The organism is Bacillus sp. ISL-47 (assembly GCF_018613175.1).
Classification (GTDB): Bacteria; Bacillota; Bacilli; order Bacillales; family Cytobacillaceae; genus Cytobacillus.
Window position 1 is genome coordinate 109,387 of record NZ_JAGGQS010000003.1, and the last position, 57,671, is coordinate 167,057.

A 57,671-nucleotide genomic window follows, 5' to 3' on the forward strand; every position below is an offset into this window, starting at 1 on the left:
CAGGACATTGAATAAGCTTCCACGAATAAACACCGCACGAAGAAAATGCGCCAGCATTTTCGAGGATCTCGTGCCTTCCGCTCCAATCAACAGGGTGCTAGAAACTACAATTAGCTTTAACATAGCCAAAAATTTTAAAAATACAGCTTGACAAACAGGGGTATCTTCTTGCATAATCACAATTAAAATTTGATTTTACAGATAAAAGCTGCACTCAACTGCAGCAGAAAAAATAGCTATGATTAAGATTAGTAAATAGGAAACGGCGAAAGAGAGTGAAGCTCAGCGGCTGAAAGGCTTCACCGTCCACTTGACTATTGAACCTGCCTTATGAGCTGTTAGGAAAAACCTAAACGCATTCCCGGCGTTATTGGGATCGAGATGCCTTTTAAAAAAGTGCAAATGGCTGTGTAATAAAAGCAGTTAAATGCTGCTGCAGAAAAGGCAATGAAGGTGGTACCACGGAAGCAAAGTCTTTTCGTCCTTTACTGGATGAAAAGACTTTTTTTATTTTTGGCTCTGTCTAAACTTGCCTTTTGATATCCGCTCAGTCACTCATCGAGCAAACACCGCACGATGCAATTTCGAGGATCTCGTGCCTTCCGCTCCATTCAACAGGGTGTAAATATCAACAATAAGCTTTAAGATAGCATAGTTTTACGGTAGTCAGGTGCACCCTTACAGCGTTAAATTCAGTTTGGTCAGCTGGCTTGCGGAATATTTATTTTAGAAGGAGGAATAACAATGAAAAAGTTAGTTGTTGTTGGCGCAGGATCCATGGCTGAAGCTTTAATATCCGGAATCGTAGAAAGCCGGCTAATCAAGGGAGACAACATATGGGTAACTAATAAAGGCAATGAGGAAAAACTGCAATTCATGCAGAAAACCTATGGCGTTCAGGCAACTTACAATCTGGAAGAGATTTTCAAAGAGGCTGAGGCGGTTATTTTAGCGATGAAGCCTAAGGATGCGGCTGATGCAATCACCCTCATTAAGCCTTATTTAAATACAGAAATGCTGATCATTTCCGTGCTGGCAGGCGTTTCTATTGAAAGCATTGAGCTTTTGGCGGAAAGAAAGCTTCCAGTGGTCAGAGCCATGCCAAACACATCTGCGGCAGTCGGCAAATCGGCCAGTGCTTTATCAGTCAATGAAAAAGTATCAACAGAACAAATGGAGCTTGTGAAGGAAATGTTTGAAACGGTCGGAATGGCTGCATTTGTTGAGGAAAAACAGCTGGATGCGGTAACAGGCTTGTCAGGGAGCGGCCCAGCGTATATTTACTATCTTGCAGAAGCAATGGAAAAAAGCGCCGAAGAAATTGGGCTCGAAAAGGAGATGGCCAAAGAATTCATCATTCAAACGCTGATTGGGGCAGCCGAGATGCTGGCAAAATCGGCTAAAGAGCCTCAGCAGCTCAGAAAAGAAGTAACAAGCCCTGGCGGCACAACAGAAGCTGGTGTAAGAGTACTTGAAGAAAATGGTGTCCAGAAAGCCTTTATAGAATGCATTAAGGAAGCGACAGCCCAATCCAAACGGCTTGGCCACAGCTTTAGCAGCACTGTAAAAATTTAATTGACAGCACTTCCTAAAATTTACGGCAAAGCTCCCCTTTGCCTTGGAACAAACTAAGAGAAAAGCATGAGGGAGTGCCTGCGATGTTCACATTATTATTAAGCCTTAGCCTGCTTGTCTGGCTGGCTGTTTTCATGGATGCCTCTTTTGGGTTTAATCGGCTCGATCGTCTTGAGGATGCCGAAAGCACAAGTGTTGGGCCCCGCTTATCCGTGATTGTAGCTGCCCGGAACGAAGAAGCACGGCTGGAACAAAGCTTAAAAAGCCAGCTTGAACAAAGCTACAAAAGGATCGAATGGATATTGGTCAATGACCGGTCAGCAGACAAAACCGGAGAGATCATGGATTGGATGCAGGAGTCTGATTCAAGAATCAGAACCATTCATATTGACTCTCTCCCGGATGGGTGGCTTGGGAAAAATCACGCCCTTTATAAAGGATACTGTGAGTCAACGGGAGAATTGATTCTGTTCACTGACGCTGATGTTTTATTTAAAAAAGAAGCCATCAGCAAGGCCATACATTATTTTAATCATCACAAACTTGACCATTTGACAGCAGCTCCCAATTTAAACGGAAAAAGCTTCTGGCTAAAAGCGTTCATCGCCTTTTTTCTTTTTGGTTTTTCCTATTATAAACGCCCATGGCTGGCGAATAACCCCAGTTCTAAAACAGGCATGGGAATCGGTGCGTTCAACCTGATCTCTAAACAGGCATATGAAGTGCTGGGTACGCATGAAGTGATAAAAATGCGCCCGGATGATGATTTAATGCTGGGCATGAAGATAAAGCAAAAAGGCTTTAGGCAAAGAATTGTAACAGCGATGAATCTGATCGAGGTTGAGTGGTATGGAAGCTTAAAAGAAGCCTTTAAGGGGCTGGAAAAGAACACTTTCGCTGGGCTCCATTACCGAATCAGCATGGTTCTGTTTGCCATTGCCGGTACGTTTATTTCACAGGTACTGCCCTTCGCCACCATTTTCTCACCAGATAAGATCATTTCAGGCTTAAGTCTTGCCAATATCCTTCTGCTGGCTATCGTTTACACGATCATTACAAAAAGAATGTCCGCTTTCTCTCCTCTTCTGTTTCTTGTATTCCCAATTACAGCGCTCCTTTTTATTTATTCCATTATACGAGCCAGTATTCTAACACTTGTGCGGGGCGGAATTGTTTGGAGAGGTACTCTATACAAGTTAAGTGAACTCCGGGGCAAGCACTAATGGCGGCTGCAAAGCAAAACGCATTCAAAAGTGCTTGTTCTTTTCCATTTGATAGCACGCCTGCTATACTTAATATTTAGGATAACGAAACAAGGAGGCTCATATATGGAAACAAAGCTTTTTTCCCCTTTTACAATTAAAGACGTAACCTTTAAAAACAGAATCGTTATGGCGCCGATGTGCATGTACTCGAGTCATAACGAAGACGGAATGGTCCAAAACTGGCACCGTACACACTACACGAGCCGGGCTGTTGGCCAGGTGGGCTTGATTATTCTTGAAGCTACCGCTGTTACTCCACAGGGCCGGATTTCTCCGCAGGATTTAGGAATATGGAGCGATGACCATATCGCCGGATTAAAAGAATTGACTGATTTAATGAAGGAACATGGTGCAGCTGCAGGAATCCAGCTTGCACATGCCGGCAGGAAAGCTACAGTTGAAGGTGAAATTCTCGCCCCTTCTGCCATCGCATTTAATGAAAAAATGAAAAAACCAAAAGAAATGACCAAAGAAGAAATCTCTGAAACTATCGATGCATTCAGGCAAGGTGCTGAACGAGCAAAAAAGGCAGGCTTTGATGTCATTGAGATCCATGCAGCACATGGCTATTTAATCAACGAGTTTTTATCACCGCTCAGCAATAAACGTACTGATGAATATGGCGGGTCAGCCGAGAACCGCTACCAGATTCTGCGTGAGGTCCTTGATTCGGTTAAAACCGTATGGGATGGCCCGCTATTTGTAAGGGTTTCAGCCAATGATTATCACGAAGAAGGCTTAACAGCAAAAGATTATGCTGAAATGGGCAAATGGATGAAAGAACAGGGTGTAGACCTTATAGACGTTAGCTCTGGTGCCGTTGTCCCGGCAAGAATACACACCTATCCCGGCTACCAGGTTAAGTATTCTGAAACAATTAAAGAAGGCGCTAATATCGAGACTGGCGCTGTCGGCTTAATTACATCCGGCTTGCAGGCAGAAGAAATACTTCAAAATGCTCGAGCGGACCTAATTTTCATCGCCCGCGAATTGCTGCGCGATCCTTACTGGCCGCGAACTGCTGCCAAAGAACTGGGCGTGTCTATTGAGCCGCCCAAGCAGTACGAACGCGGATGGCTATAAAAGCTCCTGAAAGATAGAAAAAGGGATGGTATGGTACCATCCCTTTTTCTATTGGCTCTGTTAAAGCTTATTGTTGATATTGACACCCTTGATTGGAGCGGAAGGCGCAAGTAGCCGAGGAGCGTCGGACCCGCCCGCGGTTCGCTGAGTGCCTGAAATGGAAATCACCAGTAAAAGTTTAACAGCGCCTTTCTATTAAAATAACTGCAATGAATCAAGAAAAACAATGATAATGACCAAAGGCACCACATAGCGAAGAAGGAAGTGCCACACGGAAAAAATGCCGTTCAGCGGTTTAGACCCTTGGATCAATTCATTTCTCAGCAGATCTTTTTTCATTTTGTATGAGACGAAAATGGAAATGAACAAAGCTCCGACCGGCATAAGGATGTTGCTTACGAGAAAATCCGCACTGTCAAAAATGTTTTTTCCGAATATCAATATATCTGACAGCGTACTGAAGGATAGCGCTGACGGGATTCCAACAATAAAGATAGCCAATCCTGTCAGCCAAGCTGCCCTAGTTCTGCCTCTCCCCTTCTTATTCGTTAAGGCTGCTACAACAATTTCCAGCATGGAAAAAGCGGAAGTAAGGGTTGCAAATAAAAATAATGCCAAAAATAATAGCAAAAAAACTTTTCCAAAAAGAATCTGATCAAAAACAGATGGCAGGACAATAAACAGTAAACCAGGCCCTGCAGCAGGTTCAAACCCCAGTGAGAAGACAGCCGGGAAAATTGCGAGTCCAGCAAGAATGGAAATGAACAGGTTCATGCCGACAACGGAAAATGCAGGCTGCAGCAGGCTTTCTTTTTTGGACAAGTAAGAGCTGTACGTCACCATAACTGAAACCCCGACACTTAGGGAGAAAAAGGATTGTCCCATTGCATATAGAACGGTTTCGGAATTTAAATTTGAAAAATCGGGTTTCAAAAAGAACGATACGCCATCCATTGCATTTTCAAGTGTTAATGAACGGGCAATCAAAATAATAAACAGAATAAATAAGGCCGGCATGAGAATTTTACTAACCTGCTCAATTCCTTTTTGAACCCCTTTAGCGACAACTAAAATAGTAATTAATAAAAAGATTCCTTGTGCAGCTACCACCGATGCAGAGTCTGATACTGAATGGCCAAACAGCGCTTCGTAGTCCCCTGCGGCATCCATAGAACCTGTAACGCCGTACGCTAGGTACTTAAGGATCCAGCCGCCAATTACACTATAAAAAGATAATAGAAGAAAACAAGTGAACACACCAAGATAACCGATCCAGTGCCATTTCGACCCTGGGGCAATGTCCCTGTATGCGGAAATCGCTTCTTTCCCTGTACTCCGCCCAATGACAAATTCACCAAGTAAAAGAGGGAAACCAATCAACAATGAAAATAAAAGAAATAATAACATAAATGCCCCGCCACCGCTTGTTCCTGCCACATACGGAAGCTTCCAGATTGCTCCAAGTCCGATAGCCGAACCAGCTGATGCTAAAATAAACCCAATTTTCGATGACCATTGTTCATTTTGCTGCATGCTTGTACCTCCAATATTTTTACTAAAATCAAATAGAAACCGGCCGGATTTCCAATGTTAATGATAGTTATTTTTCCGAAAAAACAAAAAAGCCACATTCTTCAAAAGGGACGCAAATTTCATTCACGCGGTACCACCCTTTTTGAAAGCATGTGACTTTCCTCTCGAAATATAACGGATTAACCGTCTTTTCCACTGAAGTGCAGAAAAGAAAAGCTCCAAGGTGAAATTCATCCTATCTTTGTGCCAGTTTCCACCATACACCGGCTCTCTATATACAGGGAGATAAGACTTAATAGGCTCTTTTCATAGCTTTTTAAATATAATGTTTTAAGTATAAGTGTGATTATAGTACGCTCACATCGAACCGTCAATGCCAAGTTTGAAAAATTCAATTTTTCCAGTCATTACTCCCCGCTCCAAATCCTTTTCCAAACAGTGCCTTCATGGGTTCCTTTGATCTCAAAAACATCCGGATTGCTCATTTTCATTAGATGGTCAAACCCCACTTTTTCATCGAAATAGCGCAGCAACAGAGTTGATAAATTCCCATGGGTGACCAGTACTATATGGTCTTCTTCGGAAGCAATCAGATCTTTCAGAATGGAAGCAGCCCGCTCCATACCGGATGACTGGGATTCTCCCCCTTCAAAAACAAGCTCAAAGTCTGAAAAGCTTTCCTTTAGCTTATCCTGCCAATCCTCATAATTAACAGAACTAAGGACTCTTTCCCCCAAACGCTTATCCTCAATAATGTCCAAATTTCTTAATTCCGCCAACGGCTTAATTGTTTCAAGCGCACGCACAAAAGAACTCGAATAAATTCGGTTTATTTCTTTATCTTTAAAAAAGGCAATAAGCATCTGTGCCTGCTCCCTGCCTCTATCTGTCAGTTTAGCGGAAAAAGGCTGTCCTTCAGCCTTTGCATGGCGGACGATATAGATAGTTTTCATTTAATCATCATCTCCCCTAACCAGCGGTATATGGATCTCTTTAAAGTCCTCAGCTATATCAGTGTTTGGAAAAATGATTTGTGATTCCTTAACGAGCATTTCCCAGTCTGAACGTTCATATCTAGAACTAATATGATTCAGGCAAAGCCTTTGGGCATTCGCTTTTTTAGCAACCTGGGCCGCCTGAATGGTAGTCGAGTGGAAATAATCATAAGCAAGCTTTTCTTCCCCTTGTGAAAAAGTGGCTTCATGTATAAGCAAGTCAGCGTCCGCAGCCAATTCAATTGCCGCATCACAAATCCTTGTATCGCCAAGAACCGTGATAATCCTCCCTTTTTGGGCGGGTCCAAGAAAATCCCGGGCATATAAGATTCGCCCATCCTCAAGCTCAATATTTTCGCCCGTTTTAATCCTTTTATAAAGCGGGCCTGGTTTTACACCTGCCTCAGTAAGCTTATCTGCCAGCAAAGTACCTGGCCGATCCTTTTCAGTAATACGGTATCCATATGAAGGGATCCCGTGCTGCAGCAAGCGTGCCTCGACTTTGAAATGAGGGTCTTCAAATATTACCCCATCTGCAATTTCTACAACTTTCAATGGATATTTAAGGTATGTACCGCTGACAGAGAGCGAGACTTCCACATACTCCTTAAGCCCTTTTGGTCCGTATAGGGTTACCTCTGTATCCCCGCCCTGGAAAGAACGGCTGGATAATAAACCGGGTAAACCGTATATGTGGTCTCCGTGAAGGTGGGTAATAAAAATCTTTTCTATTCTTCGCGGTTTGATGCTTGTATGTAAAATTTGATGCTGGGTAGCTTCCCCGCAGTCAAACAGCCAGATGCTGCCTCTTTCTTCAAGAAGTTTTAAAGCCATGGACGAGACGTTGCGGAGCTTAGCAGGAATTCCAGCTCCAGTCCCCAAGAAAAACACATCCATTATAAAAGAGCCCCTTTCCAGCAGAATAGCGAAGAGCCCCACCTATCGGTAAAGGATTGAGCAGGCGGCACTCAGAGCTAGACAACTGCCAAAATCGAAAAAATTATTATTAAAAAACTCGCAGCTGGTGCGTATATTGTACACTGGTTCAGTCTGAATACTAACACTATACCATAGAGGCGATGCAATTCTCTTTCAAATCAATTCGTTTTTGTGGTATTTCATTGGATAGTTACACTCCTTTAGACGGAAACTATCTGTAGAATGCATACATAATGTTTGCGAAAACAGTCTGAAAGAGATAAAATTTAATATTTGTACAGGTGTTTTTTAGCAGTGCAACATACAAGCATATCTAAAACTGCGGGTGGACACTTGGAAGTCCAGCCTTACATACAGAATTTTTGTCGAAGAGAGGTTCTAGAATCGTGAAACTAAACGAAAAACCGACCGCATTAATTATGATATTTGGAGCAACCGGAGATTTGGCGAAAAGAAAATTGTTTCCGTCACTTTACCGTTTGTACAAGAAAGGCAAACTATCTGAACGCTTTGCGGTAATTGGGATTGCCAGAAGACCGCTTTCAAATGATGAATTTCAGGCGAATGTAAAAAACTCTGTGGAATCAGCTATTAAAGACAGCGGAGAGCTTGAGGATTTTGTTTCCCATTTTTACTATCATTCACATGATGTGACAGATGCAAGCTCATACTTGGCTTTAAAGAGTATGGCCGAAGAACTGGATACACACTATTCTCTTGAAGGAAATCGAATTTTTTACCTGGCAATGGCACCTGAATTCTTCGGGACCATCGCAGAACACTTAAAAGCGGACGGTCTGACAGACGTTGACGGCTTTAAACGCCTTGTGATTGAAAAACCATTTGGCCATGATTTGGAATCAGCGAAACAGCTTAACAAACAAATCAGAAAAGCCTTCTCTGAAAATGAAATCTACCGGATTGACCATTATTTAGGAAAAGAAATGGTGCAGAACATTGAAGTCATCCGTTTTGCCAATGCCATTTTTGAACCTCTGTGGAATAACCGCTATATTTCAAATATACAGGTCACTTCCAGCGAGGTGCTCGGTGTAGAAGAACGCGGACGATATTATGAAAAAAGCGGCGCCCTTCGCGATATGGTCCAAAACCATATGCTGCAAATGGTCGCACTGCTGGCAATGGAACCGCCAATCCGCCTCACGACCGATGAAATCAGATCTGAAAAAGTTAAAGTTTTAAGAGCGATGCGCCCATTGGAAGGCGAACGGGTAAAGGAATATTTTGTTCGCGGACAATACGGGAAAGGATCAATGAGCGGGAAACAAGTCCCAGCTTATCGCGAAGAGCAGATGGTGGATGAGCAATCCAATACCGAGACCTATGTGGCGGGCAAGTTGATGATTGATAATTTCCGCTGGGCAGGTGTACCAATTTACATCCGTACAGGAAAAAGAATGGCCGCTAAATCAACGAAAATTGTCATCCAGTTTAAAGACATTCCAATGAACTTATACTATCAGACTGAGCAAACGCTGAATCCGAATCTGCTTGTCATCCATATTCAGCCTGAGGAAGGGATTACCCTCTATTTAAATGCACAAAAATCCGGCCAAAACATGGAAGCTACACCGGTTAAATTAAACTTTGCCAACAAGGGCATCGATGGAATGAACACGCCGGAAGCTTACGAACGTCTTTTATATGACTGCATGCGCGGCGATGCCACAAACTTTACACATTGGGATGAAGTCGCCCTTTCTTGGAGCTTCGTTGACAAAATTTCGGACGTTTGGGAAAACACCAAAGAAGAAGGTTTCCCGAACTATGAATCCGGCACAATGGGACCAAAAGAAGCAGACCAGCTGCTTGAAAAGGATGGTTTCTTCTGGTGGCCTGTTACCGACCTTGATGTGGAAGAGTGTTAAATGAAGGAACCCCTGTGTTAACTGCAGGGGTTTTTATTTTTGGCTGTTTACGCAAACTTTGTTGCCTTTTTAACAAAAAAGTGAGCAGAGGTTGATTCCGCTCCAGGATGCTTAAGCTTCCACGAGGCGGGCGGTGAGCATCTTCAGCGAGCAGCGCCTGTGGGGTCTCACCCTGTTCCACTCCTCCGGCTTTTAGAAAAGAGCATTACCATTTTCCCTTTTTCATCTGATATGGGCGTCATCAACCTTATAGCGACCATCTTCTACCCTTTTTATCCGATATGGACGATATGAACCCTTTATAGCGACCATCTTCCAGACTTTTCCTCCGATATGGGCGTCATCAACCTTTTATAGCGACCATCTTCCACCCTTTTCACCTGATATGGTCGTCATGAACCCTTTATAGCGACCATCTTCCACCATTTTCATCCGATATGGGCGTCATGAGTCCTTTATAGCGACCATCTTCCACCCTTTTCACCTGATATGGTCGTCATGAACCCTTTATAGCGACCATCTTCCACCCTTTTCATCCGATATGGGCGTCATGAGTCCTTTATAGCGACCATCTTCCACCCTTTTCATCCGATATGGGCGTCATCAACCTTTTATAGCGACCATCTTCTACCCTTTTCATCCGATATGGGTGTCATGAGTCCTTTATAACGACCATCTTCCACCCTTTTCACCTGATATGGGCGTCATGAACCCTTTATAGCGACCATCTTCCACCCTTTTCATCCGATATGGGCGTCATGAGTCCTTTATAGCGACCATCTTCCACCCTTTTCACCTGATATGGTCGTCATGAACCCTTTATAGCGACCATCTTCTCGCCTTTTCCTCTGATATCGGCGTCATGAACCCTTTATAGCGACCATCTTCTCGCCTTTTCCTCCGATATGGGCGTCATGAACCCTTTATAGCGACCATCTTCCCGGCTTTTCATCAAAAATGGGCGTCATAAATCTTTTATGGCGACCATCTTCCCGGCTTTTCATCAAAAATGGGCGTCATGAACCCCTTTTGGCGGCTATCTCCCATGCTCCATCTCTGATTTCCTCTAACACCAGGAGCTTCTCTTACGAAAAGAAAAACAGCGTCCTGGGGACGCTGCTCTACTTTAACCTCTAATTATTCCATCCAATTTGTATGGAAGACTCCTTCTTTGTCAACACGCTGATATGTGTGTGCACCGAAGTAATCACGCTGAGCCTGAAGAAGGTTGGCAGGCAATGTTTCTGTGCGGTAGCTATCATAGTAGGACAGCGCCGCAGAGAAGCACGGAACAGGGATGCCGTTCTTTACAGCAACACTGATGATTTCGCGGGTTGCATCCTGGTAGCTCTCAACAATTTCCTTGAAATACGGATCAAGAAGCAAATTCTTAAGGCCAGGTTCGCGGTCATATGCTTCCTTGATTTTTTGAAGGAATTGAGCGCGGATAATGCAGCCTCCGCGGAAAATCATGGCAATATCGCCGTATTTTAAGTCCCAGTCATATTCTTCGGATGCCGCTCTCATTTGTGCGAATCCTTGTGCATATGAGCAGATTTTACTCATGTAAAGGGCTTTACGCACGCTTTCAATAAAGGATTTTTTATCGCCTGTGAATTCAGCTGAAGCAGGGCCGCGAAGAACCTTGCTAGCATTGACGCGCTCATCCTTCATTGCAGAAATAAAGCGTGCAAAAACAGATTCTGTAATGATTGGGAGCGGAACGCCAAGGTCGAGCGCGCTTTGGCTCGTCCACTTTCCAGTGCCTTTTTGGCCAGCTGTATCAAGAATGACATCCACAAGCGGCTTGCCTGTTTCTTCATCTTTTTTCGTAAAAATATCAGCTGTGATTTCGATTAGGTAGCTGTCAAGTTCTCCTTTATTCCAATCGGCAAATACTTCATGAAGCTCATCTGCACTCAATCCAAGCACATGCTTTAATAGGAAATAGGATTCAGAAATAAGCTGCATATCACCGTATTCAATACCGTTATGGACCATTTTCACATAATGTCCGGCACCATCAGGACCAATATAAGTTGTACATGCTTCGCCATCCACTTTTGCTGCAATATCTTTAAAGATTGGAGCAACTAGCTCGTATGCTTCTTTTTGTCCACCGGGCATGATAGAAGGGCCCTTTAAGGCACCTTCTTCTCCACCGGATACACCAGTTCCGATAAAATGGATGCCAAGCTCGCTTAACTCCTTATTGCGGCGCTGTGTATCCACAAAGAACGTATTTCCGCCATCAATAAGGATATCACCTTTATCCAAAAGCGGTTTTAACTGCTCAATGGTTGCATCTGTTGGACCTCCTGCTTTGACCATAAGCATGATTTTGCGAGGCTTTTCAAGAGAGTCAACAAACTCCTCAATTGTATATGTACCTTTAAAATTTCTGCCTTCTACTTCATTAAGCATTTCATCCGTTTTTTCTCGTGAACGGTTATATACAGATACAGTGTATCCTCTGCTTTCAATATTCATGGCAAGGTTTTTGCCCATGACTGCTAAACCGATAACACCAAACTGCGATTTCGTCATATTCGATAACTTCCCTTCTAATACTGCGTAATTTGTTTGTCCAAAAAGGACAACAAAACGACCGTTATTTTTCAAGGATCCTTTAGAATACCCCCAAAAAAGAATCCACTATACTTTAGCAAGATTCCTGCCCTTATTCAACTTTCCTGTCTTAGTTTTGCATATTATCGACTGAAAAAATCATGATTTATCATCTTTTTCTTCTTCTGTTTTCTTTACTCGGTGACTATTTTGCAAAAAGTCTTTATTAAAGCTTGTGTCCGTGCCAATTTTCGGCCCCTGAATGTGCATTCCTGATAGAGTGCCTGCATGATCGATGATCTTGGAACCATATTTTTTTCGTAAAAGGTCCATTGTTTGAAAAAGCGGTTCCTTTTTGGCATCTTTTTCGTAACTGAATAAATCCAGCTGTTTGACAGCCTGCTGGGGCTCGACAAGGTCTGTCCCTGTTATGCCGAGCAGCCTGACTGCATTTCCGTTCCAATGCTTGATGAATAGTTCTTTTGCTATTTTAAAAATCTCATCGTCCTGCTGGATGGAATTTTTAAGTTTCCGGCTTCTGGTAATGGTTTTTCTGTCCTTGTATCTGATTGTTATGCCAAGCGATGTCGCCAAAACCTTCTTCCTCTTTAATCTGGAAGAAACCTGTCCGGCTAATTTTTCAAATACCTGCAGAAGGTCCCTCTGGTTTGAAACGTCCCTTGGTAAGGTAGTCGAATTTCCTACACTCTTAAATTCGGCAGCTGACTCAGGATCGACTTTTCTGCTATCGCTGCCATTCGCTTTTTGCTTTAAGCGAGGCCCATTGATTCCCAGAGCTGCTTTTAACTGTACTTCATCTGCTTTTGCTAAATCACCGATTGTGGTGATCTTGAGATTGCGGAGCTTCTCACCGGTTTTCTTACCAACCCCGTGCATCTCTTCTACTTCCAACGGCCAAAGAATTTGGGGGACATCCCTTTTGCGGAGAACGGTAATCCCCATAGGCTTTTTCATATCGGAGGCCATTTTGGCTAAAAATTTATTGGGTGCAATGCCAATGCTGCAGGGCAAATCAAGCTGCTGAAAAATTTGTTTTTGAATGGTTTCAGCGATTTCCAGAGGGCTTCCGAACTCATAGCTTTCTGTTATGTCCACATAGCCTTCATCAATGGATACCGGCTCTACAAGAGAGGTATATTCACGCAAAATATCAAACATCCCCATAGAAGCGGCACGATATCTGTCAAAGTTCGGCTTTTTTATAATCAGCTCCGGGCAAAGCTTCTTGGCTTCCCACAACGGCATCGTTGTTTTAACGCCAAGGCTTCTAGCCTCATAGCTGCATGTGACAATAATCCCCCGCCGTTCCTCCGGATTGCCCGCGATTGCCAGAGGCTTGCCCTTTAACGATGGATCATAAGCCATTTCAACCGAGGCATAAAAACTATTCATATCAACATGGAGGATAACTCTCCCATTTTTTGGATACATATGTTTCATGCCGGCACTTCCCTATCCCTTATTCTTATTCTATTTTAACAGAATAACAGCGTTCCGATCACGTACCGGCATCTGCAGAAAAAGTAAAAACAGAGAACCTGTGATTCCCTGTTTCCATTTCAGAATTATGCTGTTGTTTGCTGTGTTTTCATATAATCCTTGATCTCCCGTATGCCTTCAAGGGATTCAACCAGTTTAAGCGGGTCAATCAACGTAATTAGCCGCGAGTCCAGATTGGCAACTCCAGTGAAATAATTGGTTTTCTGATAGGCGATCAAGCCTGGCTGTTTCAGGTTATCTGCAGGTATATCGAGAATCTCCTTTGCTTCGTTAACAAGGACAGCGAATGAAAGCTCTTCGGTTTGCAGGACAATCATTCTGGACGTTTCGGTTTCCTGAAGTGCTCGGCTATAAAGAATGCTTTCATAATCAACAACAGGGATAAGCTCTCCTCTTACTTCAGCAATTCCATTCACATAATGCGGCAAATGCGGAATCGGTGTGATTCCTTCCATTTTTTCAATTGATATAACAAAAGGAATTGGAATGGCATATTCCTCTTTCCCTACCCGGAACACGACAACTTTATTAATAGCAGTCATTCCATAGCCTCCTAGCAACACTTATGTATATAACTAATATACCATGTCCATAATTTTTTAACTAGTCCAGATGAACCATTGATGAGAATATATACAAACTCGCCTGCTGATTTCCACTCCACTCAGGAGGTACTAAAGTTAATACAATATAATACTTTTAACAAAGCAGGGATTATAAAAACAAAAAAGAGAACCGCACAATGGGTTCTCTATTCCTATAAATTAGGCTGATGCTTCTTCGATAATAGCAATTACCATTTCAGCCAGTTTATTCAGTTCTTCAATTGGCATGCGCTCATTTGTAGTATGAATTTCTTCGTACCCCACAGCAAGGTTGACTGTCGGAATGCCAAAGCCTGCAATAACGTTGGCATCACTTCCGCCCCCGCTGTGAAGAAGCTCTGAACTGCGGCCAATTTTGGCAGCTGCTCTACGTGCTAATTCTACTACATGATCGCCTTCGCCAAATTTAAAGCCCGGGTACATAACCTGTACATCCACTTCTGCCCTGCCGCCCATTTCTTGGGCTGCGCTTTCGAAGGCTTCTTTCATCCTGGCTACTTGCTGTTCCATTTTTTCCGGAATTAAAGAACGGGCTTCAGCAAGAATATCAACGTGATCGCACACAATATTTGTCTGCTGTCCGCCTTCAAAGCGCCCGATATTAGCAGTTGTTTCTTCATCGATGCGTCCTAATGGCATTCTGGAAATGGCCTTGGCCGCCATTGTAATAGCAGAAATGCCTTTTTCAGGTGCAACGCCAGCATGTGCAGTTTTCCCTAGGATAGCAGCCTTCACTTTGGCCTGGGTTGGAGCTGCAACAATGATGTTGCCGACTTTTCCGTCACTGTCTAGCGCATAGCCGTATTTAGCCTTTACAAGGGATGGATCAAGGGCCTTGGCACCGACTAAACCCGATTCTTCACCAACAGTGATAATGAATTGAATGGTACCATGAGCGATGTTCTGCTCTTTTAAAACTTTAACAATCTCAAGCATAACAGCAAGGCCTGCCTTGTCGTCTGCTCCCAAAATCGTTGTTCCGTCTGTTACAACATAGCCATCCTTAATGGAAGGCTTTATGCCCTTTCCGGGAACTACCGTATCCATGTGAGACGTGAAATAAATGGTATCCACGTCTTCCTTGGTTCCCTGAAGGGTACAAATTAAGTTGCCTGCTCCATGGCCAGTTTGGGCAGTTGTATCATCTTCGTAAACCTCAACACCAATATCCCTGAATTTTTTCTTAAGAACTTTCGCAATTTGAGCTTCATGCTTCGTTTCCGAGTCAATTTGCACGAGTTCCAGAAATTCGTTCAACAAACGTTCCTCATTAATCATTTATGTACAAACCTCCAAATTAAATGCTTACTAGGCAAGTATAACTCCAATATTTAAGCACAGCAAATCCGAAATTTCTTACAGCGGAATATTTCCATGCTTTTTATGCGGTCTGGTTTCTTTTTTATTGCGGAGCATTTCAAGTGCCTGAATGAGCTTTATTCTAGTTTCACGCGGGTCTATGACATCATCCACCATGCCTCTGCTTGCAGCAACATACGGGTTCGCAAATTTTTCCCTATACTCCTCAATTTTTTGCTCCCTAGTTGCTTCCGGATCTTCACTGTTTTGAATTTCCCTTGCAAAAATGATATTGGCTGCACCCTGAGGACCCATTACAGCAACTTCAGCGTTCGGCCACGCATACACAAGATCTGCACCAATCGATTTACTGTTCAATGCAACATATGCCCCGCCAAAGGCCTTTCTTAAAATGACAGTAAGCTTAGGTACAGTTGCTTCAGAATAGGCATATAGAATCTTTGCCCCGTGGCGGATAATGCCGCCATGCTCTTGCTTAACGCCTGGGAAAAAGCCTGTAACGTCTTCGAAGGTTATTAGTGGAATATTAAAGGAATCACAGAACCTGATAAAGCGTGATGCCTTATCAGAAGAATCAATATCAAGTCCGCCTGCCATGACCTTTGGCTGATTGCAGACAAGCCCAACCGTTTCCCCTTTGATTCTGGCTAAACCTACTACAATATTTTTAGCAAAATCCTGCTGAACCTCCATAAACGTATTCCCATCGACAACCTGTTCAATGACTTTTCTGACATCATAGGGACGCAAGGCGTCAAAAGGGATAACATCCGTCAAATCCGGACGATAATCTTCATCCTCGTCTTTTTCTGCCATTGGCGGCTTTTCCTCATTGTTCTGCGGCAAGTAGCTTAAAAGCCTGCGTACCTGCTCAATAACTTCTTCTTCGGACTCCCCTCTAAAGTGTGCGTTTCCGCTGATCGAGTTATGCACCTTGGCACCGCCGAGGTCTTCAGGTGAAATTTTCTCCCCGGTAACCGTTTCAATTACCTTTGGGCCAGTGATAAACATTTGGCTTGTTTTTTCGACCATGAACACGAAATCAGTGATAGCCGGTGAGTAGACAGCCCCCCCTGCACAAGGCCCCATAATAACAGAAATCTGGGGTATAACCCCTGAATAAATAGAATTCCGATAAAAGATATGGCCGTACCCATCAAGTGAAACAACGCCCTCCTGGATTCTCGCTCCTCCGGAATCATTCAATCCAACAAATGGAGCACCGTTCTCCGCTGCTAAATCCATAACATTCGCAATTTTCTTCGCGTGCATTTCTCCCAGTGCCCCTCCGAAAACAGTAAAATCCTGAGAGAATAAGAAGATCGGCCTTCCGTTTACTTTTCCATAGCCAGTTACAACACCATCCCCAGGACCTTTCTGATTTTCCAGTCCAAAATCGGTGCTTCGGTGTTCAATAAATGGATTCAGTTCAACAAAAGAACCCGGATCTACTAATAGGTCAATTCGTTCACGGGCAGTAAGCTTCCCTTTTTCATGCTGTTTTTGAATACGTTCATCTCCTCCGCCCAATTCAACTTCCCTGCGGCGATCGTATAATTCATTAATTTTTTCATAGATGTCTGCCATGCTTTATTCCATTCCTTTCTTTTCACAAAATTCATATAGGATGCCACCCGTTGACTTCGGATGCATAAAGGCTACTTGTGCACCTCCTGCTCCAGGCTTCGGGGCATCCTGCAGCATTCTGATCCCCTTCTCTTTCATTTCATTGATGCGCTCCTGGATGCTGTCGACTCCTAATGCCACATGATGCAGGCCTTCCCCGCGCTTTTCAATAAATTTGGCGATTGGACTTTCTGGGCTGGTTGGCTCCAATAACTCCAGTTTGGTTTCACCTGCTTTTAGGAAAGCAACCTTTACTCCCTGGCTTTCAACTTCCTCAATCCCAAGGAATGGCAGCTGAAGAGTCTCCGTATAAAATGGAAGCGCTTCATCTAAAGATCTAACAGCTATCCCTATATGGTCCACCTTTTTGATCACTTACTTCTCCTCCTAAGAATGTCGAAAGATTATATAATCTTATACCCGATTAAACGGGCACTTTTAAGGTCTATTATCTAGTTATTCGTCAAATATGTCGAAAATCCTTTTAAAAATTGAGCGGTTGTTCAATTTGAAGATTCTTAGTAAAATAATATTAAGAATTCGGGCGAGGAGGCATAGAATGTCTAACAAGAAATTGATGAAAGTCGTTGTATATTTAATGATATTTGCCATGCTTGCATCAACCCTCATTATGGGCATGGCGATGTTCTTTTAAAAGATAGGAGATCCGGAATGTGTTTTCGAGCGGGAAGTGCAAGCTTTCCGCTTCTTTACCGTTTCCAGAGGTACGTTTTAGAAAACAGCTTTTTAAAATATCCGATTTTCAGCTAATTGGTTTTCTATTTTATCTAGATAAAAAAATACCCTTACACCTGACTTAACTTTTTTTCATACACATATATTTTAACCACAAAAAAACTGCACCAATGAGGTGCAGCCCTTTATTGTCCTTTAAAATATCCTTTATTGATTGCCCTGTAATCCCTCCCAAGTTCCTCGAAGCTTTTGTCTGAAGTAACAACTAGGATCTTTGTACCAATCGGCACATATTCGTAAAGCGATTCGACTGCCTCATTCTGCATCCTGATACACCCTTGGGAAACATATTTTCCAATAGAGGATGGATTATTGGTTCCATGAATGCCGTAAATCCTTCCATCTGTATCCACTGCGTCAAAACCGATCCACCTTGTTCCCAGAGGGTTATTCGGGTCGCCGCCTTTTATATCCTTCCTTCGGTAATAAGGATTGGCAGCTTTTACTGTTACTGTAAAAAAACCTTCAGGCGTGAGGTCCTCCGTCTTTCCAGTTGCCGCTGTGATAACTGTTTGAACTTTATTGTCCTGAATAAAAGCTACTTCATTCGATTTTTTATTTACAATTAAAAAAGGATCTCCCGGCAGCGGGTTTGGCCCCAGCGGCCAGATCGGGGAAAAAGAAAAAAGCATAATCGCTGCAGCAGCAAGCTTAAGCATGCAAAATCACGCTCCCGTTCATTTCCCTTAGTTTGCTTCAGCAGGCTGGGTTTGATTCATCTCCCTGTCTTTTAACCCTTTAAATGAACTCTTAATAATCAAATATTGTTCCATCTCTTTTACAAAATGAAGAAGGGCGGCACGGGCTTCAAATTCCTCCCGCGTTTTTGGCAGCTCCATTTCTTCAAAAGAAACTCTCATTCGATACAGCTTTTCGAGGAATTGAATGGCCGTGTTCCCCGGATGGATATGTTCTGATAATTCTTCGATAAAGTCAGCAATCATCTCCCCCTGTTCTACCGTAAGTGAAATGGAAGTAACACTCGGGAGGACACGTTCGATAATTTCAAATTGTTTTTCCCGCATTTTAAAGTAGTTGTAGTATAAATCGTCATTTCTGAGGAAATGGTTTTCTACATCCCTAAATGCCAGCGTTTTCGCCTCATTAATCAATTCCATGGTCTCAGTAATTTCTTTACCGTCCCATGCGCTTTCATTGGTGCGCAAATAAATGACAATTTCATCAAAGATGATCTTAAAATTTTCTTCTATTTGCAGACGATATTCCTTTAATTTAGTTTCAAGGCTTGGCATATAAAGGTTTGCGATTAGCGCCACACCAATTCCGACAATGATAATGCCCAATTCATTCAGAAGGAGTTCCCTCGTCACTTCCCCTGCAGAATAAATATGGAGGATGATGACTGAGCTTGTGACAATGCCATCACTAACCTTCACCATTACAGCAGTGGGAATAAAAAACAGAAGCAGCAGTCCGATCACCAGGGGATGATAGGCGGCACCTTCAAAAAACAGAGAAGAGAACACCATTGCCATTAAACAGGCAAAAAAACGATCCCAGGAAGCACGCAGTGATTTTTTCTTTGTTACTTTTATACAAAGGATCGTTAGAATGCCTGCTGAAACGAAGTTATCCAACTGCAGCATTTGTGCAATCATAATGCTTATGGAGGTACCCAACGCAGTTTTAATCGTTCTATAGCCTATTTTGTACTTCATATTTGTCAAGCTCCTATATTAATCTGTCTATTTAAAATTGGGAATACAAGGCAAATATTCAAACTAAGTTTTTACCATTTAAATAGCAAGAGAAGATGATCCTACTTGACCATCTTCTCCCATAAGCATATATCGTTTATAGCATCTTTTGCAAGAAATCTCTTGCACGGTCACTGGACGGATTAGAAAAGAACTCTTTTGGCGAAGCATCCTCTACAAGGACACCGCCGTCCAGGAAGAGTACCCGGTCGGCTACTTCACGTGCAAAGCCCATTTCATGGGTAACAATAGCCATCGTCATTCCAGTATGGGCTAATGCTTTCATGACCTCCAGCACTTCTTTCACCATTTCAGGATCAAGCGCTGATGTCGGTTCGTCAAAAAGCATCACATCCGGCTGCATAGCTAGAGCTCTAGCAATAGCAACCCTTTGCTTTTGGCCGCCTGATAATCGGCTCGGATACTCATGTGCTTTAGCAGACAAACCAACCTTTTCCAAAAGTTGAAGTCCAATTTTCTCTGCTTCCTGCTTGGAAATTCCTTTTACTTTTACAGGAGCATAAGTAAGATTCTGCAGGACTGTTTTATGAGGAAATAGGTGAAAGTGCTGGAAAACCATGCCGACATTTTGGCGTACCTTCATAATATTTGTACTTTTATTTGTAATGTCCTGCCCATTGATCAGGATCCGGCCATCTGTTGGGGCTTCCAGCAGATTGATGCAGCGGAGAAAGGTTGACTTCCCTGATCCAGAGGGTCCGATAATGGCCACGACTTCACCGTCCTTAATGCTTGTAGATATTCCTTTAAGCACTTCCAGTTTACCGAAACTCTTATGCAAATTATCCACTTTAATCACTGCGTCTCATTCTCCTTTCAATCCCTTTGCCAAGCAGAGTCAGGATCATGACCATAATATAATAGATCAGACCGGCAATCAGAATCGGTTCAAAGTAAGAAAATTTCTCTCCGCCAACAATATAAGCACGGCGCATGACATCAGTAACCCCGATAACCGTAACGATTGCCGATTCCTTTGTTAGGGTAATAAACTCGTTCATCAAAGCAGGCAGAATGTTTTTCATCGCCTGCGGAAGGATGATATCCATCATTGCCGGCCTATAAGGAACACCAAGAGCCATCGCCGCTTCGGTTTGCCCTTTATCAACGGCCAGGATACCGGCACGGATAATCTCCGAAATATAGGCAGCCGAGTTTAGTCCAAAAGAAAGAACAGCCGCTGTCGATGGATCAATTTTATAGCCAATCAACTGTGGAGACCCATAGTAAATCAGCATCAGCTGGAGTACAAGGGGTGTTCCTCTGAAAACGGAGGTATATGCATCTGCAATCCACCCGAGAAATTTAAATCTGCTTATCTTAAAAAATGATAATATGATACCCAATACAAATCCCAATATAGCTGCAAGGGAAACAATTTGGAGTGTTACCCCAATTCCCTTAAGTATATAAGGAAGGGAGGGAATGAACTGCTGAAAATCCAGATTCACTTTCTTTTCATCCTCTCTATTAGTAAATTAATACTTTTAGCTTCAAGTAAGAATAAAGCGTCCAAAGGAAGAATGCCCCGGACGCCAATTCCCACAAGTTATTTATTATCAAACCATTTAACGATAAGCTCTTCCAATTCACCATTTTCTTTCATCTTAACAAGTTCTGCATTAAACTCCTCAGTTAAGTCGCTGCCCTTAGGGAAAGCAATGGCAGAGCCAGCTTCCTGCTCATCTTCTTCGATTGTAAAGCCTGAAAGATCTTCATTTTTTTCAAAATATCCTTTTGCAACTGTGTCTTCAATGATAGCAGCATCAAAACGTCCTGCCAGAATTTCCTGAATCAATTCTGGGATACGATTGCGGTTTTCAACACTCAAGTCAACTGTCTCACCAATTTCTTCTGCTTTATCAGCTTGAATGGAAGCAAGCTGGACTCCCACAGTTTTACCGTTCAAATCTTCAAGTGACTCGATGCCGCTTCCCTTTTCAGATACAATCATATGGCTTGCTGTATAATACACATCACTGAAATCAACGTTCTGTTTGCGCTCATCAGTTGGAGTCATGCCAGCCAGCACAAAATCTACCTGGCTGGTTTCCAATGCAGGAATCAATCCATTAAAGTCCATATCCTTCACTTGAATTTCATATCCAAGCTTTTCGGCAATAGCCTTAGCCAAGTCCACATCAAACCCTATAATTTCTTCGCCTTTTGCAGAATCTACGTATTCAAATGGCGGATAATCTGCTGATGTACCCATTGTTAAAACCTTTTTATCCGATCCTTTATCGCCTGATCCGTTAGCTGAATCCTTTTCACTTGTACCGCAAGCTGCCAATAAACCAACTAAAAGCATGCTGATGGCTATCATGATGAATTTTTTCATTTTGTTTTCCCCCTGTATAATCTGAATAATATCTATAAAACTATTAATAAATATTCACTAAAATGAATTTTAACACATTTTTATATTTATGCAATATCATTTTAAATATCAAATTAAAGTTCAACTATTCAGAAATATTACCCGAAAAAAAAAGCCCCGAATCGGGGCTTTTCCAGTATTAAAGCTCTTCGCAGAATTTCTCGTAGGCATCCTGCAGCTTTTGAACAACAGCCATTGGTTCATGGCCTTCAATATCATGGCGCTCAATCATAGTGCATAATTCACCATCTTTAAGCAGCGCAAAAGAAGGTGATGAAGGCGGATAACCAGTAAAATAAGATCTCGCTTTTTCCGTCGCATCCTTATCTTGGCCTGCAAAGACAGTTACCAGATGGTCAGGGCGCTTATCATAATGCAAGGAATGGGCAGCTGCCGGACGGGCAATTCCGCCTGCACATCCGCACACAGAGTTGACCATTACAAGTGTAGTCCCTTTTTTGTTAAGGGCCTCATCTACTTCTTCAGGTGTAGTTAATTCCGTATAGCCCGCATGCACGATTTCCTGGCGCGCCTGCTTAACGACATCATTCATAAATAAATTAAAATCCATATTCAAATTTAATCTCTCCTCTGCTGAGTAAGTAATGTTAGTGACTATATACATAATACCAATACAGGAACAAAATTTACAATCACGACAATTTTTCACAAAAAAAAAGTTTAGGTTCCTGAGAAAGGGGAATGATAAAAGTACAGCTAGATCCATACCCCTAAACTCCCTAGATTCGCCAGTGCCATAAAGGCACTGGCCATTTTTTTGCATTCTTTTTTATGTAAAGCAGCCCTATCCCAGGGCAGCTCTCTTCATTTACTTTTTAGCATACACATTAAATAATTCTTCAACTGCCGAGGTTACGGTCCGGTTTCCGGCAATTACTTCATTTTCTATTCTAGGCAGGAGAGGTTTGACATCAGGATGATAAAAAAAGCTGAACTGAAGCTCATCCATGATCATTGAGTGAATCCATTCTTTGGTCTGCAGCCTTCTTCTTTCTTCAAATACGCCTGATTTTTTTGTATTCTTTTCAAACCTGCTGATCATTTCCCATAACTCCTGGATTCCCTCGTTTAAGGTAGATGAACAGGTATAGGCTTTTGTTTGCCAGTCTTTGGTGGCTGGCTGAAGAAAGTGAAGGATGCGGTCATATTCCGCTTTCGTTTTTTCAGCCAACTTCTTATTTTGGCCATCCGCTTTATTTACAATAACTGCATCAGCCAATTCCATTATGCCTTTTTTCATGCCCTGCAATTCATCCCCAGCCCCAGTCAAGGTCAGGAGCATAAAAAAGTCCACCATATCCCTCACAATGACTTCGCTCTGCCCGACACCAACCGTTTCGACCAGGATAACATCAAAGCCAGCTGCTTCGCATAGCAGCATAGTTTCCCTTGTTTTCCGATGAACTCCGCCAAGCTTCCCAGCAGACGGTGAAGGTCTTATAAAAGCACGCGGATTTCTTGAAAGCTGCTCCATCCTCGTTTTATCGCCAAGAATGCTCCCGCCGCTCAAGCTGGAACTTGGATCGACAGCAAGGACGGCAACCTTCAAGCCTGAATTACATAAGAAAGTTCCAAAAGACTCAATGAACGTGCTTTTCCCCGCACCAGGCACACCTGTAATGCCAATCCGCAAAGATTTTCCTGAATGGGGCAGAAGGTTTTGAAGCAGCTCCTGGGCATGGCGAAAGTGATGCTCCGCGTTGCTTTCAATCAGTGTGATGGCACGGGCAAGCAAGCTGCGCTCACCCTTAAGGATGCCTTCTTCTAAAACGTTAAGATCAGGCAAAGATGGAGACTTTTTTTGAAAACGTCCTTTCTTCACAAATTGCTGTGATGAACCTCCATTCTCCACTCCTCTACGTACTATACTTGTAAAATTGTCTGCGTTTTTATCATCAAACCAATCAGGTTTCTTATCTTCAGGCATTTACTGGGTCACTTCCTCATACCCGAGGCGGCTGTATATTTCTCTGATAACTTTTTGAGCCGCAACAGGAATTACTGTACCTGGGCCAAAAATGGCAGAAGCCCCGTGCTCATATAGGTAATCGTAGTCCTGCGCCGGAATGACTCCGCCAATCACGACCATAATATCATCCCTTCCCAGCTTTTTAAGCTCCTCAATAAGCTGGGGAAGAAGAGTTTTATGGCCGGCTGCCAGCGAACTGATTCCGATGACATGAACATCATTTTCTACAGCCTGCATCGCTGTTTCTTCAGGTGTCTGAAATAGTGGGCCGATATCCACATCAAATCCCAGGTCAGCAAATGCTGTTGAAATAACCTTTGCACCTCTATCATGTCCGTCCTGCCCCATCTTTGCAATCAAAATTCTAGGTCTTCTTCCTTCATTCTCGAGGAAATCGTCGGTCATTTGTTTAACTTCTGCAATTTCTTCTTCATTTGAAAAAGCAGAGCTATATACACCGCTAATTGAACGAATAATTGCTTTATGACGATTTGCCACTTTTTCAATTGCTTCCGAGATTTCACCAAGCGTTGCCCTGACTCTTGCTGCTTTTACTGCCAGCTCAAGCAGGTTGCCTTCACCAGTCTCTGCTGCTCTCGTTATGGAGTCTAAAGCTTCTGTTACTTTTCCATTGTCACGGGAAGCTTTAAGATTCGTCAGCTTTTCAATTTGCTTTAAGCGTACAGCAGTATTATCAATGTCCAGAATTTCAATTGGATCTTCTTTTTCCAAACGGTATTGGTTAACACCAATGATGGTTTCTTTGCCTGAATCTATTTGCGCCTGCCTTCTGGCTGCTGCTTCTTCTATTCTCATTTTAGGCAAGCCTGTTTCGATTGCTTTAGCCATACCGCCCAGATTTTCAATTTCCTCAATATGCTCCCAAGCACGCTTAATTAATTGGTCTGTTAATGCCTCTACATAATATGAGCCACCCCATGGATCAATTACATTGGTTATTCCCGTTTCTTCCTGAAGATACAGCTGGGTATTTCGGGCAATACGTGCTGAAAAATCAGTCGGCAATGCTATGGCTTCATCCAAAGCATTTGTATGGAGTGATTGCGTGTGGCCCATTGCCGCTGCATGCGCTTCAATAAGGGTTCTTGTTACATTATTAAAAGGGTCCTGCTCAGTTAAACTCCAGCCGGAAGTTTGGGAATGCGTCCTGAGAGCCATGGATTTTGTATTTTCCGGTTCAAAGGTTTTCATCATTTTTGCCCATATATAGCGGGCTGCCCTCATTTTGGACACTTCCATGAAGTAATTCATCCCAATCGCCCAGAAGAACGAAAGCCGTGGTGCGAATAAATCAATATCTATGCCGGCACTTAGTCCAGTTCTTACGTATTCCAATCCATCTGCCAGAGTGTAGGCAAGTTCGATGTCAGCGGGCGCTCCCGCTTCCTGCATGTGATAGCCCGAAATACTGATGCTATTGAATTTAGGCATGTATTTGGATGTATATTCGAATATATCAGCAATGATTTTCATCGACATTTCCGGCGGGTAAATATAGGTGTTGCGCACCATATACTCTTTTAAAATATCATTTTGAATCGTCCCTGAAAGCTTTTCCTGGCTGACTCCCTGTTCTTCCGCTGTGACAATATAGAATGCCATAACTGGCAGCACCGCTCCATTCATTGTCATGGATACAGACATCTGGTCCAAAGGAATTCCATCAAAAAGTGTTTTCATATCAAGTATGGAATCAATCGCTACCCCTGCTTTCCCAACATCCCCTACTACTCTTGGATGATCAGAATCATAGCCTCTATGCGTAGCTAAGTCGAAAGCAACAGATAAGCCCTTTTGCCCCATCGCAAGATTTCGGCGGTAAAAAGCATTGCTTTCTTCAGCTGTCGAAAACCCGGCATACTGTCGGACTGTCCACGGCCTGTTCACATACATAGTTGAGTATGGTCCCCTGGTATAGGGAGGCAGTCCTGGCTTATCATTTAGATGCTGTAAACCTTTAAGATCTTCTTCTGTATATAATGGCTTAATCTTAATTTGCTCATTTGTTTCAAAAAGAAGATTATCAATAGATTGACTGATTTCTTCCTCTGCTTTCTTTTTCCAGTGCTCTTTAGTTGCTTGTTTCTTATCAGAAATATTTATGCTTTTAAAGTCAGGTTTATTGGCCACTGCTAGCCACCTCCATTTCGTTAAGCAGACTCAAGAGAGTTTTATAGCAATTGCTTTTTACATGGACAAATCCATTAACTCCCGCTGCAGTATACTCCGGCTGTTTGTTTTCTTCTGGAAGACCTGCTAAGAATAGCTTCGCATCCGGAAAGGCTTCTTTAACCTGTTTAATAATAGGCAAAGCCATGCTGTCATATTGCTCATTTGATCCGCAAATAAAATAGTGTCTGCAGTTTGATTCTCTTATAAAGGCTGCTGCTGTTTCAGAATCCTCCACTGATTTACTTTTGACAGCCCTTATTGCCCCCGGTGCCAAAAAGCCTGCAATAAAATCAGCCCGTGCTTTATGGTCCTTGAGCGCTCCAAGGCATATAAGCCCTGCTTCCGGATTAATGCCTTTACTGCTTAAATTTTCAGAAGCCCTGCGCAAGCCTTCATATGATTCGGAAAGGCGAATTTGCGGAATCGGCTGGATACTGCCGTTCTCATGTTGGACAGTTTTAATTTTTACCTGTAGCGGCTTGTCATCCAAATTGGCATAAATATTTGTACCGATTATACTTTGTTTCCTCGTTTCAATATCTTGTTTTCGCTTCTCAAGGACTTGCTTAATCTGGTCCTGAACCCACCCTGACTTCAAGGCTTCAGCCATACCATTACGCTTTTCAATCTCAAGGAAAAGAGCCCAGGCTTTTTCAGTGAGTTCGTTTGTCAGGTGCTCAACATACCAGGAACCCCCTGCCGGGTCCGAAACCTTAAGCAAATGGGCTTCCTCCCTTAATATCAGCTGCGTATTACGGGCAATCCGGTCACCTAGAGGAGAATCAGATGCTTCCGGTTCATTATACGGACTCACATGAAGATATTGGACGCCGCCTAAAACAGCTGCAAACGCTTCATTTCCTGCTCTGAGCATATTCACATAAGGGTCATAGGCTGACTTAGAAAAAAATGAAGTTTCAGCAGAAATCACTATTTTCTTGCTATCCTCTGAAGCACCATATGCTTCTGCCACTTTACTCCATAGAACCCTTGCGGAGCGCAGCTTGGCTATTTCCAAAAAAAAGTTAGAGCCGATGGAAAATTTAAATACCACTTTGGACAAAATGTCCTCGAGGTTTTGCCCTTTATCGAGAAAATACTGCAGGTGATTTACGCCGGAGGCAACTGCAAAAGCAAGCTCTTGGACTGCGTTCGCTCCGCCATTATGATAGACTGCAGAATCAGCCATGATCGTTTTTAGCTTTGGCATTTTTTCTGCTGCCAAGCTGATTGCATCAATCCATTGATCATAAGCTTCATCGATTGAGCGATCGTTCAACTTCGCTGTAGCGGCAGCAGCCAGTGGATCGCTGGCAATATAACCTGAAATTTTTTCACTGTCTTCCAATTTCGCAAGTTCCCCGATCAGCTGCTGATTATAATTAACCTCGACGCAGAAAGGATGTTTTTTATAGAGGTCTCCAACTGCCTTTCTTATCTCCTTAAGATCTTCCAATTGATCCGGCTGGAAAGCAAGAGCAGTCTGCCCTTTTTCTGTGGCTTCATGAAGCTTTTCTGATAACTCCTCGGTAGTTAAGGCACTGATTTTTTGTGCGACCTTCCATTCTTCTGACAGGTATCCTCCGGGATTTGGTCCCCTTCTGAAATCGGCTTGACCTGGATACTGGGATAAAGCATATGTCTCCATATCTTCTTTTGAATAAAGCGGTTTCAATTTAATGTTTTCATATGTAGTACTGGACAATGATTCAATGGACTTTCCTTTAAGCGTTTTTTCCGCATTTTGTTTCCATTCTTCCATATTCTGTTCCGGAAATCTTGCTTCCATCATATTTTTTAATGACATAATAGGCTGCCAGGTAACTGACAGCATTCCCTCCCCTCATTAATGAATAAGGCTGTCACGGAACTGCCGCTTATTAAAGTGCATGAACCGTACTATTTAATTATAATAAAATTCAAAATTCTTTATATAACCATTTTAGTATACATATAGGAAACAAGCAATGAACATCAAGCCTTTTAGGACTTTCTTTATCCCTAATAAATAAACCGCCGCCCTGGTTTGGGCAGCGGTTTAATTCCACATTAATAGACAGATGTATTTTCCTTTGACGTGTTCTCGAGAATTTCTTTAACACGCTGCAGGAAGCGGCCGCACACAAGGCCGTCCAATACACGGTGGTCAAGCGACATGCAAAGGTTAACCATATCACGAACGGCAATCATACCGTTGTTCATAACTACAGGACGCTTAACAATTGATTCAACCTGCAAAATTGCAGCTTGAGGGTAATTGATAATACCCATGGATTGGACAGAACCAAATGAACCTGTGTTGTTGACTGTGAAAGTGCCGCCCTGCATTTCAGCAGAAGTCAGCTTTCCAGTACGAACCTTCACTGCCAAATCATTGATCTCTCGGGCAATGCCTTTAATTGTTTTTTCATCTGCCGCGTTGATGACAGGAACGAATAATGCATCATCTGTAGCAACAGCAATGGAGATATTAATATCTTTCTTCTGAATAATCTTGTCTCCAGCCCACATGGAATTAATCTGCGGGAATTCCTTAAGAGCCTGTGCAACAGCTTTTACGAAGAAAGCAAAGAATGTCAGGTTGAAACCTTCTTTTTGCTTAAATTCTCCCTTAATGCTATTACGGTACTCCACAAGATTCGTTACGTCCACTTCCATCATTGTCCATGCATGTGGCGCTTCATGCTTGCTTCGAAGCATATTTGCAGCTATAGCCTTTCGGACTCCTGTGACAGGAATCTCAACATCACCAGGCAATACAGGAACATTTGGAGCCGGTGCTGCCGGTTTGGCTGGTGCTGCCGGCTGAGAAGGTGCAGATGCTGCTGGCTCTTCTGTCTTATCCGGTGCCGCCGGTGCAGCATTGGCCGAAGGGATGTTGCCTGACTCAATGATTTTCATAAGGTCTTTACGGGTAATACGGCCGCCGCCGCCTGTACCTGTTACCTGATTCAAGTCAATGCCATGTTCTTGTGAAAGTTTCAATACGGCCGGAGAATATCGAGCTCCCTTTGGACTGTCTGCCTTAGCAGGTGCCTTTGGAGCAGAATCCGCTTCATTTCCGCCTGATTGTGCAGGTTCAGCCTTTTCTTCCGCACTAGGCTCAGATGTTGCTGGAGCAGCTTCGCCGCCTTCAGTTTCAATCGTCAAAATCACCTGTCCAACTTCATAAGTCTCACCCTCTTCGGCAATCAATTCTTTGATCACACCTGTGAAAGAAGATGGTACCTCCGCATTTACTTTATCTGTCATTACCTCTGCAAGAGGATCATATTTATTTACTTTATCACCAACGGAAACCAGCCATTTGCTGATCGTACCTTCTGTTACACTCTCCCCAAGCTGGGGCATTTTAATTTGCTCGATAGCCAATGGGTATACCTCCTTCTAGCTCCCCGCTTATTGCGGGATATCAGACTGTGGAGCTTTTCCTAGTAAAAAACTCCACCTCTCTGTTTTCTCCATTTATAATTTGTTGAACGGCCAGTTCGATTAAAATTCCGCTAATTCACGCATTGCTTTTTCTACTTTATCCGGATTTACCATGAAGTATTTCTCCATTGTCGGTGCGTATGGCATCGCAGGAATATCCGGGCCTGCAAGGCGTTTGATTGGTGCATCTAGTTCAAACAGGCAATTTTCTGCGATGATTGCAGAAACCTCGCCCATGATGCTTCCTTCCTTGTTGTCCTCAGTTAGAAGCAGTACTTTTCCAGTTTTTGAAGCAGCTTCAATGATTGCTTCCTTATCAAGCGGATATACTGTTCTTAAGTCCAGGATGTGTGCTGAGATGCCGTCTTTGGCAAGCCTTTCGGCAGCCTGAAGGGCAAAGTGGACACATAGGCCATAAGTGATAACCGTGATATCTTCTCCTTCACGCTTAACATCTGCTTTACCAATTGGAAGAACATAATCATCTTCAGGAACTTCCCCTTTAATAAGACGGTATGCTCGTTTATGTTCAAAGAACAATACAGGGTCTTCATCGCGGATAGCAGCTTTTAAAAGCCCTTTAACATCATACGGAGTAGATGGCATGACAATTTTTAATCCAGGCTGATTCGCAAATACTGCCTCTACAGATTGGGAGTGATAAAGAGCACCATGAACACCTCCGCCATATGGTGCACGAATAACCATTGGACAGTTCCAGTCATTATTTGAACGGTATCGAATTCTTGCTGCTTCCGAAATAATTTGGTTCACAGCCGGCATGATAAAGTCGGCAAACTGCATTTCTGCAATCGGGCGCATCCCATACATTGCAGCACCGATTCCCACCCCTGCAATGGCAGATTCAGCAAGCGGTGTATCTATTACACGGTCTTCACCGAACTTGTCATACAAGCCTTGGGTGGCTTTAAATACACCGCCCTTTTTACCTACGTCTTCACCTAATACAAAAACCTTTGGATCTCTTTCCATTTCCTCGCGGATTGCCATTGTTACCGCATCGATATAAGAAATTACAGCCATATTCTCTCCCCCTTACTGTTCAGCATAAACATGTTTCAATGCATATTCCGGCTCTGCATATGGAGCATTTTCTGCATAATCAGTTGCTTCGTTCACCTGTCTCATTACACGGTCATTAATTTCTTTTTCCAAGCCATCATCCATTACTCCAGCTTCTTTTAAATAAGCACCAAAAGTAATGATAGGGTCTTTGGTTTTCGCTTCTGCGACTTCATCAGGAGCACGATAGCTGCGGTCATCATCATCAGAAGAGTGCGGAGTCAGACGGTATGAAATTGTTTCAATTAAAGTAGGTCCTTCGCCACGGCGGCCTCTATCTGCTGCTTCTTTAACTGCTTTATATACTTCAAGCGGATTATTTCCATCTACAGTAAACCCGGGCATCCCATAGCCAATAGCTCTATCTGAAACATTTTCGCAGGCAAGCTGTTTCTCAATTGGAACCGAGATTGCATACTTATTGTTTTCACACATAAAGATTACCGGAAGTTTGTGGACACCAGCAAAATTGGCGCCTTCATGGAAATCGCCCTGATTTGAAGAACCCTCGCCGAAAGTGACAAACGTTACAAGGTCTTTGCCTTCCAGCTTTCCGCCAAGTGCTACACCAACAGCATGCGGTACTTGAGTTGTAACCGGTGAAGACCCTGTTACGATATTGTTCTTCTTTTGGCCAAAGTGTCCTGGCATCTGGCGTCCGCCGGAGTTTGGATCTTCCGCTTTTGCAAAGCCTGAAAGCATTAGTTCTTTGGCCGTCATGCCGAAAGTCAGAACTACACCCATATCACGATAATACGGAAGTACATAATCCTTTTCCTTATCAAGAGCAAATGCAGCACCTACTTGGGCAGCTTCCTGTCCCTGGCATGAGATAACAAACGGAATTTTCCCAGCACGGTTTAAAAGCCACATACGCTCATCAATGCGGCGAGCCAATAGCATCGTCTCATACATTTCAAGAACCTTTTCATCACTTAAACCTAATTCTTTATGACGGTTTTCAGCCATTTATATAACCTCCTAAACTTTTATGTACTTGCCGGTATCCTGTTCAGGAGGCCGGCATTATTAGTTGCATCAAATATCTTTTAACCGTGAATCGCTTTTCCATCAACAGCAAGAGCTGCTTCTCCAATTGCTTCCGATAATGTCGGATGCGGGTGAATAGTATGAGCCACTTCCCATGGTGTAGCATCAAGAACACGCGCAAGGCCAGCTTCTGAAATCATATCTGTCACATGCGGGCCAATCATATGTACACCAAGGATATCGTCGGTATCTTTATCAGCAACTATTTTAACGAAACCATCTGACTCTCCAAACACAAGTGCCTTGCCGATTGCGCGGAATGAGAACTTGCCAGTCTTTACATTTAAGCCTTTTTCTCTTGCTTCATCCTCTGTTAATCCTACACTTGCTGCCTCTGGCGCACTGTAAATACATTTGGACACCAGGCTGTAATCAATTGGAGAAGGATTTTGCCCGGCAATGTGCTCTACAGCAACAATGCCTTCATGGGATGCAACATGGGCAAGCTGAAGGCCGCCTATAACATCACCAATCGCATAGATATGGGATTCCTTTGTCTGGAAGTATTCATTCGTTGTAATGAAGCCTTTTTCAATTTGGATCTCTGTATTTTCTATGCCAATCCCCTCTACATTTGCCTGGCGGCCGACTGAAACAAGCAGTTTTTCAGCAGAGAATTCCTTTTGTGACCCCTTCACTTCTGCAGAAATCGTTACGCCTTCGCCTTTTTGCAATGTTTCAGGAAGAACCTTGGCACCTGTAACTATTTTTACGCCTTTCTTTTTCATGAGGCGCTGCATTTCTTTTGATATTTCTTTATCTTCTGTAGGAATAATGCGATCTGCATATTCAAGAACTGTCACATCAGCACCGAAATCAGATAGCATTGAAGCCCATTCAATCCCGATTACACCGCCGCCGACAATAATGATGGAACTTGGAATTTCTTCCAAAGCCAGCGCCTCATCTGAAGTCATTACCAATTGGCCATCAATATCCAATCCTGGAAGACTGCGCGGACGCGATCCTGTAGCAACAATGACGTTCTTAGGGATCAGCATTTCGTTCTCGTCGCCATTGTTCATTTCAACAGAAATGGTCCCAGGCATTGGAGAAAAAATGGAAGGTCCCAAAATACGTCCTGTTCCTTCAAAAACATCAATCTTCCCCTGCTTCATTAGGTGCTGTACTCCCTTATGCAGCTGGTCAACGATTTTGTTCTTTCTTTCCTGAACTTTTCCAAAATTGATGGATACATCACGTGTCACAACGCCAAAATCTTCACTATGTTTTGCTGTTGCAAAAACTTCAGCACTTCTCAATAATGCCTTACTTGGAATACACCCTTTGTGTAGGCAGGTTCCTCCCAGCTTGCCTTTTTCAACTATTGCCGTTTTTAATCCCAGCTGGGATGCACGGATGGCGGCTACATAACCGCCTGTGCCTCCGCCTAAGATGACTAAATCATACTCCTGTGCCAAGTTGCTTCCCCCTTTTTATTTGATTGCTGCTTTGTTTGCTGTTTTTCCTGGATATTCTTTTTCTTTTTCTTCACCGCGCAGGACACGCAATGCCCCTTCTGCGAGTGCCTGAAGCTCATTTTCGCCTGGCTGGATAATTACGTCAGCGATCCAGTTGATGCGCTCACTGATTTCTTTTACGAAACCTTTTCCATAAGCCAGGCCTCCTGTAAGAATGATGGCATCTACCTTGCCGCCAAGTATAGCGCTGGCGGAGCCAATTTCTTTTGCAACCTGATAAGCCATTGCGGAATAAACCAGCTTAGCTTTTTCATCTCCATTTTCGATCATCTTTTCAACCTTTACAGCATCATTTGTTCCTAGATAACCGACAAGTCCGCCTTGTCCAACAAGCTTTTTCATGACTTCTTCACGATAAAAGCTTCCAGAGTAGCAAAGTGCAACTAAATCGCCAGCAGGGACTGTTCCTGCCCGTTCAGGACTGAAAGGCCCGTCGCCGTGCAAGCCGTTATTGACATCAACCACTCTGCCCTGCTTATGGGCACCAACCGTAATGCCTCCGCCCATATGAGTGACAATCAAGTTCAGCTCCTCATATCTCTTTCCAAGATCTTTTGCAACTCTTCTAGCAACAGCTTTTTGGTTCAGAGCGTGAAATATGCTTTTTCTTTCAATCATTGAAAAGCCGGAAATTCGGGCAATTGGGTCAAGCTCATCAACCACAACCGGGTCAACAATATAAGAGGGGATATTCAGCCCCGAAGCAATTTCATATGCAAGGATTCCGCCCAGGTTTGAAGCATGCTGACCTGAAAAACCAGCGCGCAAATCCTTAAGCATTGCCTCATTTACAGTATAAGTGCCCCCCTCTATGGGACGGAGCAGCCCGCCGCGGCCACATACAGCACTTAGCTTTGAAATATTGATCCCTTCATGATCCAATGTTTCAAGAATGGTCTTTTTACGGAATTCATATTGGTCGATAATATTTTCAAATGAGTTAATGACATCTGTATCATGGCGCAATGTTTTTTCCAGGACAGAAATCTCATTATCGAAAACTCCAATCTTTGTTGAAGTGGATCCCGGATTGATGACGAGAATTCGATGTTCTTGTTCTAGCACGTTTAAACCTCCATTAAAAAGCGGAAAACTCCCTTGTAAATAGCAACCTTTTACTAAGGAACTCAAGCTGCCGCTGCGTATTTTTTCAGTTCTATATTTAAGGCTCTGTTAAATTTGCCTGTCGAATTAAGCACGAGGCACTCCCGCAGGACTTTGAGCTTCCTAGAGTAAACACCTCGCCGTAAGGAAATGCGAATGCATTTTCGCTGGATTAGTGCCTTCCGCTCCAATCAACAGGGTACTAAAAACAACAATAACCTTTAACAGAGCCATATTTAAAGCCAAAGACGCTGAATTTTCATTCAGCGTTTTTGCTTTCCGGGCTTGAATGGCCATGGATTCAATGACTCCTATTCAATTCGGCCATTGCCTGCTTTATCTGCGGCTTAGGATATGGTGGCCGTTTTGCAAGAATTGGCCTCGGGAATTGCGCATTCTTTCAATTCTTTCCTCAGCCATACGGTCAGCCGCTTTGTATGTTGGTATGCCATCTCTTTTAGCAATTTCAATAACTTTTTCGATATTATTGTAAACCGTTTCAACTTTTTTCATGGCGCGTTCACGGTTATAGCCGTATAACTCATCTGCAACGTTAATAACCCCGCCAGCATTTATGACATAGTCAGGAGCGTAGACGATGCCCATTTCATGTATTTGATCGCCATGGCGTGTTTCCTTAAGCTGATTGTTGGCAGCTCCTGCGATAACTTTTGCTTTTAGCTGAGGAATTGTATCATCATTAATGGTTGCACCTAATGCACATGGAGCGTAAATATCACAATCAACTCCATAAATTTCATTTGGTTCAACAGCTTTTGCGCCAAATTCTTCAACTGCACGCTGAACTGCTTCTTTATTAATATCCGTTACAATCAGCTGACCTCCTTCTTCATGCAGGTGGCGGCAAAGGTTGTACGCAACATTTCCTACACCCTGAACAGCAATTGTTTTGCCTTCCAAAGAGTCTGTTCCAAAGGCTGCTTTTGCTGCGGCTTTCATCCCTCTGTATACGCCATAGGCAGTTACAGGTGAAGGGTTCCCAGAAGAGCCGAAAGCAGGTGATATTCCAGTTACATAATCAGTCTCCTCGTGGATCAGGTCCATATCAGCTACAGTAGTCCCTACATCTTCTGCAGTGATGTAACGGCCGTTTAAGCCTTGAATATAGCGGCCGAAAGCACGGAACATTTCTTCATTTTTGTCTTTGCGCGGATCGCCGATAATAACTGTTTTTCCGCCCCCAAGATTTAAGCCGGCAGCCGCGTTTTTATAAGTCATGCCGCGGGAAAGGCGAAGCGCATCCTCAATAGCCGCTTCTTCGGATTCATAAGTCCACATGCGTGTTCCTCCAAGGGCAGGTCCCAAGGTGGTATCGTGAATGGCAATAATAGCCTTTAACCCTGATTGCTTATCCTGGCAAAAAACCACTTGCTCATAATCGTAAGTTTCTAAGTACTTGAAGATTTCCATCTTAAAATTCCTCCCCGGATTCTTTTAAAGAAGTATGTTATTTTCACCTGGTATATCGTGCTTTTGCAGCAGACAATCAAGCCGCATAATATCCTATTTTGCAGAGCAGATAGCTAACGCTAAAGAATACACTTTGCTTTCAGCAGAATCAGCCCTGGATGTTAGAACGATAGGCGCCTTAGCGCCGGCAATAACCGCGCCCACCTTTGCTTTTGCAAAATAGACGAGAGATTTATATAAAGCATTCCCCACTTCTATTGTGGGAACTAATAAAATATCTGCCTGTCCGGCAACCTCACTCGTTATCCCCTTATGTTCGGCAGCCTCAAAAGAAATTGCATTATCTAGAGCCAGAGGGCCATCCACAACACAATCTTTAATTTGTCCCCGCTTATTCATAAGAGTTAAAGCAGACGCATCCAGCGTGGCCTGCATAGCCGGATTAACAGCCTCCACAGCAGCAATCGGTGCAACCAGCGGCTTCTCAATCCCGATGCTTCTTGCTATGTTAACTGCATTTTTCACTATTTGGGCTTTCTGATTAAGATCAGGTGCAATATTCATAGCTGCATCTGTAATAATTATAAATCGTTCAAATCCGGGAACCTCAAACACCGCAACATGCGATAAAGCATTTCCTGTCCTTAAACCGAAATCTTTATTCAAAACAGCCTTTAAGATTCCTGCAGTAGGAATATTCCCTTTCATCAAAACATTAGCTTTAAGTTCCTGTACAGCCCTCACAGCCTGTTCCGCCGCCGAAGCTGCAGTATCTGCATGAATGATTTTAAGCTTAGGGCTTTCAAATAATCCCCTATACTTCTGATTTATTAACTCGTGAATCTTTTCTTCATTCCCGAATAATAAAAAGCTTGCTAAGTTAAGCTTAATCGCTTCTGCGACAGCTTCCAGCACTTCTTCGTCCTCTGCTGCGGCTACGGCTACCGTTTTTTCATCATATTGGGTTGCTCTTGCTATAAGCGAATCCAATTCCATCTGTTCAACCCCCTTACCAGAAAAAGCGCATGGCGCTAAGCCAAGCTTCTTCACTTTGCTTTCAAATCTTGATGCTGCATCCGATATTAATACTTGCAAGAAGTGTGCCAACTTACAAACCCTATGAAAGCGCTTTAATCACTACACTATAACATGAAAAAAACTGCATGCTATGAAAATTATTGCATGCTATTATTTGCAATATTATATTTCTCCAGCTTATAGTAAAGATTTCTTACAGACAAACCAAGCGTTTTTGCTGTCAGCGTTTTATTCCCCTCCAGCTTCCGAAGCGTCTGCCTGATCATTTTTTCCTCATATTGTTCTACTAATTGAGACAGCGTTTTATCCATCGTTGCCTCGCTAATTTCCTGACTGGCTGCTGGGCTATTCGAACTGATGAGTTCCGGGATATGCCTTTCCTCTATTTCTGTTTCGTTGTAGCTCATAAAGATGATTGCTCTCCCGAGTATATTATCCAGTTCCCTTACATTCCCTGGCCAATCATAGGCCATCAGCTTTTTAATCGCTTTTTCCGTTACTCCCTCGACATTTCGCCCATATTCCTGATTAATTTTTTGGATCAGCCTGCTGCTAAGCAGCGGGATATCCTCCTTCCTTCTTCTTAAAGGAGGAATATGTATCGGCATCCTATTAAGCCTATAGTATAAGTCTTCCCTGAAAGTGCCACTTGCAATTCCTTTTTCTAAATTGACATTTGTAGCAGCAATTACCCTAACATCAATATGAATTGGCTTAGTTCCGCCAACCCGGGTAATTTCTTGCTCTTGCAAAACCCTGAGCAGCTTGGCTTGAGTATTGGCCGTCAACTCACCAATTTCATCCAGAAAGATGCTCCCTTTATCGGCTTCTTCAAAAAGTCCTCGTTTTCCGCCTCTTTTCGCTCCGGAAAACGCACCCTCCTCATAACCGAACAGCTCGCTTTCCAATAGGGATTCAGATAAAGCAGCACAGTTTACCCTTATAAACTTGTTATATTTTCTGTCACTGGCATTATGGATTGCATGAGCAAATAGTTCCTTGCCTGTACCTGATTCACCCCGGAGCAAAACCGTTGCTGGTGTTTTAGCGCCGAGTTTTGCCTGCTCAATGGCAATGGTCATTTCTTCTGATGTTCCAATGATATCCTCAAATGAATATTTTGCCTCCAAAGTTCGGATAATCTGCCTAGCCCGATTCAATTCCTGATTGAGACTTTGAATTTCAGAGACATCATGAATGACGCCTACACTTCCTTTTAATTTTCCATTAACGATAACAGGAGCGACATTAACCACAACATCCTTCCTTTTAGGTCCGACCCTCATGGCCACTCCCCTCATCGCTCTTCTTGTTTGGAGCACCTTCATATGTACACTTTCCCCTTCAGAGATATCTGTGGTCGCAGGCTGGCCGATCACTTCCTCCTCTTTAAGCCCTGTCAGACGTGAATAAGCCGGATTTATCAATATCCCTTTTCCATTTTCGTCAACTACTGAAATAGCTTCTTCACTGGACTGGATAATCGCCTGAAGCATTGTCTGTATTTCCTTGAGATCTGTTATTTCCTCTGCAAGCGAAACTACCTCAGTAATATCTTTAAAGACCGCAAAGGCACCCATCAGCTCATTATTTTCTCCAACCATCGGTATTCTCGTCGTAATAATTTTAAGGCCATTGCCTAAGATCATTTCCTGGTTGGCCTCTAACCTTCTTGTTTCCAATACTCTGGGAAGAAGGCTATCCGTTATAACATCATTTACCTTTTGGCCAATGGCATCTTTTCTTTTAATTCCCGTCATTCTCTCTGCACTTCTATTAAAAACAGTAATCTCGGCATTATTGTTAATGACTATCATGCCATCATCAGTAGAATTAAAAATCAAATCATGTTTATATGCTTCATTTCTAAATTTAGTAATCAGCTCTTCCTTTTCCTCAAGCAGCTTTGCAATTAAATAAGCAACACTTCCCGGGATTAAAACGGTGTCCTTGCTTCTTGCTTCTCTAATATCTACAAAAACCTGATCATTCCCTGTAACTTCAATAATAATATCTATATGTTGATTCATGAATTCATGCCAATTGGCGCCAACTGGAATCCCGCTTTCTTTCGCAAGCTTCAGTCCAGGAGCATCGGAATTAATATCGACCATAGCTTTAACATCCAAAACAGCTGTTTCTTTTATAATTTTTAATATGGCCGTTCCGCCTTTTCCTGCTCCTACTATCATTACTGTTTGCATCATCTAACCCGCTTTCATTGAAAATCCTTGCATACCCCTTCATATGATCCTGCAATATTCTTCACGGTTATATTTTAGCATAGTTGCTGGACTTGACAAATTTCTTTAATGATTTATTATTTCGATAGATGACTTCGATATGAAGGGAACTGTTATATGATCAGACTAATTGCATTATTGATCCTTTTGCTTCCAGGGGTATTAGCTGTTTATGGAATAAAATTAATGAGAGATATGGTCTTTGGCATCCTGCAGAGCCCATTTCCATATTTATGGCTGCAATTTACTGCAGGATTGCTGTTTTTAATCATCGGGCTTGGCTTTATCGCAGGCTTTATCCTTTACCGCGATCGAAAAAAAAACAAGGTGCAAGCACGGTTTAAGATTAAATAAATTTAATGAAGCGAGGGGAAAATCCGTGAGACCAATGCAAATCTCGCCGGAAACTGCTATTAAACTGTCAGAGAAACTTAATCTTCCTTTGGAGCAAATTATGCATATGCCGCAGCATATATTGATACAGAAATTGATCGAGCTTGAAAAGGAAGAAAAGTAAAATTCAAAAAAAGAGGGTGTCCCAAAAGTTTAGTTTTTTGGGCACCCTCTTTTTCAAGACTTTAGCTCTATAACATCGGCCTGTTGATTTCCGCTCCAGGGACTTAGCGAACGCGGGCGGTCCAGGAGCCTCCTCGGTGCATTTGCATCTGCGGGGTCTCCCGTTGACTCGCTCTCCCGCAGGACGTTGATTATGCATCTACGAGTTAACACCGCACGAAGGAAATGCGAATGCATTTTCGAGGATCTCGCCCCTTCCACTCCAATCAACAGGGTGCAAGAATCCATATAAGCATATACACATCTAAGTTAAAAAAATAATAAAGTCACAATAACTTGAAAAAGTGGGATGAAGTTAGAAAAGGCAAAGTAAAAACAGCTTAAAGTTAGAGGGGTATCCCATTTTGAGCCAAATGACACGAAAATTAAGAAAAAAGATCCCAAAATAAAAGCTGACTCAAAAGAGCCGTCATTCAACGACATTTTGAGTCAGCCTCTTTTTTATTGCACTTAAAAACGCCCCTGTAAAGGAGCGTCGAAATAACTTGATGAAATTTATAAGTACGTTATTTTAGTCCTTACCCTTTCAAGAAGCCTTATGCTCCAAACGAAGCTTGTCAGCAACCATCGCGATGAATTCGGAGTTTGTTGGCTTTGCTTTTGTCATGCTGACTGTGTATCCAAACAGAGAAGAAATGGAATCAATATTCCCGCGGCTCCAGGCAACTTCAATTGCATGGCGGATCGCACGTTCCACACGGCTCGCAGTAGTGTTAAACTTCTTTGCAATATCAGGGTACAGCACTTTTGTAATGGAACCGAGAAGTTCAATGTCATTGTATACCATAGAGATCGCTTCACGAAGATATAAATAGCCCTTAATATGGGCAGGAACACCAATTTCATGGATGATGCTTGTGATGCTTGCATCCAGGTTCTTTGGCTTTGCCTCTGCCTGTGGACGATATGCAGGAGATGGCTTCCGAAGTACAGCACTGGACTTTCCGCTGACCTGGCGGATATGGCTTGCCAAATTGTCCATATCAAATGGTTTCAGGATAAAATAGGATGCTCCCAAGTCAACTGCCTTCTTAGTAACATCTTCCTGGCCAAAAGCAGTCAGCATAATGACGTTAGGGAGAGTGTTTAAATTTAATTCTCTCATCTTTTCAAGGACTGCAAGTCCATCTAAATGAGGCATGATTATATCTAATACAAGAACGTCTGGGTGAGTCTGCTCCAAAACATCCAAACATTCCTGTCCATTATGGGCTACCCCTGCCACTTCCATATCTTCCTGAGAAGATATATATTCTTCTAAAAGGCCGACTAGCTCCCTGTTGTCATCCACAACACAAACTTTTATTTTCTTCACTTACTTTCCTCCTCGGTCCAATTATGGTCTCTTTTGAAATATGTTCAAAAAAATCGAACACGCTCTTTTCGGTATCTATTTTCTATTCTAAATGACAAATTCGACAATGCAACAAAAAATCCTTTAGTTTTTTGAAAATTTCTTAAAAAACCGGCGAAATCTTAATTTTTCTTTTGTTTTCTTCTCTTTTCGACTACTTTCGTCATTTACTTTAACTTCCAAAAGGTTTTGTCGAAAAATCTTTATGTAATCTATTTTAACATAAATATAAAAAAAGACGGGATTTTCCCGCCTTTTTCATTTATCCATTTTTATTCTTTTACGATGCTTTTTCCTCTGTCTTTTCATATATATCGATACCGGCTTCATTTAACATCCATTCTATATGGACACCATATCCGGAAGTCGGGTCATTTACAAAAACATGGGTTACAGCCCCAATAATTTTGCCATTCTGTATAATCGGGCTTCCACTCATCCCCTGAACAATACCGCCTGTTTTATCCAATAGCTTTTGGTCTGTAACTTTTATAACCATACCTTTGGTTGCAGGGAATTTTTGCGGAATGGTGCTGACTATTTCAATTTCAAAAAGCGAAACTTCATCATTATCGACCACAGTCAAGATTTGTGCCGGTCCTTCTTTTACTTGATGCGACAGTGCAATAGGCATGGGTTTGTCAAAAATCCCATTCTTCATATCACGGTTTAATTCGCCAAATATTCCGAAAGGGCTGTTTCTGACAATATTCCCGATGATTTCTTTATCAGAAGAGAATCGAGCCAATTTTTCACCTGGATTTCCGTTGCTTCCTTTTTCTATCGAAGTAACAGTGGATCTGACAATTTGACCGTCCTCCACCACAATCGGTTTCTTGGTATCCATATCAGAAATAACATGGCCCAAGGCCCCATATTTCTTTGATTCAGGGTGATAAAAAGTCATTGTTCCGATACCGGCTGCGGAGTCGCGAATATAAAGTCCAAGCTTATAGGTTTCCTCGCCTTTTTCTTTCAAAGGTGTAAGCTCGGTCTTTACTTTGCCGCTTTCACGGCTGACAACAATCTGGAGCGGATTACCCGTCTTTCCTGCTTCCTGAACAAATGGAGCTACATCTGACATTTTCTCGATTTTCTTGCCATTAATTTCAGTAATGATATCTCCTATTTTTATGCCCGCAGTTTCCCCCGGTGAAGCTTTTCCTTCAAGAGTATTTACCTGGTGATGGCCTACAACCAAGACGCCTACAGTATTAAGCTTTACCCCAATACTTTGGCCGCCAGGGATAACTTTGAAATCCTTTAAAACGTTAACATCAACCTTTTTAATCGGAAAACCAGCCAACTCTAAAAACATTTCATTTTTTCCGTTCTCTCGTGCTTGAAGAGAAACTGAATGGTTATCTTCCTTCAGTGATATACTTGAATTATCTATGGACAAGCCAGCTGATACGGCTTCTGCTTTTACAAAATCAAGCTGTTGTCCTTCAAAAAGAGTTATATTTGCAGGTATTTGCAAATAATCTTGAACAGGCTTAGAAAAACCTAATGCAATTAATGAAACAAGGAGAATTCCACCAATTATTTTACGCAGTACTTCATATGTCAAATTTTTCACTCTCCTCGCTTCTAGTCCCCCACGTTAAATGGCTACATCTTTAATTTTGCCTGCATTGAAGGCATTTATAACAGCCATTGATATAAAAAAAGCTATCCTTCTTTGGATAGCTTTTCAAGGTATCAGCGCCCTGCCTGCCCATACTGCTTTTTGTATGAGAAAAGCATAGCCTTTTGGACATCTGGTAATTATTTTAACTGATTCGCCAGCTGGAGCAACTCTTTGGCATGCTCTTTCGTCAAATCAGTGATTTCCACACCGGAAATCATTCGCCCGATTTCTTTAATTTTTTCATCATCCGTTAATGGTTTGACAGTTGTTTTTGTTCGCCCATCTTTTGTGTTCTTGGCAATAAATAAATGTGTATCTGCCATTGCAGCAACCTGCGGAAGGTGAGAAATGCATAGCACTTGCGAATTTACGGAAACATGATGAATTTTTTCAGCAATTGCCTGTGCGACCCGACCGCTGACCCCTGTGTCTACCTCATCGAAAATGATACTGGTAACACCCTGATGCTTTGAAAAAATGCTTTTTAGAGCCAGCATAATTCTTGACAGTTCCCCACCAGATGCAATCTTTGACAATGGTTTGACGGGCTCCCCAGGGTTGGTGGAAATATAAAATTCTGCCCTGTCAATCCCATTCTTTAAAAAGCTGTCATGTTCAGATGAGAATCTGACTTCAAAAACGGTCTTTTCCATATATAATTCCTTAAGTTCTTTATGGATTAACTTTGTTAATTGACGTGCCGCCTTTTTCCTTAGCTGGCTCAGCTCTTCCGCTTCAACCAGAAGATCTTTTTTCAGCGCTGAAACTTCCTTTTCGAGTTTATCTATGTGCGTCTCTTTATTTTGCAGAGTCTCGATTTCCTCTTCAATCTTTACTGCATACTCAAGAACTTCTTCCACCGTCTTCCCATACTTGCGTTTTAAACCGTTAATTTCGTTTAACCTGTCTTCTATTTCATTGAGCCGCTGAGGGTCATATTCCATAAAGTCCATTTCATTCCGGAGTGATCTTGCAGCGTCCTCAAGCAAATAAAAGCTGTTTGAAACATTCTCAGCTAATTCTTGATAGGCAGGGTCAAGCCCAGCTGCATCCTGCAGGTGCCCCATAACCATCCCTATCCAGTCAAGTCCCTTTTGGTCGCCTTGAAGTCCGTTATAACCTGATTGAAGGGAATCATAAATACGCTCAAAATTCGAAAGCTTTCTTCTTTCTTCAAATAACTCTTCATCTTCATTTATTTTTAACTGCGCCGACTGGATTTCATCCATCTGAAATTGTATTAAGTCCAGCCTGTGTGCCATTTGCTGTTCGTTTTCGCTTAAATTTTTGAGTTTTTTTAACGTACTTTCATACGACCTGTAAATCCCTTGATATTCTGCTAAAGCGTATGATAATTTATTCCCGCCAAATTGATCCAGAAGTGTTAAATGCAGTGTTTCATCCATTAGCTCCTGATGTTCATGCTGCCCGTGGATATCAATGAGGGTACTTCCAATTTCCCGTAAGGTTGAGATTGTAACTAGTTTCCCGTTAACCCTGCAGACACTCTTCCCTGTCTTCGATATATCCCTCCGCAGTACTACCATGCCATCTTCGATATCTATGCCAAATTCAGATGCCTTTTTATAGCTGGGATGTTTGGGGTCATACAGTTGAAATAACCCTTCAATTTCAGCCTTTTCCTCGCCATGGCGGACAAACTCGGCTGATCCCCTGCCCCCTACAAGCAAATGAATGGCATCAATGATGATGGACTTCCCTGCCCCGGTTTCACCGGTTAAAACAGTTAAGCCCTTTTCAAATGAGACAGAAAGGGCTTCTATAATAGCAAAATTTCGTATTGATATTTCATTTAACATCTTATCACCTCATTAGAAAAGCAGAGGCGCCTCACTCATCCCAGACAAGACAGGCCTCACGGGAAGTTGTTCTCTACCCTTCTGGGAGGCTTGTCTTGTGACCTCGAGGGGTAGGCGCTGAAGCTAGACATGTATTGAAGTAAAACTCACTCATTAATCTACAGCATTTCAAGAAAACGGTTTGAAATCGCTTCTGTATCCTCTGGTGTTTTGCATATGATTAAACATGTATCATCGCCGCAAATGGTTCCCAAAATTTCATCCCAGTCCAAATTATCAATGAGAGCCCCAATGGCCATTGCATTCCCGGGAAGAGTCTTCATCACAAGCAGATGTCCTGCTGTATCCACTCTGACAAAAGCATCCATCAGATTTCTTTTCAGCTTTTGCAGTGGGTTAAAGCGCTGATCGGCAGGAAGGCTGTATTTATACCTTCCATCCATTAATGGAACCTTTACAAGATGAAGTTCTTTTATATCCCTCGAGACTGTTGCTTGGGTTACATTAAATCCCGCATTCTTTAGTTCATCAACAAGGTCATCCTGAGTTTCAATATCGTTATTCGTTATAATTTCGCGAATTTTAATGTGTCTTTGGCCTTTATTCACTTTTATCACCTCTATAATTAAACCGCTTACCGGCCTGCACGCTAAAAATTAAATTTATAAGCACATTTAATCTTGCCTGGTGATTTCCACTCAAGAAGCTTGGAAGCCTGTCCCTCGCCCTCGCATAAGACTTTTGCGGGAACTCGCCTTGACTCTTCTCCCGATGGATATTGAAGCAGCATCCTTGAATAAACACCGCACGAAGAAATGCGAATGCCATCTCAAGGATCCTGCGCCTTCCCCTCCAATAACTCAGTGCCAAAAATCAATTATTAGCTTTAACAAAGCCAATTAATAATTAAAGTATAATCTAATCATATGTTAGCCGATTTTCCCTATAAAGTACAATTTTTCCCCGTAATAATATACTAATTCGTTAAATATCGACAAAATCCTTTCTTGCTGAAACAAATAAAGAGGAATAGGCTTCCGCCTACTCCTCCCCATTCCCATGCTTTGTCTTTAACTCGGCATGCGCTTCTTGTACTATCGCATATGGCTGAAGCTTTAAAAGATTTTCTCCTTCTACTTTGCTGCCAGTCCAATGCAAATGAAGTAAAAATTCTATATTTCCGTCTCCACCCGTAATTGGCGAGAAAGATGCATCTCTCACATCAAATCCAAGCCCAAGCGAAAATTCAATAATTTTATCAAGTACTGATTCATGGACTTTCGGATCTCTGACGATACCCTTTTTCCCTACCTGTTCACGACCTGCCTCGAACTGTGGCTTAACAAGAGCCACCACATTACTTCCGGGTACCAGAAGTGTTTTGAGGACGGGCAGAATCAATTTTAGCGAGATGAAAGAAACATCTATGGAAGCAAAGTCAGGCATCCCTGCTGTTAGGTCGGCTGGCGTTACATAGCGGAAGTTTGTCCTTTCCATGACCACTACCCGTTCATCCTGTCTTAACTTCCAGGCAAGCTGATTATAGCCTACATCCAGAGCGTAAGACATCTTTGCACCGTTTTGCAGCGCACAATCTGTAAAGCCGCCTGTGGAGGCACCAATATCAAGCAATATTTTTCCTTCCACATTTAAATCAAATTCCTTCAGGGCCTTTTCAAGCTTTAACCCGCCGCGGCTGACATAAGGCATCACTTTCCCTTTTAAGGTTAAGGGAATATCAACACTTACTTTCTCGCCGGGCTTATCCAGTCGGCTTTCATTACTGAATACAAGGCCAGCCATTACAGCTCTTTTGGCTTTTTCCCTTGTCTCAGCAAGCCCTCTTTCAACTAACAAAACGTCTACTCGTTCTTTCTTTGTTTTCATTCTTTAAGCCCTTTTTTGTTTTTTTCTTGCTAGTTTACCCATTCTTTCAACGACATCGTCTACTGTCATGCCGATTTCCTCTAATAGCTCTTTTACGCTTCCATGCTCGATAAATTTATCAGGTATGCCCATCCTGTCAATTTCAGCATGATGAAAGCCTTTTTCATGTGCATATTCAAGTACCGCACTTCCAAAACCGCCCTGCAGGACAGCTTCCTCTATTGTCAGGATTGGCATATTTACCGCGAGCAGATCCTTCAGGATTTTCTCATCGAGCGGCTTAATAAACCTTGCATTAACCACTTTAATGGAATATCCCTGCTTTTCCAATAGCGAGGCAGCTTTTAAAGCCATAGGAATAGTTGTGCCAAAGGTTAGAATGGCTGCGTCATTTCCTTCACGCAGAACCTCCCAGGTACCGATTGAAATCGTTTTAAGCTCATCATCCATTGGCACCCCAATGCCATTTCCCCGCGGAAAACGCATTGCGATTGGACCATCATTATATTCAATAGCCGTTTTAACCATGTGCTGGCCTTCATTTTCATCTTTCGGCATCATTAGAACCATGTTCGGCAAATGCCTTAAGAAAGCTATATCAAAGACTCCCTGGTGGGTTTCCCCATCGGCTCCAACAAGTCCTGCGCGATCAATCCCAATAAATACATTCAAATTTTGACGCGCGATATCATGAACGACCTGATCATAGGCACGCTGCAGGAAGGTGGAATAGATAGCAAGGAACGGCTTCATATCTTGCGTAGCCAGCCCAGCAGCAACAGTGGCTGCATGTTGTTCTGCAATTCCTACATCATACATGCGATCAGGGAACTCGCCAGCAAAGCCCTCCAGCTTTGATCCAACTGGCATCGCAGGGGTAATGGCTACGATTCTTTCATCATTTCTTGCCAGCTTCCTGACTGTCTCACTGACAAGCTTGCTCCAGGCAGGGGGTGGTGCACTGGCAGGTTTTACAAAGTCCCCTGTTTCCATTTTATATGGGCCAGTACCATGCCATGTTCCAATCCGATCGCTTTCGGCAGGCTGATAGCCCTTTCCTTTTTTCGTGATTACATGGAGAAGAACCGGTCCTTCAGTCTTCTTCGCATAAGCTAAATTCTCAAATAAATCATCGTAATTATGACCATCTACTGGCCCCAAATATGTAAAGCCTAATTCCTCGAAGAACATTCCCGAAACAAATAAATATTTCAGACTATCCTTTAGCCTTTCAGCTGTAGAAGCTAATTTCCCCCCCACTGCAGGTACTTTCTTTAAAAAATATTCAAGTTCATCTTTTACCCAATTATATTTGCCAGCTGTCCTAAGTCTTCCCAGGACATTGTGCAACGCTCCAACATTTGGGGCAATAGACATTTCATTATCATTTAAAATAACAATCATATTCTTGTTTTCATGGCCAATATGGTTTAAAGCCTCTAAAGCCATTCCGCCCGTTAATGCTCCGTCTCCAATGACTGGAATTACGTAATTATTCTCTTTTTTCAAGTCTCTTGCGATGGCCATTCCCATTGCGGCAGATAAGGATGTGGAGCTATGCCCCGTTTCCCAAACATCATGCTCGCTTTCAATCATCTTAGGGAAGCCGCAAAGACCTCTGTATTGCCTTAATGTATCAAATTGGCATGCACGGCCCGTTAATATTTTATGGACATAGGATTGGTGTCCGACGTCCCATATAATTTTATCCTGGGGGCTGTCAAAGCATTTATGAAGTGCTATAGTTAGTTCCACGACACCCAGATTGGGGCCGATATGCCCACCGGTACCCGAAAGCTTTTCAATGAGGAATTCCCGGATATCCTGGCTTAGATTTTCAAGTTCTTTATTAGAGAGCCCCTTTAAAAAGGAAGGGTCTTTAATTGATAACAGATCCATTCTGCGGACCACTCACTTTCGTCTCTTATTCGTCCGTTGTTTTAATTTCATTTTTTTCTTGTCTTTTATTATAACAATATGGAATTTATCCTCAAGGAAATGCAGAACTTTTCCTACCTGGAAGATAATATCTTTAGAGTACCTTATTGCTAGCGATTTTCCAAATGCTTTTCCACCCACGGTCATCGCAGCAATAATGCTTGTTATGATAACCGAAGAAGCATATTCAAATAGGCTGCTGTCATTCATCTGAAATGAGACAGTTAGCTGCACAATAACAATTGCAGCCGCTGCACCGCTGATAATGCCAGAAATATCACCAATTACATCATTGCAAAAACTGGCGAACCGGTCGGCATTTCTAACGATGCGAATCGAATGCCTGGCTCCAAAAACTTTATTTGAGGCCATAGAATGAAAAGGCACTTCATCTGCAGCAGTGGCAGCAATTCCTATCATATCAAAAAAAATGCCGATTAAAACAATAAATCCAACAACAATCAGCCCAGTTCCCCATGATACACCGTTCAATATGGAGTTTGAAATAATTGAAAAAAGAGCCGCTAGCACAAAAGTGATAACGGCAATACTGAAGCTCCATTTAATCGAATTCCGCAGCAACTCTCTCATTTCTGTAAAAACTTCCTTTTTAATCTAAGAATGAAAAGAGGCGGAGCTCGCCGGTTTTTCGGGAATTGAATTCCGCTCGTTCAGCTTCAGCAAGTTCTTCGCCTCTTTATTTGTGCTTATTATGCTATAATCACTCGGCAACCTGTCAATAAAAACACATATATATGTACGAGAGGGGCAAACCCCTCAAAAACTCGAAAAGTGGATGGCCATACAAAGGGTTAAGATTGCGGCTTAGGTCCAGTAGGTTTTCCCAAGCGAATACCGGATGTCGCCATACCGGCGGTTTCCCTTTAAATCCGCCTTAGCCGTGTCGCCACCAGCTAGACTGGATTGCCACTTAGTCCGCACTATAATCCCCTTTATATGTCATTGGAACAGTCTAGGAGATTTCCTCAGCAGCCCTTAAACCATTTCCCTAGCCTCTTTTGCAAAGAAGATTTCATACAGGCGAAAAAGCATATATCAATGGCCAACTGATGTATGCCCTTATAACTGTAATCCCCTCTATCTTCACTCAAGGCAGGCTACGCTGCTAGTGATCTCCCATGGGACCACATTGCAGGTTCATAACCCGAGACCTTAGGCCGTAAGCTTTCGCTCTAGGCTGATCATCGGGGCCTCCGCGGTGAAAGGGTCAACGCCCACATGCCTTTGCAGATCGCCCTTACACCTTACTCCCTGAATCGACCCAAGGCTGGGCGCCTCAAGCCAAAACAAGGAACTTCATCGATGTGCCCTTTAGTGGATTTTTAGCCCCACCTTCAGGAATGGTAGACCGACTAGAATACTGCACCATCCATATATACCTATTATACCATATTTGCGATTGTGCAACAATCTGCCCATGCCCCGCCTCTTAATGATCCCTGCTGGCTACTAAATCGGTTATTGCCTCAAGCAGCTCCGTTTTTAATCCTGTTTCTTTCAATTTTTCCTTGGCAGATTTTATGTGACGATCGAGTGCTTCTTTGGCTCCCTCCATTGTAAGAAGGGAAGGGTAGGTACTTTTATTTTTTGACTCATCGCTGCCAATAGGCTTTCCAATCTTCTCTTCTGTTCCTTCAAGATCGAGAATATCATCTCTGATTTGAAAAGCCAGTCCCAAATGGTAGGCAAAATTGGATAATGCTTGAATGGTTTTCTGATTGGCTTTTGCTAAAATGGCACCTGAAACAACACTGCACTTCAAGAGCTTGCCTGTTTTGTGCAAGTGGATGTATTCAAGATCTTCCAAAGACAATTGCTGCCCTTCACCATTAATATCTGCTACCTGTCCTCCAACCATTCCCTCTGCTCCTGAAGCTTTGGACAGTTCCTTAATTAAAGAAAGTTTTATCTCAGCTGAAGCAAATTCGTCCGGCGTTTCGGCGACTAATTGGAAGCTATATGTCAGCAGGGCATCTCCAGCCAGAATAGCAAAGGCTTCTCCAAAAATTTTATGATTCGTTGGCTTGCCTCGCCTCAAATCATCATCATCCATGCTCGGGAGGTCATCATGTATAAGCGAATATGTATGCACCATCTCAATTGCTGCTGCCGTCCACAAACCTTTAATAGTATCCTCCTCAAATGCAGCCAAGGATGCGAATAACAGCAATGGCCTAATGCGCTTGCCTCCTGCCTCAAGAGAATAAAGCATTGATTCTTTTACGGCAGAAGGAGCATTCAATTTGTTGACGCTTTCCTTTAGCTGATTTTCCAGCATTTGTTTATGATGTTCAGAAAAAGAAACCAAGGATTGTTGCAGCAATGTTATTCCTCCTCAGGAATGGCGAAGTTTTCTTTACGGCCATCCTCCGTCAGTATTTCTGTAAGCTGTGTTTCAACATTCTTCAATTTGTCATGGCATAGTTTTGAAAGCTCCATGCCCTGCTTGTAAATATTAATTGCTTCTTCAAGGGGGACATCTCCTTCTTCAAGCTTTTCGACAATAACCTCAAGCTGGTCCATTGCCTCTTCAAATGTAAGCTTTTTTTCATCCGCCATTCCATTCACTCCTCAATATCCGTTACCCGGCAATTAATCGATCCATCTGAAACTTTAACCTTTATTTGGTCATTCACATTAATTTGAGTTACGGTCTTTATTAACTTTTCTTTCTCTGTATAGGCAAGGCTGTAGCCTCTATCCATAATTTTAAGAGGACTCAGGGCTTCCAATGTAGACAGAGCCCTCGCAAAGTCCTTTTCCTTGGCTGTCACAATATTGCCCATAGCTCTATTTAGAAGCTTATACAGCCTGTCATGCTTCTCCTTGGCCTGCTCCTTCAACTGTCCAGGATGGCTTCGGTGCAATCGTTTCTGTAAAAGGTCTGCTTGCTCAAGTTTAAAATCATGCAACCTTTTAGAACCCCTGACAAGCTGTTCTGTCAGTTTATCAAGCTGCTCCAATTTCTGTTCATACAGCTTTTGAGGATACCGGAACGCATAAGACTTCTGTACCCTTATAAGCCTTTCATTCTGCAGGGCAACTTGTTCTTTCATTGCTCTTATTAAACGCGATTGCCTATTGAATAGCCTCTCTGTTAAATCGTCAATATGAGGGACCGCCATTTCGGCTGCTCCCGTTGGTGTAGGTGCCCTTAAGTCGGCCACAAAGTCGGCAATCGTAAAGTCTGTTTCATGTCCAACGGCTGATATAATTGGAATTTCAGATTGAAAGATTGCCCTTGCCACACGCTCTTCATTAAAAGCCCAAAGCTCTTCAATGGAGCCGCCTCCCCGTCCAATAAGTAAGACATCGGCCTCTCCCGAAGCATTTGCCATTTGGATCGCTCTCACAATGGATGGCGCAGCCTGGTTTCCTTGAACAAGTGCAGGATAGATAAGTATATTTGCAATTGGATAGCGCCTTTTAATAGTCGTTAGGATATCCCTTATAGCTGCTCCTGTTGGGGAGGTAACAACTGCTACAGTTTTTGGATAACGGGGGATTGCCTTTTTATCGCTTCGTGAAAACAGTCCTTCTTTTTCAAGCTTTTCTTTCAGCTGTTCGTAGGCAAGATAAAGTTCCCCAATCCCATCCGGCTGCATTTCTTTTATATAAATTTGATATTGCCCGCTTGGTTCGTAGACAGAAATTTCACCCCGGACCAAGACTTTCATGCCATTCTCTGGCCTGAATTTCATTGTTCGGGCATTCCCTGCAAACATCACCGCCAGAATTCGGGCTTTATCATCTTTCAATGTAAAATACATATGGCCGCTGGAATGCTGTTTGAAGTTTGATATTTCTCCCTTGACCATTATATTTTGCAAATGAGGATCAGCTTCAAATTTTCTTTTTATGTACTTAGTTAAAGCGTTGACTGTTAGATACTGCTGTTCCTTCATAACAATCTCCTTTTTTGCCGTAGACGCGAATTAGGCATCCAAAGCAAGAACTATTAACCGCATAGACAGCAAAAAACTGCCCTTCCACTTATTATTAAGGCTTTAGGCCTGCGTGCATTCGCACACAAAACCAAAGTCCTTAATATAGCATAATGGAAATGGACAGATTTTGCACCTGTATAGGAAGTTGCCAAAAATAGATACGATTAGCGTTTGCTTTGGACTGACCTTGCTGCTTTTAAAGTGTTATACATGAGCATAGTGATCGTCATCGGGCCTACTCCGCCTGGGACCGGTGTTATATACCCAGCTTTCTCTTTAACGCCGTCGAAATCAACATCACCGCAAAGCTTTCCTTCACGATTTCGATTCATGCCAACATCTATGATAATTGCACCTTTTTTCACATGGTCTTCCGTAATTAACCCGGCCTTTCCCACAGCCGCCACTAAAATATCTGCTCTTCTCGTATGCTCCTTTAAATCAGCTGTTTTGGAATGGCAGTAGGTAACCGTAGCATTTTTATTTAAAAACAACTGCCCTGAAGGCTTTCCAACTATATTGCTTCGGCCGACAACTACCACATGTTTGCCAGCAATATCAGATCCGATATAATCCAGCATCTCCATAATCCCAAAGGGAGTACAAGGGACTAAGGCATCTTGGCCGGTCATCATTCTGCCAATATTTATTGGATGGAAGCCATCCACATCCTTATCAGGCGTAATTGTTTCAATAATGACCTTTTCATCAATATGCCCAGGAAGCGGCAATTGGACAAGTATTCCATGTATATCCGGATCTTCATTTAACTCTTTGATTTTCCTTATAAGCTCCCCTTCTCTGACTTCTTTTGGAAGTTCAATCAGCAAGGAATACATCCCCAGTTTATTGCATGTTTTCTGTTTATTGGACACATAGGTTTTTGAAGCCGGATTATCTCCCACTAAAATAACTGCAAGGCCTGGCGTAATTCCTTCTGCCTTCAGCTTTTGAACTTCATCGCCTATGGAATCCTGTTTTACCCTTGCAATCTCTTTGCCGTCAATTATTTTTGCAGCCATTATTTATCCCCCTATTAGGACAGCGGAAGCGCCTAATGATAAGGAACGCCGGCATGCTTTCAATATGGCGCCGGCGCCAGCACATCCTGTGCAAGTCCGAACTAAATATTATTAAAGCTCTTCTTTCACCTTGGAGAGTACACCATTTATAAACTTGCTTGACTGTTCGTCGCCGTATAATTTTGCAATTTCAATTGCCTCATCCAGCACTACATTTGCTGGAACATCCTCACTAAGATACAGGAGTTCAAACACTGATAATCGCAAAAGGTTGCGGTCCACTGTAGCCAGCCTTTCCAAAGTCCATTTTTCAAGATGTTTTTTTATCTCTGCATCAATTGTTTCCTTATATTGCGAAACACCTGATACAAGTTTGCTTAAATACTCATCATTTGGTGCGCCTTCTAAAACATGTTCAATGGCAGACTCCGGTTCCGCCTGGCTTACATCAATTTGAAATAAAGCCTGCAATGCTTTCTCTCTGGCTGTTCTTCTCTTCATCTTTATCTTTAACTCCTTTATGGCTAGCTTGATGGGGTTTCATTTTGGCTATTTTCGCAAACTTTGTTGCTTTTTAATCAAGTAGAGAGGGATGGTTGATTTCCGCTTCAGGATGCTCAGCGAACCGCGGGGCGGGCGGTGAGCCTCCTCGGCGCTCAGCGCCTGTGGGGTCTCACCTGTCCCACTCCTCCCGCTGGAGTCTCGCACCTTACGCTCCAATCAACCAACCTTATTTTTTTCAAAGTTCCTATTCAACAACAACAATCTTATAGAAAATAGCCTTCATTTTTGAGCATATACACGTCCAAAAATAACATAACAAGATAATAGCACAAGTAAGGGATATTCGCACTAAACAATAACAATAAGGACCATTTCATGTCCTTATTTTACTTACAGGGCTACTCCGTTTAAAAAAGCCTTTGCTATATATAAGTTATTTTCCCATTAAAAAATTTCTTTATAACAGTCTTGTGATGAAGAGAATAATAAACCAGAAAAGCCAAAGACTTCGTCAGATGTCTTTGGCTTGGTGAAAGTTTATTACATTTCCTGTTCGTATTCAACCTCATGCTTTTGGTTTTCAAACATGATCCCCACTACATGGATATTTACTTCCTGTACATCTAGGGCTGTCATATTCAAAAGTGCCTGGCGGATATTGTCCTGAATTTTTTGCGCAACACTAGGAATAGATACGCCAAACTTCATCAGACAATATACATCAACCTTGATTCCTTCTTCAGTTAATTCAACTTTAACCCCTTTTCCATGGTTCTTTTTGCCGAGCCTCTCAACTACACCCGTAGCGAAATTGCCGCGCATCTGCGCAACTCCTTCCACTTCAGAAGCAGCAATGCCGGCTATAACCTCAATTACTTCCGGGGCAATTTCAACCTTGCCAAGGCCGGAGTTTTCATTGCTCATTTCAAGAATGTTATTTTCACTCATAATGGCACCTCCATCAATCTTAAGAATTCATTACATCATGCAATTCCAGGAATTTCGTGTTAAACTGCCCTTCCACAAATTTGTCATGGCTGAGAAGCTTTAGATGAAATGGTATTGTCGTATGTACACCTTCAACAACAAACTCACTTAAAGCTCTCTTCATTCGGGAAATGGCTTCTTCTCTAGTATTGCCGTACGTAATCACTTTTGCAATCATGGAATCGTAATATGGTGGAATCATATAGCCAGGATATGCAGCAGAATCGACACGGACACCCAATCCGCCCGGCGGAAGATACATATTGATTTTGCCGGCAGAAGGCATAAAGTTCTTTTCAGGATTTTCTGCATTAATGCGGCATTCTATCGACCAGCCGTTAAATGTAACATCTTTCTGGGTGAAATTAAGCTTTTCACCTGACGCAACCTTAATCTGCTCTTTAATCAAATCGACCCCAGTAACCATTTCGGTAACAGGATGCTCCACCTGGATACGTGTATTCATTTCCATAAAGTAGAATCTGCGTTTTTGGTAATCGTAGATAAATTCTATCGTACCAGCGCCTGTATAATTAACTGCTTTGGCCGCTTTTACAGCAGCATTGCCCATCTCTTCCCGGGTTTCCCCATCAAGGGCAGGTGAAGGCGTTTCCTCCAAAAGCTTTTGCAAACGCCTCTGTATGGAACAATCCCTTTCTCCCAGATGAATGGTGTTACCGTAATTATCTGCTAGCACCTGGATCTCAACATGGCGGAAGTCCTCTATATATTTTTCAATATATACGCCAGGGTTTCCGAATGCCGTTAAGGCCTCCTGCTGAGTAATGGTGATTCCCTTAATCAGCTCCTGCTCAGTGCGCGCAACACGAATTCCTTTGCCGCCCCCCCCGGCAGTAGCTTTAATTATTACAGGATATTCAATCTTCTCAGCAAGCTGAATGGCATCTTCCACATCTTTAATAATTCCGTTTGAACCGGGAACAATCGGAACTCCCGCTTCTTTCATCGTTTCCCTCGCAATATCCTTCGTACCCATTTTGTTAATGGCTTCAGGTGTCGGACCGACAAAAATGATATTGCATTCCCTGCACAGATCGGCAAAGTCAGCATTTTCTGCCAGGAATCCGTACCCTGGATGGATTGCGTCACAGCCCGTAAGCTTTGCAACACTGATGATATTGGTAAAATTCAAATAGCTGTCCTTTGATGCAGTCGGGCCAATGCAATAAGCCTCATCCGCAAGCTGAACATGCAGTGCTTCTCTGTCAGCCTCTGAAAAAACGGCTACAGATTCTATTCCCATTTCACGCGCTGCGCGGATGATGCGAACAGCTATCTCTCCTCTGTTAGCAATCAAGAGTTTTTTTATCATTCGGTAACCGCTCCTTATTCAGGCTTTACTAAAAATAGAGGCTGACCATACTCTACTAACTGGCCGTCCTTAACAAGCACTTCTACAATTTCCCCATTGACTTCAGCTTCAATTTCATTGAACAGTTTCATTGCTTCCACTATGCAGACAATAGAGTCTTTTGCAACTTTAGAACCTGCTTTAACATATGCATCCGCGTCAGGGGAAGAAGACTGATAGAAAGTCCCAACCATCGGGGATACAATTTTATGTAGGTCTGCATCATCCGCTGCTTTAGCCTGAGGTGCAGGCTCCTTTGCAGGTGCTTCAGATCTAGGCTCTTCCACAGTTACAGCTGCAGCCTGAACAGGCTGCGGAGCAGGTGCAGGAGGAACTGCAGCTGGCTGAACTTGCTGCACAACAGCTGCTTCATTAACCTTTTTCTTCATTTTAATTTTTGAGCCTTCATGCTCGTAAACGAATTCATCAATATTTGAATCATTAACAAGTTTGATTAATTCTCGTATTTCCTGTACTTTCAACATTTTGGCACCCCTTGTTTTCTCACTGCTTTCCATTCCCTCTTTCTCCAATTAAAAACTGGCCTTGGAAGAATAGAGAAAGAAAGAATAGGAATGTTCCGCATGATTTAATTATGACTAGATACTAATATCATACGATAAGACCTTATCAAAGTTCAACATCGTATTGTGTACTGTATAACTTTTTCTCTATTCCGCCTCTAAAACCATTTTAATATTTCTAGAAATTTTTGTGAAATGTTACGAAGGATTTTGGCGAAAAATCACGAAATACTGATCATTAAGGGGACTATAGTACCAGAGAGGATTGTATAAATATGAAAACAATAGATGAAATAAAGAAAGAAGATCTTATAAGCAAAAATTCGCTTGTAGTAAAGGCTGCTTTAATAAGCGTTATATTGGCAGCCCTCGTAGATATAGCCTTGAAAAAAGATATGGCTGTTATCCTATCTATTATTATTGCCGGTGGAATTGGTGTAGGAATAGTGGCTGCACTCCATTTTTCCAAAAAATTTATGTCTGCCATCCCTTTTTTGGCCATATTTTTGGTTGCTAGTGTGCTATTCATTATCATGGAAAATAGCGTTTCGCCGACTGCATATTTTTTAGTCTATTTTATTCTTGCAACAGCGGCAATTTATATGGACGGGAAGATTTTATGGCTTTCATCGGCAATTGGCCTTATTGTTATTTCCATTTTTACATACCTCCATCATAGTCAGCTGCCGCTGGAAGCAAAAAATTATGCCACCATTTATTTGCTTTTTATGCTGGTCACTATTATGCTCTCTTTTCAGCTTTCCATCTCGAAAAAACTATCAGAAAATATTGTATCTTCTCAGAAGGAAACTGAAAATCTGCTGCAGCAGAACCTTAAAATTAAAAAGACAATCGAGAATAGTACTGCAAGCGTTTCATTCATGATTGAAGAAGTAAAAAAAATGAGCCAGGAGAATTACCATTCCGCAAGGGAAATGAGTTATACAATCGGGGAGATTTCTGCAGGAATACAAACCCAATCAGATACCATCCTGGATATCACCAGTTCTTTGGATAGATCGAATAAAGTGGTTAGCAGTACGAATGAATTAGTTGGAAAATTGCATAATGATGCTGTGAAAGCAGAGAAAATTACCCAGAGCGGAAATGCAATTGTAAATAAACTCATAAATGATATGTCACTTTCATTTAATGAAATGCAGAAGGTTCATGAACATATATCTTCACTATCGGAAACAGTGAAAGAAACCTCCCATTTTGCTGATAAGATACAAGAAATTTCAGAGCAG

The 57,671-nt window shown here is 42.5% G+C and carries 49 protein-coding genes and 1 other annotated feature (1 of these 50 running past the window's edge); of the genes, 8 read left to right on the forward strand and 41 right to left on the reverse strand.

Annotated features, from left to right (window positions below; all coding sequences use genetic code 11):
- Positions 1 to 744: 744 nt before the first annotated feature.
- The 3 genes from proC to namA all read left to right on the forward strand — a co-directional run bounded on the left by proC (position 745) and on the right by namA (position 3,923).
- The gene (proC, locus tag J7I93_RS02245; protein ID WP_214722842.1) at positions 745 to 1,575 is read left to right on the forward strand and encodes a pyrroline-5-carboxylate reductase; all 831 of its coding nucleotides are present in this window, start codon (positions 745 to 747) and stop codon (positions 1,573 to 1,575) included.
- Positions 1,576 to 1,658: 83 nt separating this feature from the next.
- Complete coding sequence (locus J7I93_RS02250) at positions 1,659 to 2,798, forward strand: glycosyltransferase family 2 protein (RefSeq protein ID WP_214722844.1); 1,140 nt, start codon at positions 1,659 to 1,661, stop codon at positions 2,796 to 2,798.
- A 105-nt stretch (positions 2,799 to 2,903) separates the two neighbouring features.
- Positions 2,904 to 3,923 (forward strand): NADPH dehydrogenase NamA, encoded by a 1,020-nt coding sequence (namA, locus tag J7I93_RS02255; RefSeq protein ID WP_214722847.1) that lies wholly within the window; start codon positions 2,904 to 2,906, stop codon positions 3,921 to 3,923.
- A gap of 195 nt (positions 3,924 to 4,118) precedes the next feature.
- On the opposite strand, the gene J7I93_RS02260 is transcribed toward namA, so the two are convergent.
- The 3 genes from J7I93_RS02260 to rnz all read right to left on the reverse strand — a co-directional run bounded on the left by J7I93_RS02260 (position 4,119) and on the right by rnz (position 7,348).
- Positions 4,119 to 5,456: a sodium-dependent transporter gene (locus tag J7I93_RS02260; protein ID WP_214722849.1), complete on the reverse strand. Its 1,338-nt coding sequence runs from the start codon at positions 5,454 to 5,456 to the stop codon at positions 4,119 to 4,121.
- A gap of 103 nt (positions 5,457 to 5,559) precedes the next feature.
- Positions 5,560 to 5,775, reverse strand: a binding site (T-box leader).
- Between the two features lie 88 nt (positions 5,776 to 5,863).
- Positions 5,864 to 6,409 (reverse strand): histidine phosphatase family protein, encoded by a 546-nt coding sequence (locus tag J7I93_RS02265; RefSeq protein WP_214722851.1) that lies wholly within the window; start codon positions 6,407 to 6,409, stop codon positions 5,864 to 5,866.
- Positions 6,410 to 7,348, reverse strand: a complete 939-nt coding sequence (gene rnz, locus J7I93_RS02270; protein ID WP_214722854.1) for a ribonuclease Z — start codon at positions 7,346 to 7,348, stop codon at positions 6,410 to 6,412.
- Positions 7,349 to 7,809: 461 nt separating this feature from the next.
- On the opposite strand from rnz, the gene zwf reads away from it, so the two are divergent.
- Positions 7,810 to 9,279: a glucose-6-phosphate dehydrogenase gene (gene zwf, locus J7I93_RS02275; RefSeq protein WP_251025698.1), complete on the forward strand. Its 1,470-nt coding sequence runs from the start codon at positions 7,810 to 7,812 to the stop codon at positions 9,277 to 9,279.
- A gap of 1,137 nt (positions 9,280 to 10,416) precedes the next feature.
- Here zwf and gndA read toward each other — a convergent pair.
- The 6 genes from gndA to mce all read right to left on the reverse strand — a co-directional run bounded on the left by gndA (position 10,417) and on the right by mce (position 17,294).
- Entirely contained in the window at positions 10,417 to 11,826 is a 1,410-nt protein-coding gene (gene gndA / locus J7I93_RS02280) for an NADP-dependent phosphogluconate dehydrogenase (protein WP_214722858.1), read from the reverse strand.
- A 180-nt stretch (positions 11,827 to 12,006) separates the two neighbouring features.
- Positions 12,007 to 13,308 carry a DNA polymerase IV gene (locus tag J7I93_RS02285; RefSeq protein ID WP_214722861.1) on the reverse strand — a complete coding sequence of 434 codons (1,302 nt, stop codon included), beginning with the start codon at positions 13,306 to 13,308 and terminating at the stop codon, positions 12,007 to 12,009.
- 125 nt (positions 13,309 to 13,433) lie between these two features.
- The gene (locus J7I93_RS02290; protein ID WP_214722863.1) at positions 13,434 to 13,910 is read right to left on the reverse strand and encodes a chemotaxis protein CheW; all 477 of its coding nucleotides are present in this window, start codon (positions 13,908 to 13,910) and stop codon (positions 13,434 to 13,436) included.
- Positions 13,911 to 14,132: 222 nt separating this feature from the next.
- Positions 14,133 to 15,251 (reverse strand): tripeptidase T, encoded by a 1,119-nt coding sequence (locus J7I93_RS02295; protein ID WP_214722865.1) that lies wholly within the window; start codon positions 15,249 to 15,251, stop codon positions 14,133 to 14,135.
- 78 nt (positions 15,252 to 15,329) lie between these two features.
- A complete protein-coding gene (locus tag J7I93_RS02300) occupies positions 15,330 to 16,880 on the reverse strand; it encodes an acyl-CoA carboxylase subunit beta (protein WP_214722868.1) in 1,551 nt (516 codons plus the stop codon).
- Positions 16,881 to 16,883: 3 nt separating this feature from the next.
- Positions 16,884 to 17,294: a methylmalonyl-CoA epimerase gene (mce, locus tag J7I93_RS02305; RefSeq protein WP_214722870.1), complete on the reverse strand. Its 411-nt coding sequence runs from the start codon at positions 17,292 to 17,294 to the stop codon at positions 16,884 to 16,886.
- Between the two features lie 184 nt (positions 17,295 to 17,478).
- Between mce and prli42 the strand changes: the two genes are divergently transcribed.
- Complete coding sequence (gene prli42, locus J7I93_RS02310; protein WP_157452401.1) at positions 17,479 to 17,574, forward strand: stressosome-associated protein Prli42; 96 nt, start codon at positions 17,479 to 17,481, stop codon at positions 17,572 to 17,574.
- Positions 17,575 to 17,800: 226 nt separating this feature from the next.
- On the opposite strand, the gene J7I93_RS02315 is transcribed toward prli42, so the two are convergent.
- From J7I93_RS02315 to J7I93_RS02395, 17 genes are all read right to left on the reverse strand, one after another.
- Positions 17,801 to 18,334 carry a L,D-transpeptidase gene (locus J7I93_RS02315; protein WP_214722872.1) on the reverse strand — a complete coding sequence of 178 codons (534 nt, stop codon included), beginning with the start codon at positions 18,332 to 18,334 and terminating at the stop codon, positions 17,801 to 17,803.
- A 27-nt stretch (positions 18,335 to 18,361) separates the two neighbouring features.
- Positions 18,362 to 19,354, reverse strand: coding sequence for an aromatic acid exporter family protein (locus J7I93_RS02320; protein WP_214722874.1), 993 nt, complete (start codon positions 19,352 to 19,354; stop codon positions 18,362 to 18,364).
- A gap of 136 nt (positions 19,355 to 19,490) precedes the next feature.
- On the reverse strand, positions 19,491 to 20,213 hold the full coding sequence (locus J7I93_RS02325) for an amino acid ABC transporter ATP-binding protein (RefSeq protein ID WP_214722877.1): 723 nt from the start codon (positions 20,211 to 20,213) through the stop codon (positions 19,491 to 19,493).
- Positions 20,206 to 20,865 (reverse strand): amino acid ABC transporter permease, encoded by a 660-nt coding sequence (locus J7I93_RS02330; protein ID WP_214722879.1) that lies wholly within the window; start codon positions 20,863 to 20,865, stop codon positions 20,206 to 20,208. The genes J7I93_RS02325 and J7I93_RS02330 overlap by 8 nt, the downstream gene beginning before the upstream one ends.
- 98 nt (positions 20,866 to 20,963) lie before the next feature.
- A complete protein-coding gene (locus tag J7I93_RS02335; RefSeq protein ID WP_214722881.1) occupies positions 20,964 to 21,755 on the reverse strand; it encodes a transporter substrate-binding domain-containing protein in 792 nt (263 codons plus the stop codon).
- 178 nt (positions 21,756 to 21,933) lie between these two features.
- Positions 21,934 to 22,371: a BrxA/BrxB family bacilliredoxin gene (locus tag J7I93_RS02340; RefSeq protein WP_214722883.1), complete on the reverse strand. Its 438-nt coding sequence runs from the start codon at positions 22,369 to 22,371 to the stop codon at positions 21,934 to 21,936.
- Between the two features lie 252 nt (positions 22,372 to 22,623).
- Positions 22,624 to 23,742, reverse strand: a complete 1,119-nt coding sequence (meaB, locus tag J7I93_RS02345) for a methylmalonyl Co-A mutase-associated GTPase MeaB (RefSeq protein ID WP_214722885.1) — start codon at positions 23,740 to 23,742, stop codon at positions 22,624 to 22,626.
- Positions 23,743 to 25,935, reverse strand: a complete 2,193-nt coding sequence (gene scpA, locus J7I93_RS02350) for a methylmalonyl-CoA mutase (protein WP_214722887.1) — start codon at positions 25,933 to 25,935, stop codon at positions 23,743 to 23,745. It abuts the gene before it with no gap.
- Positions 25,925 to 27,811: a methylmalonyl-CoA mutase subunit beta gene (locus J7I93_RS02355; RefSeq protein WP_214987807.1), complete on the reverse strand. Its 1,887-nt coding sequence runs from the start codon at positions 27,809 to 27,811 to the stop codon at positions 25,925 to 25,927. The genes scpA and J7I93_RS02355 overlap by 11 nt, the downstream gene beginning before the upstream one ends.
- Before the next feature lie 215 nt (positions 27,812 to 28,026).
- Positions 28,027 to 29,349, reverse strand: coding sequence for a dihydrolipoamide acetyltransferase family protein (locus J7I93_RS02360; RefSeq protein ID WP_214722889.1), 1,323 nt, complete (start codon positions 29,347 to 29,349; stop codon positions 28,027 to 28,029).
- A gap of 120 nt (positions 29,350 to 29,469) precedes the next feature.
- Positions 29,470 to 30,453 carry an alpha-ketoacid dehydrogenase subunit beta gene (locus tag J7I93_RS02365; protein ID WP_214722891.1) on the reverse strand — a complete coding sequence of 328 codons (984 nt, stop codon included), beginning with the start codon at positions 30,451 to 30,453 and terminating at the stop codon, positions 29,470 to 29,472.
- A gap of 12 nt (positions 30,454 to 30,465) precedes the next feature.
- The gene (locus tag J7I93_RS02370; protein WP_214722893.1) at positions 30,466 to 31,461 is read right to left on the reverse strand and encodes a thiamine pyrophosphate-dependent dehydrogenase E1 component subunit alpha; all 996 of its coding nucleotides are present in this window, start codon (positions 31,459 to 31,461) and stop codon (positions 30,466 to 30,468) included.
- 80 nt (positions 31,462 to 31,541) lie between these two features.
- Positions 31,542 to 32,963 (reverse strand): dihydrolipoyl dehydrogenase, encoded by a 1,422-nt coding sequence (lpdA, locus tag J7I93_RS02375; RefSeq protein WP_214722895.1) that lies wholly within the window; start codon positions 32,961 to 32,963, stop codon positions 31,542 to 31,544.
- 15 nt (positions 32,964 to 32,978) lie between these two features.
- A complete protein-coding gene (buk, locus tag J7I93_RS02380) occupies positions 32,979 to 34,088 on the reverse strand; it encodes a butyrate kinase (RefSeq protein WP_214722897.1) in 1,110 nt (369 codons plus the stop codon).
- A gap of 375 nt (positions 34,089 to 34,463) precedes the next feature.
- On the reverse strand, positions 34,464 to 35,558 hold the full coding sequence (bcd, locus tag J7I93_RS02385; protein WP_214722899.1) for a Leu/Phe/Val dehydrogenase: 1,095 nt from the start codon (positions 35,556 to 35,558) through the stop codon (positions 34,464 to 34,466).
- 93 nt (positions 35,559 to 35,651) lie between these two features.
- Entirely contained in the window at positions 35,652 to 36,554 is a 903-nt protein-coding gene (yqiS, locus tag J7I93_RS02390; protein ID WP_214722901.1) for a phosphate butyryltransferase, read from the reverse strand.
- 179 nt (positions 36,555 to 36,733) lie between these two features.
- Complete coding sequence (locus tag J7I93_RS02395; RefSeq protein ID WP_214723044.1) at positions 36,734 to 38,800, reverse strand: sigma-54 interaction domain-containing protein; 2,067 nt, start codon at positions 38,798 to 38,800, stop codon at positions 36,734 to 36,736.
- Positions 38,801 to 38,956: 156 nt separating this feature from the next.
- On the opposite strand from J7I93_RS02395, the gene J7I93_RS02400 reads away from it, so the two are divergent.
- Positions 38,957 to 39,193 carry a DUF2627 domain-containing protein gene (locus J7I93_RS02400; RefSeq protein ID WP_214722903.1) on the forward strand — a complete coding sequence of 79 codons (237 nt, stop codon included), beginning with the start codon at positions 38,957 to 38,959 and terminating at the stop codon, positions 39,191 to 39,193.
- Between the two features lie 25 nt (positions 39,194 to 39,218).
- Positions 39,219 to 39,356 carry a YycC family protein gene (locus J7I93_RS02405; RefSeq protein WP_214722905.1) on the forward strand — a complete coding sequence of 46 codons (138 nt, stop codon included), beginning with the start codon at positions 39,219 to 39,221 and terminating at the stop codon, positions 39,354 to 39,356.
- Between the two features lie 585 nt (positions 39,357 to 39,941).
- Here J7I93_RS02405 and spo0A read toward each other — a convergent pair.
- The 15 genes from spo0A to accB all read right to left on the reverse strand — a co-directional run bounded on the left by spo0A (position 39,942) and on the right by accB (position 56,382).
- Positions 39,942 to 40,730, reverse strand: coding sequence for a sporulation transcription factor Spo0A (gene spo0A, locus J7I93_RS02410; RefSeq protein WP_214722907.1), 789 nt, complete (start codon positions 40,728 to 40,730; stop codon positions 39,942 to 39,944).
- A gap of 319 nt (positions 40,731 to 41,049) precedes the next feature.
- Positions 41,050 to 42,339 (reverse strand): SpoIVB peptidase, encoded by a 1,290-nt coding sequence (gene spoIVB / locus J7I93_RS02415; protein ID WP_214722909.1) that lies wholly within the window; start codon positions 42,337 to 42,339, stop codon positions 41,050 to 41,052.
- A gap of 197 nt (positions 42,340 to 42,536) precedes the next feature.
- On the reverse strand, positions 42,537 to 44,219 hold the full coding sequence (recN, locus tag J7I93_RS02420) for a DNA repair protein RecN (protein ID WP_214722912.1): 1,683 nt from the start codon (positions 44,217 to 44,219) through the stop codon (positions 42,537 to 42,539).
- Positions 44,220 to 44,377: 158 nt separating this feature from the next.
- The gene (gene ahrC, locus J7I93_RS02425) at positions 44,378 to 44,827 is read right to left on the reverse strand and encodes a transcriptional regulator AhrC/ArgR (protein ID WP_214722914.1); all 450 of its coding nucleotides are present in this window, start codon (positions 44,825 to 44,827) and stop codon (positions 44,378 to 44,380) included.
- A 433-nt stretch (positions 44,828 to 45,260) separates the two neighbouring features.
- The gene (locus J7I93_RS02430) at positions 45,261 to 46,106 is read right to left on the reverse strand and encodes a TlyA family RNA methyltransferase (RefSeq protein ID WP_214722916.1); all 846 of its coding nucleotides are present in this window, start codon (positions 46,104 to 46,106) and stop codon (positions 45,261 to 45,263) included.
- A gap of 3 nt (positions 46,107 to 46,109) precedes the next feature.
- Positions 46,110 to 48,005, reverse strand: a complete 1,896-nt coding sequence (gene dxs, locus J7I93_RS02435) for a 1-deoxy-D-xylulose-5-phosphate synthase (protein WP_214722918.1) — start codon at positions 48,003 to 48,005, stop codon at positions 46,110 to 46,112.
- Positions 48,006 to 48,017: 12 nt separating this feature from the next.
- Entirely contained in the window at positions 48,018 to 48,635 is a 618-nt protein-coding gene (locus tag J7I93_RS02440; protein WP_214722920.1) for a CNNM metal transporter family protein, read from the reverse strand.
- A gap of 859 nt (positions 48,636 to 49,494) precedes the next feature.
- Complete coding sequence (locus tag J7I93_RS02445; protein WP_214723046.1) at positions 49,495 to 50,385, reverse strand: polyprenyl synthetase family protein; 891 nt, start codon at positions 50,383 to 50,385, stop codon at positions 49,495 to 49,497.
- Between the two features lie 5 nt (positions 50,386 to 50,390).
- Positions 50,391 to 50,624 carry an exodeoxyribonuclease VII small subunit gene (locus tag J7I93_RS02450; RefSeq protein ID WP_214722922.1) on the reverse strand — a complete coding sequence of 78 codons (234 nt, stop codon included), beginning with the start codon at positions 50,622 to 50,624 and terminating at the stop codon, positions 50,391 to 50,393.
- A gap of 5 nt (positions 50,625 to 50,629) precedes the next feature.
- Complete coding sequence (gene xseA / locus J7I93_RS02455; protein ID WP_214722924.1) at positions 50,630 to 51,970, reverse strand: exodeoxyribonuclease VII large subunit; 1,341 nt, start codon at positions 51,968 to 51,970, stop codon at positions 50,630 to 50,632.
- A 206-nt stretch (positions 51,971 to 52,176) separates the two neighbouring features.
- Positions 52,177 to 53,034 (reverse strand): bifunctional methylenetetrahydrofolate dehydrogenase/methenyltetrahydrofolate cyclohydrolase FolD, encoded by an 858-nt coding sequence (folD, locus tag J7I93_RS02460; protein ID WP_214722926.1) that lies wholly within the window; start codon positions 53,032 to 53,034, stop codon positions 52,177 to 52,179.
- A 111-nt stretch (positions 53,035 to 53,145) separates the two neighbouring features.
- The gene (gene nusB, locus J7I93_RS02465) at positions 53,146 to 53,535 is read right to left on the reverse strand and encodes a transcription antitermination factor NusB (RefSeq protein ID WP_214722928.1); all 390 of its coding nucleotides are present in this window, start codon (positions 53,533 to 53,535) and stop codon (positions 53,146 to 53,148) included.
- A gap of 543 nt (positions 53,536 to 54,078) precedes the next feature.
- Positions 54,079 to 54,486: an Asp23/Gls24 family envelope stress response protein gene (locus J7I93_RS02470; RefSeq protein WP_214722930.1), complete on the reverse strand. Its 408-nt coding sequence runs from the start codon at positions 54,484 to 54,486 to the stop codon at positions 54,079 to 54,081.
- A gap of 19 nt (positions 54,487 to 54,505) precedes the next feature.
- Entirely contained in the window at positions 54,506 to 55,858 is a 1,353-nt protein-coding gene (gene accC, locus J7I93_RS02475) for an acetyl-CoA carboxylase biotin carboxylase subunit (RefSeq protein ID WP_214722932.1), read from the reverse strand.
- A 14-nt stretch (positions 55,859 to 55,872) separates the two neighbouring features.
- Positions 55,873 to 56,382: an acetyl-CoA carboxylase biotin carboxyl carrier protein gene (gene accB, locus J7I93_RS02480; RefSeq protein ID WP_214722934.1), complete on the reverse strand. Its 510-nt coding sequence runs from the start codon at positions 56,380 to 56,382 to the stop codon at positions 55,873 to 55,875.
- A gap of 1,196 nt (positions 56,383 to 57,578) precedes the next feature.
- Here accB and J7I93_RS25590 point away from each other — a divergent pair.
- Positions 57,579 to 57,671: the 5' portion of a methyl-accepting chemotaxis protein gene (locus J7I93_RS25590; RefSeq protein WP_483297120.1), read on the forward strand. The gene runs 504 nt beyond the window's last position; only the first 93 of its 597 coding nucleotides appear in the window; it begins with the start codon at positions 57,579 to 57,581; its stop codon lies beyond the right edge, outside the window.

Coding starts and splice junctions, on each gene's coding strand:
- recN (WP_214722912.1), bottom strand. CDS start 44,219: ATGTTAAATGAAATATCAATACGAAATTTTGCTATTATAGAAGCCCTT.
- J7I93_RS02335 (WP_214722881.1), bottom strand. CDS start 21,755: ATGAAAAAATTCATCATGATAGCCATCAGCATGCTTTTAGTTGGTTTA.
- J7I93_RS02250 (WP_214722844.1), top strand. CDS start 1,659: ATGTTCACATTATTATTAAGCCTTAGCCTGCTTGTCTGGCTGGCTGTT.
- J7I93_RS02290 (WP_214722863.1), bottom strand. CDS start 13,910: ATGACTGCTATTAATAAAGTTGTCGTGTTCCGGGTAGGGAAAGAGGAA.
- J7I93_RS02300 (WP_214722868.1), bottom strand. CDS start 16,880: ATGGCAGACATCTATGAAAAAATTAATGAATTATACGATCGCCGCAGG.
- J7I93_RS02265 (WP_214722851.1), bottom strand. CDS start 6,409: ATGAAAACTATCTATATCGTCCGCCATGCAAAGGCTGAAGGACAGCCT.
- J7I93_RS02430 (WP_214722916.1), bottom strand. CDS start 46,106: ATGAAAACAAAGAAAGAACGAGTAGACGTTTTGTTAGTTGAAAGAGGG.
- yqiS (WP_214722901.1), bottom strand. CDS start 36,554: ATGGAATTGGATTCGCTTATAGCAAGAGCAACCCAATATGATGAAAAA.
- J7I93_RS02365 (WP_214722891.1), bottom strand. CDS start 30,453: ATGGCTGTAATTTCTTATATCGATGCGGTAACAATGGCAATCCGCGAG.
- dxs (WP_214722918.1), bottom strand. CDS start 48,005: ATGGATCTGTTATCAATTAAAGACCCTTCCTTTTTAAAGGGGCTCTCT.
- nusB (WP_214722928.1), bottom strand. CDS start 53,535: ATGAAGAGAAGAACAGCCAGAGAGAAAGCATTGCAGGCTTTATTTCAA.
- gndA (WP_214722858.1), bottom strand. CDS start 11,826: ATGACGAAATCGCAGTTTGGTGTTATCGGTTTAGCAGTCATGGGCAAA.
- J7I93_RS02470 (WP_214722930.1), bottom strand. CDS start 54,486: ATGAGTGAAAATAACATTCTTGAAATGAGCAATGAAAACTCCGGCCTT.
- xseA (WP_214722924.1), bottom strand. CDS start 51,970: ATGAAGGAACAGCAGTATCTAACAGTCAACGCTTTAACTAAGTACATA.
- J7I93_RS02285 (WP_214722861.1), bottom strand. CDS start 13,308: ATGAAACATATGTATCCAAAAAATGGGAGAGTTATCCTCCATGTTGAT.
- J7I93_RS02395 (WP_214723044.1), bottom strand. CDS start 38,800: ATGCAAACAGTAATGATAGTAGGAGCAGGAAAAGGCGGAACGGCCATA.
- bcd (WP_214722899.1), bottom strand. CDS start 35,558: ATGGAAATCTTCAAGTACTTAGAAACTTACGATTATGAGCAAGTGGTT.
- J7I93_RS02400 (WP_214722903.1), top strand. CDS start 38,957: ATGATCAGACTAATTGCATTATTGATCCTTTTGCTTCCAGGGGTATTA.
- namA (WP_214722847.1), top strand. CDS start 2,904: ATGGAAACAAAGCTTTTTTCCCCTTTTACAATTAAAGACGTAACCTTT.
- proC (WP_214722842.1), top strand. CDS start 745: ATGAAAAAGTTAGTTGTTGTTGGCGCAGGATCCATGGCTGAAGCTTTA.
- J7I93_RS02260 (WP_214722849.1), bottom strand. CDS start 5,456: ATGCAGCAAAATGAACAATGGTCATCGAAAATTGGGTTTATTTTAGCA.
- J7I93_RS02440 (WP_214722920.1), bottom strand. CDS start 48,635: ATGAGAGAGTTGCTGCGGAATTCGATTAAATGGAGCTTCAGTATTGCC.
- accC (WP_214722932.1), bottom strand. CDS start 55,858: ATGATAAAAAAACTCTTGATTGCTAACAGAGGAGAGATAGCTGTTCGC.
- prli42 (WP_157452401.1), top strand. CDS start 17,479: ATGTCTAACAAGAAATTGATGAAAGTCGTTGTATATTTAATGATATTT.
- folD (WP_214722926.1), bottom strand. CDS start 53,034: ATGGCTGCAAAAATAATTGACGGCAAAGAGATTGCAAGGGTAAAACAG.
- J7I93_RS02355 (WP_214987807.1), bottom strand. CDS start 27,811: ATGCTGTCAGTTACCTGGCAGCCTATTATGTCATTAAAAAATATGATG.
- accB (WP_214722934.1), bottom strand. CDS start 56,382: ATGTTGAAAGTACAGGAAATACGAGAATTAATCAAACTTGTTAATGAT.
- J7I93_RS02315 (WP_214722872.1), bottom strand. CDS start 18,334: ATGCTTAAGCTTGCTGCTGCAGCGATTATGCTTTTTTCTTTTTCCCCG.
- J7I93_RS02370 (WP_214722893.1), bottom strand. CDS start 31,461: ATGGCTGAAAACCGTCATAAAGAATTAGGTTTAAGTGATGAAAAGGTT.
- rnz (WP_214722854.1), bottom strand. CDS start 7,348: ATGGATGTGTTTTTCTTGGGGACTGGAGCTGGAATTCCTGCTAAGCTC.
- J7I93_RS02450 (WP_214722922.1), bottom strand. CDS start 50,624: ATGGCGGATGAAAAAAAGCTTACATTTGAAGAGGCAATGGACCAGCTT.
- J7I93_RS02295 (WP_214722865.1), bottom strand. CDS start 15,251: ATGATTAATGAGGAACGTTTGTTGAACGAATTTCTGGAACTCGTGCAA.
- J7I93_RS02320 (WP_214722874.1), bottom strand. CDS start 19,354: ATGAAGTACAAAATAGGCTATAGAACGATTAAAACTGCGTTGGGTACC.
- zwf (WP_251025698.1), top strand. CDS start 7,810: ATGATATTTGGAGCAACCGGAGATTTGGCGAAAAGAAAATTGTTTCCG.
- meaB (WP_214722885.1), bottom strand. CDS start 23,742: ATGCCTGAAGATAAGAAACCTGATTGGTTTGATGATAAAAACGCAGAC.